Annotated in this window: 30 protein-coding genes, 1 tRNA gene and 23 pseudogenes (2 of these 54 cut by a window edge); 27 read left to right on the plus strand and 27 right to left on the minus strand. The window is 30.8% G+C overall.

Annotated features, from left to right (window positions below):
* On the minus strand, positions 1 to 331 hold the start of the coding sequence (locus tag ACZ1HD_RS14910; protein ID WP_472687902.1) for a c-type cytochrome. Its footprint begins 971 nt before the window's first position; the window shows 331 of its 1302 coding nt (coding positions 1–331); it begins with the start codon at positions 329 to 331; its stop codon lies beyond the left edge, outside the window.
* Positions 332 to 530: 199 nt separating this feature from the next.
* On the opposite strand from ACZ1HD_RS14910, the gene ACZ1HD_RS14915 reads away from it, so the two are divergent.
* Positions 531 to 899, plus strand: a complete 369-nt coding sequence (locus ACZ1HD_RS14915; RefSeq protein WP_340932329.1) for an SPOR domain-containing protein — start codon at positions 531 to 533, stop codon at positions 897 to 899.
* A gap of 74 nt (positions 900 to 973) precedes the next feature.
* Here the strand turns inward: ACZ1HD_RS14915 and infB are convergent.
* The 3 genes and pseudogenes from infB to rimP form a co-directional block, all read right to left on the minus strand.
* A pseudogene (gene infB, locus ACZ1HD_RS14920) lies at positions 974 to 3803 on the minus strand (translation initiation factor IF-2).
* 70 nt (positions 3804 to 3873) lie between these two features.
* A pseudogene (gene nusA, locus ACZ1HD_RS14925) lies at positions 3874 to 5128 on the minus strand (transcription termination factor NusA).
* A gap of 12 nt (positions 5129 to 5140) precedes the next feature.
* Complete coding sequence (rimP, locus tag ACZ1HD_RS14930) at positions 5141 to 5602, minus strand: ribosome assembly cofactor RimP (RefSeq protein ID WP_077810265.1); 462 nt, start codon at positions 5600 to 5602, stop codon at positions 5141 to 5143.
* A 176-nt stretch (positions 5603 to 5778) separates the two neighbouring features.
* Here rimP and ACZ1HD_RS14935 point away from each other — a divergent pair, with 176 nt between their 5' ends.
* Positions 5779 to 6606: a universal stress protein gene (locus ACZ1HD_RS14935; RefSeq protein ID WP_472687903.1), complete on the plus strand. Its 828-nt coding sequence runs from the start codon at positions 5779 to 5781 to the stop codon at positions 6604 to 6606.
* A gap of 58 nt (positions 6607 to 6664) precedes the next feature.
* Here the strand turns inward: ACZ1HD_RS14935 and ACZ1HD_RS14940 are convergent.
* The 8 genes and pseudogenes from ACZ1HD_RS14940 to ACZ1HD_RS14975 form a co-directional block, all read right to left on the minus strand.
* Positions 6665 to 8257 (minus strand): annotated as a pseudogene (locus ACZ1HD_RS14940) (NADP-dependent glyceraldehyde-3-phosphate dehydrogenase).
* Positions 8258 to 8399: 142 nt separating this feature from the next.
* A pseudogene (gene ilvA / locus ACZ1HD_RS14945) lies at positions 8400 to 9661 on the minus strand (threonine ammonia-lyase IlvA).
* Between the two features lie 74 nt (positions 9662 to 9735).
* Positions 9736 to 11211: pseudogene (ilvC, locus tag ACZ1HD_RS14950) on the minus strand (ketol-acid reductoisomerase).
* A gap of 10 nt (positions 11212 to 11221) precedes the next feature.
* Entirely contained in the window at positions 11222 to 11752 is a 531-nt protein-coding gene (gene ilvN / locus ACZ1HD_RS14955) for an acetolactate synthase small subunit (RefSeq protein ID WP_077810270.1), read from the minus strand.
* A gap of 1 nt (position 11753) precedes the next feature.
* Positions 11754 to 13483: pseudogene (gene ilvB, locus ACZ1HD_RS14960) on the minus strand (biosynthetic-type acetolactate synthase large subunit).
* An 84-nt stretch (positions 13484 to 13567) separates the two neighbouring features.
* Positions 13568 to 15241: pseudogene (ilvD, locus tag ACZ1HD_RS14965) on the minus strand (dihydroxy-acid dehydratase).
* 316 nt (positions 15242 to 15557) lie between these two features.
* A pseudogene (gene leuB / locus ACZ1HD_RS14970) lies at positions 15558 to 16678 on the minus strand (3-isopropylmalate dehydrogenase).
* Between the two features lie 18 nt (positions 16679 to 16696).
* Positions 16697 to 17872: pseudogene (locus ACZ1HD_RS14975) on the minus strand (2-isopropylmalate synthase).
* Between the two features lie 132 nt (positions 17873 to 18004).
* On the opposite strand from ACZ1HD_RS14975, the pseudogene ACZ1HD_RS14980 reads away from it, so the two are divergent.
* The 4 genes and pseudogenes from ACZ1HD_RS14980 to thrC all read left to right on the plus strand — a co-directional run bounded on the left by ACZ1HD_RS14980 (position 18005) and on the right by thrC (position 24629).
* Positions 18005 to 19562: pseudogene (locus ACZ1HD_RS14980) on the plus strand (hypothetical protein).
* 318 nt (positions 19563 to 19880) lie between these two features.
* Positions 19881 to 22319, plus strand: a pseudogene (gene thrA, locus ACZ1HD_RS14985) (bifunctional aspartate kinase/homoserine dehydrogenase I).
* Positions 22320 to 22323: 4 nt separating this feature from the next.
* On the plus strand, positions 22324 to 23253 hold the full coding sequence (locus ACZ1HD_RS14990) for a homoserine kinase (protein ID WP_340932310.1): 930 nt from the start codon (positions 22324 to 22326) through the stop codon (positions 23251 to 23253).
* A gap of 92 nt (positions 23254 to 23345) precedes the next feature.
* A complete protein-coding gene (gene thrC, locus ACZ1HD_RS14995) occupies positions 23346 to 24629 on the plus strand; it encodes a threonine synthase (RefSeq protein WP_472687904.1) in 1284 nt (427 codons plus the stop codon).
* Positions 24630 to 24698: 69 nt separating this feature from the next.
* Here thrC and ACZ1HD_RS15000 read toward each other — a convergent pair whose 3' ends face one another.
* The 3 genes from ACZ1HD_RS15000 to ACZ1HD_RS15010 form a co-directional block, all read right to left on the minus strand.
* Positions 24699 to 25097, minus strand: a complete 399-nt coding sequence (locus tag ACZ1HD_RS15000; protein ID WP_340932306.1) for a VOC family protein — start codon at positions 25095 to 25097, stop codon at positions 24699 to 24701.
* Positions 25098 to 25207: 110 nt separating this feature from the next.
* Positions 25208 to 25609, minus strand: a complete 402-nt coding sequence (locus ACZ1HD_RS15005; protein ID WP_472687905.1) for a DUF421 domain-containing protein — start codon at positions 25607 to 25609, stop codon at positions 25208 to 25210.
* Positions 25610 to 25803: 194 nt separating this feature from the next.
* A tRNA-Gln gene (locus ACZ1HD_RS15010) sits at positions 25804 to 25875 on the minus strand.
* A 171-nt stretch (positions 25876 to 26046) separates the two neighbouring features.
* Between ACZ1HD_RS15010 and ACZ1HD_RS15015 the strand changes: the two are divergent.
* Both ACZ1HD_RS15015 and ACZ1HD_RS15020 read left to right on the plus strand, forming a co-directional pair.
* Positions 26047 to 29153 (plus strand): annotated as a pseudogene (locus tag ACZ1HD_RS15015) (glycosyltransferase family 117 protein).
* Between the two features lie 216 nt (positions 29154 to 29369).
* Positions 29370 to 29624 carry a polysaccharide deacetylase family protein gene (locus tag ACZ1HD_RS15020; RefSeq protein WP_472689368.1) on the plus strand — a complete coding sequence of 85 codons (255 nt, stop codon included), beginning with the start codon at positions 29370 to 29372 and terminating at the stop codon, positions 29622 to 29624.
* A gap of 286 nt (positions 29625 to 29910) precedes the next feature.
* On the opposite strand, the gene ACZ1HD_RS15025 is transcribed toward ACZ1HD_RS15020, so the two are convergent.
* Both ACZ1HD_RS15025 and ACZ1HD_RS15030 read right to left on the minus strand, forming a co-directional pair.
* Positions 29911 to 30204 carry a thioredoxin family protein gene (locus tag ACZ1HD_RS15025; RefSeq protein ID WP_077810280.1) on the minus strand — a complete coding sequence of 98 codons (294 nt, stop codon included), beginning with the start codon at positions 30202 to 30204 and terminating at the stop codon, positions 29911 to 29913.
* A gap of 117 nt (positions 30205 to 30321) precedes the next feature.
* Positions 30322 to 31513: pseudogene (locus tag ACZ1HD_RS15030) on the minus strand (metallophosphoesterase).
* 154 nt (positions 31514 to 31667) lie between these two features.
* On the opposite strand from ACZ1HD_RS15030, the pseudogene polA reads away from it, so the two are divergent.
* Both polA and ACZ1HD_RS15040 read left to right on the plus strand, forming a co-directional pair.
* Positions 31668 to 34513 (plus strand): annotated as a pseudogene (gene polA, locus ACZ1HD_RS15035) (DNA polymerase I).
* Between the two features lie 2 nt (positions 34514 to 34515).
* Positions 34516 to 34893, plus strand: a complete 378-nt coding sequence (locus ACZ1HD_RS15040) for a hypothetical protein (RefSeq protein WP_472687906.1) — start codon at positions 34516 to 34518, stop codon at positions 34891 to 34893.
* A 90-nt stretch (positions 34894 to 34983) separates the two neighbouring features.
* Here the strand turns inward: ACZ1HD_RS15040 and ACZ1HD_RS15045 are convergent, their stop codons facing one another.
* The gene (locus ACZ1HD_RS15045; protein WP_472687907.1) at positions 34984 to 35169 is read right to left on the minus strand and encodes a hypothetical protein; all 186 of its coding nucleotides are present in this window, start codon (positions 35167 to 35169) and stop codon (positions 34984 to 34986) included.
* Between the two features lie 134 nt (positions 35170 to 35303).
* Positions 35304 to 35522, minus strand: coding sequence for a hypothetical protein (locus ACZ1HD_RS15050; protein WP_472687908.1), 219 nt, complete (start codon positions 35520 to 35522; stop codon positions 35304 to 35306).
* A gap of 119 nt (positions 35523 to 35641) precedes the next feature.
* On the opposite strand from ACZ1HD_RS15050, the pseudogene ACZ1HD_RS15055 reads away from it, so the two are divergent.
* Positions 35642 to 36597 (plus strand): annotated as a pseudogene (locus tag ACZ1HD_RS15055) (L-threonylcarbamoyladenylate synthase).
* 1 nt (position 36598) lies between these two features.
* On the opposite strand, the gene ACZ1HD_RS15060 reads toward ACZ1HD_RS15055, so the two are convergent.
* A complete protein-coding gene (locus ACZ1HD_RS15060; RefSeq protein ID WP_472687909.1) occupies positions 36599 to 36772 on the minus strand; it encodes a hypothetical protein in 174 nt (57 codons plus the stop codon).
* Positions 36773 to 36834: 62 nt separating this feature from the next.
* The gene (locus ACZ1HD_RS15065; RefSeq protein ID WP_472687910.1) at positions 36835 to 39228 is read right to left on the minus strand and encodes a DUF5916 domain-containing protein; all 2394 of its coding nucleotides are present in this window, start codon (positions 39226 to 39228) and stop codon (positions 36835 to 36837) included.
* Positions 39229 to 39471: 243 nt separating this feature from the next.
* On the opposite strand from ACZ1HD_RS15065, the gene rplM reads away from it, so the two are divergent.
* The 13 genes and pseudogenes from rplM (at position 39472) to ACZ1HD_RS15130 (ending at position 51348) form a co-directional block, all read left to right on the plus strand.
* Positions 39472 to 39927 carry a 50S ribosomal protein L13 gene (gene rplM / locus ACZ1HD_RS15070; protein WP_077811389.1) on the plus strand — a complete coding sequence of 152 codons (456 nt, stop codon included), beginning with the start codon at positions 39472 to 39474 and terminating at the stop codon, positions 39925 to 39927.
* On the plus strand, positions 39927 to 40313 hold the full coding sequence (gene rpsI, locus ACZ1HD_RS15075) for a 30S ribosomal protein S9 (protein ID WP_077810287.1): 387 nt from the start codon (positions 39927 to 39929) through the stop codon (positions 40311 to 40313). The genes rplM and rpsI overlap by 1 nt, the downstream gene beginning before the upstream one ends.
* Before the next feature lie 216 nt (positions 40314 to 40529).
* Positions 40530 to 41243: pseudogene (gene rpsB / locus ACZ1HD_RS15080) on the plus strand (30S ribosomal protein S2); the annotation flags it as partial.
* Between the two features lie 31 nt (positions 41244 to 41274).
* Positions 41275 to 42238 (plus strand): annotated as a pseudogene (tsf, locus tag ACZ1HD_RS15085) (translation elongation factor Ts).
* Between the two features lie 123 nt (positions 42239 to 42361).
* Complete coding sequence (gene pyrH / locus ACZ1HD_RS15090) at positions 42362 to 43072, plus strand: UMP kinase (RefSeq protein ID WP_077810290.1); 711 nt, start codon at positions 42362 to 42364, stop codon at positions 43070 to 43072.
* A 23-nt stretch (positions 43073 to 43095) separates the two neighbouring features.
* Positions 43096 to 43651, plus strand: a pseudogene (gene frr / locus ACZ1HD_RS15095) (ribosome recycling factor).
* A 197-nt stretch (positions 43652 to 43848) separates the two neighbouring features.
* Positions 43849 to 46116: pseudogene (locus ACZ1HD_RS15100) on the plus strand (efflux RND transporter permease subunit).
* Between the two features lie 194 nt (positions 46117 to 46310).
* Positions 46311 to 47744, plus strand: a pseudogene (gene asnS / locus ACZ1HD_RS15105) (asparagine--tRNA ligase).
* 9 nt (positions 47745 to 47753) lie between these two features.
* Positions 47754 to 48932, plus strand: coding sequence for a WG repeat-containing protein (locus ACZ1HD_RS15110; protein WP_472687911.1), 1179 nt, complete (start codon positions 47754 to 47756; stop codon positions 48930 to 48932).
* On the plus strand, positions 48901 to 49290 hold the full coding sequence (locus ACZ1HD_RS15115; RefSeq protein WP_472687912.1) for a hypothetical protein: 390 nt from the start codon (positions 48901 to 48903) through the stop codon (positions 49288 to 49290). The genes ACZ1HD_RS15110 and ACZ1HD_RS15115 overlap by 32 nt, the downstream gene beginning before the upstream one ends.
* Positions 49290 to 50747 carry an RNA polymerase factor sigma-54 gene (rpoN, locus tag ACZ1HD_RS15120; RefSeq protein WP_077810296.1) on the plus strand — a complete coding sequence of 486 codons (1458 nt, stop codon included), beginning with the start codon at positions 49290 to 49292 and terminating at the stop codon, positions 50745 to 50747. The genes ACZ1HD_RS15115 and rpoN overlap by 1 nt, the downstream gene beginning before the upstream one ends.
* Complete coding sequence (locus ACZ1HD_RS15125; protein ID WP_472687913.1) at positions 50747 to 51175, plus strand: hypothetical protein; 429 nt, start codon at positions 50747 to 50749, stop codon at positions 51173 to 51175. Before rpoN ends, ACZ1HD_RS15125 begins: the two co-directional genes overlap by 1 nt.
* A 35-nt stretch (positions 51176 to 51210) precedes the next feature.
* Positions 51211 to 51348, plus strand: a complete 138-nt coding sequence (locus ACZ1HD_RS15130) for a hypothetical protein (RefSeq protein ID WP_472687914.1) — start codon at positions 51211 to 51213, stop codon at positions 51346 to 51348.
* Here the strand turns inward: ACZ1HD_RS15130 and ACZ1HD_RS15135 are convergent.
* From ACZ1HD_RS15135 to ACZ1HD_RS15160, 6 genes and pseudogenes are all read right to left on the minus strand, one after another.
* Entirely contained in the window at positions 51343 to 52020 is a 678-nt protein-coding gene (locus tag ACZ1HD_RS15135) for a porin family protein (protein ID WP_472687915.1), read from the minus strand. The genes ACZ1HD_RS15130 and ACZ1HD_RS15135 overlap by 6 nt on opposite strands.
* A gap of 110 nt (positions 52021 to 52130) precedes the next feature.
* Positions 52131 to 52596 (minus strand): annotated as a pseudogene (locus ACZ1HD_RS15140) (ExbD/TolR family protein).
* 18 nt (positions 52597 to 52614) lie between these two features.
* Complete coding sequence (locus ACZ1HD_RS15145; protein WP_079737448.1) at positions 52615 to 53238, minus strand: ExbD/TolR family protein; 624 nt, start codon at positions 53236 to 53238, stop codon at positions 52615 to 52617.
* A gap of 4 nt (positions 53239 to 53242) precedes the next feature.
* Positions 53243 to 53704: a hypothetical protein gene (locus ACZ1HD_RS15150; RefSeq protein ID WP_077810300.1), complete on the minus strand. Its 462-nt coding sequence runs from the start codon at positions 53702 to 53704 to the stop codon at positions 53243 to 53245.
* Positions 53705 to 53715: 11 nt separating this feature from the next.
* Positions 53716 to 54438 carry a MotA/TolQ/ExbB proton channel family protein gene (locus ACZ1HD_RS15155; protein ID WP_472687916.1) on the minus strand — a complete coding sequence of 241 codons (723 nt, stop codon included), beginning with the start codon at positions 54436 to 54438 and terminating at the stop codon, positions 53716 to 53718.
* A 226-nt stretch (positions 54439 to 54664) separates the two neighbouring features.
* Positions 54665 to 55700, minus strand: a pseudogene (locus ACZ1HD_RS15160) (asparaginase).
* A gap of 95 nt (positions 55701 to 55795) precedes the next feature.
* Here ACZ1HD_RS15160 and ACZ1HD_RS15165 point away from each other — a divergent pair.
* The 3 genes and pseudogenes from ACZ1HD_RS15165 to ACZ1HD_RS15175 form a co-directional block, all read left to right on the plus strand.
* Positions 55796 to 56493, plus strand: a pseudogene (locus ACZ1HD_RS15165) (zinc metallopeptidase).
* 236 nt (positions 56494 to 56729) lie between these two features.
* Positions 56730 to 57281, plus strand: coding sequence for a carboxypeptidase-like regulatory domain-containing protein (locus ACZ1HD_RS15170; RefSeq protein ID WP_472687917.1), 552 nt, complete (start codon positions 56730 to 56732; stop codon positions 57279 to 57281).
* A protein-coding gene (locus ACZ1HD_RS15175) for an outer membrane beta-barrel protein (protein ID WP_472687918.1) crosses the window boundary here: on the plus strand, positions 57241 to 57671 show its beginning. 433 nt of this gene lie beyond the right edge of the window; only the first 431 of its 864 coding nucleotides appear in the window; its start codon is at positions 57241 to 57243; its stop codon lies off the right edge, out of view. Before ACZ1HD_RS15170 ends, ACZ1HD_RS15175 begins: the two co-directional genes overlap by 41 nt.

Genomic DNA, 57671 nt, shown 5'->3' on the forward strand with positions numbered 1-57671 from the left:
GAGGAAATGCATTCATTGCAGTTGCACTGTACTGTGCAGCTTCTGCAGCATCTGCGTTCACTTTTTGAAATTCAGCATTGTTCTTAATCCAAGATTTTAACCAAGAATTCTCTCTACGCTCTTCTACACCACCTAAAGCTGGTCCAACTAATTTCTTATCCAACTTATGACAAGAAGCACATAAAGATTTAAATAATTTTCTACCTTCTTTCTGACGAGCCTCATCAACATCTTGCGAATAAGTTGATGCACTAAAGGCAAAAAACAAAAGTAATGTAAGACTTTTTAGAAGTACAGAGTTTAGTCTACTATGCAATGTTACACTTTTCATATTTACAAACTATAATTTTAGTATTGTGTATAAATTCGTTCAAAAAACACATTTTGAACAGTTCAACAAAAGTACTACATATTGCTAAATTTTGAAAAGCTAATAGAATGTTAAATATCAATTTATAATAATTCTAAATAAGGAAAAGACTCAATTTATTCTTTAGCAAGTCGTTATTTTTGCAGAAACATTTAAGATTATGAAAAACACACTGTTTTTAAAGATATTTTTGTTCTGTTTATTTGTAAGTATTGGTACTTTAAATGCCCAAAACTCAACTAAAAAAGACAAAGAAGTAACTAATTTATTAGAAAAGAAAAGAAGTTATAATAAGTCTAATGGTTATGGTTACAGCATTCAAATTTATTACGGAAATGAACGAACTGCAAGGTCTAAACACGCACGTTTTAAAGTTCTTTATCCTAGAGTTTACACGAAGCTTGTATACAACAATCCGGACTGGAAAGTGCAAGTTGGTAACTACAAAACAAAACTAGAAGCAGACAGAGCTAATTTGATATTTAAAAAAGAATTCTCTGGTACAATTGTAGTGCCTATGAAAAAATAAATATCTAAAATACCAGAAAAAGAAAGCCGAAATTCAATGAAGAATTTCGGCTTTTATATTTGGTTCAAATCAGTTTATTTTAACTTCTTTTTTACTGCTACTTCTTTGTAAGCTTCAATTACATCACCTTCTGCAATATCATTGTAATTCTTAACTTGAAGACCACAATCGTAACCTTTAGCTACTTCTTTAACATCATCTTTAAAACGCTTTAAAGAAGTTAATGTTCCGTCATGCACAACAATTCCATCTCTAATAATTCTAATTTGAGAATCTCTATAAATCTTACCGAGACATAACCATACAACCTGCAATGTTACCCACTTTAGAAATCTTATAAACTTCTCTAATTTCGACATTACCTGTAACTTCTTCTTTCATTTCAGGAGATAACATTCCTTCCATTGCATCTTTAAGATCATTAATAGCATCATAAATAATAGAGTATGTTCTAATATCTACTTCTTCTCTATCTGCTACCATTCTTGCGTTACCTTGCGGACGCACATTAAATCCTACAATAATTGCATCTGAAGCTGTTGCTAATAAAACATCACTTTCTGTAATAGCACCAACACCTTTATGTAAAATATTTACTTGTATCTCTTCTGTAGATAATTTCGGAAAGAATCTGTTAAAGCTTCTACAGAACCATCAACATCACCTTTTAAGATAATATTTAATTCTTTAAAGTCTCCTAACGCAATTCTACGACCTATTTCATCTAACGTTAATGTTTTCTGAGTTCTTACAGATTGCTCACGTTGTAATTGAGATCTCTTAGATGCTATTTGTTTAGCTTCTCTTTCATCTTCAAATACGTTAAACTTATCACCCGCTTGTGGCGCACCGTCTAAACCTAAAATTGATACTGGAGTTGAAGGACCTGCTTCATTTAATTTTCTTCCTTTATCATCAAACATGGCTTTAACTTTACCACTGTTTTTACCAGCAAGAATATAATCTCCAATTTTTAAAGTACCAGCCTGCACTAAAATAGTTGTTACATAACCTCTACCTTTATCTAACTGAGCTTCTACAACTGTACCAACTGCATTTTTATTAGGGTTTGCTTTCAATTCTAAAATCTCTGCTTCTAATAAAACCTTTTCTAACAACTCTTCAATACCTTGACCTGTTTTTGCTGATATATCTTGAGACTGAATACTTCCACCCCATTCTTCTATCAACAAATTCATTGCAGATAATTGTGTCTTTACATTATCTGGATTAGCATTTGGCTTATCAATTTTGTTAATCGCAAATATAATTGGCACTCCTGCTGCTTGTGCATGTGAAATTGCCTCTTTTGTCTGTGGCATTACATCATCATCTGCTGCAACAACAATAATTACTAAATCCGTTACTTGCGCCCCACGTGCACGCATTGCTGTAAAGGCTTCGTGACCTGGTGTATCTAAGAAAGCTATTTTTTCATCACCAACATTAACAGAGTATGCTCCAATATGCTGTGTAATTCCTCCACTTTCTCCATCTACAATATTTGCTTTTCTAATATAATCTAATAAAGATGTTTTACCGTGATCTACGTGACCCATTACCGTAATAATTGGCGCACGACTAATTAAATCTTCCGGCTTATCAACAACTTCTTCGATTGATTCTTCTACTTCTGCACCAATGAATTCTACTTTATAATTGAATTCTTCAGCAACAATAACAAGAGTCTCTGCATCTAAACGCTGATTCATTGTTACCATCATTCCTAACATCATACAAGATGAAATAATGTTAGTAACAGGCACGTCCATCATTGTTGCAACTTCACTTACCGTAACAAATTCTGTTACTTTTAAAACTTTGTTGTCTAATGCCTGTGCTTCTTGTTCTGCTTCAGACTGCTCTCTACGAGCATCCCTTTTATTTCTACGATATTTAGCTCCTTTACCTTTAGATGATTTCCCTTGAAGTTTTTCAAGAGTTTCTCTAACCTGCTTTTGAATATCTGCTTCTGTTGGTTCTTCTTTCTTAACAGCAGCTGGTCTATTATTACCTCTACCTTTATTGAAAGAGCCTCTATTGTTTCCTGGACCTCTGTTTCCTTGAGTTCTATTCCCAGCATTACCACCAGCTTTATTTACAATACGCTTACGCTTTTTTCTTGGATCTGAAGATGCATCTTTTTTAGCTTCGGTTTCTTCTTCTTAGGTTTTTCAAATTGCTTTAAATCAATCTTCTTACCTGTAAAGTTTGGTCCGTCTAACTTCTTATACTGAGTTTTAATAGCTTCAGCATTTTCTGGAGTTACTTCTTCAGTTTTTTCTGAAGTTTTTGTAGTATCCTTTTTACCTTCTGCTTTTTTAGCAACCTTAGAAGCTTCTTTTTCAACTAAAGAAATAGGCTTATCTACCTTTACCTCTTTAACGACTTTTTTATCTTCTGATGGTTTAGCAACAGGTTCAGTTTCCTTTTTGGCTTCTTCTTTAGGCTTTTCAACTTCCGTTGGCTTTTCAACTTTTGGAGCTTCTCCTTTCGGTACTTCTTCTTTAGCCTCTACTTCTTGTTTTTTTGCTACAGGCTTACCAATATTATCAATATCAATTTTACCAACAGTTTTAAACTCTAGTTTTTCGGCTTTAGCTTTAAGAACTTCTTCTTTTTTAGCGTCTTCTGCTCTTTTTCTCTCTTGCTTAGCTTCTAGTTCTGCACGAATAGCTTCTTTCTCTTTACGCTTCTCTTCACCAACCTCCTTAGATGCAGCTTTTTTGCTAGCATCTGTTTGGAAACCATCTAGGAGCACTTGATAGACCTCACCGAAATTTTAGTAGTTGGTCTTGATTCTATTTCATGACCTTTATCTGCTAAATATTCTACTGCTCTATCTAGAGAGATATTTAATTCTCTTAAAACTTTATTAAGCCTCGTTGTTTTGCCTTCAGACATATATTATTTTTTAGCCTTTAATTTTGTAAAAATATACTTTTTTACGATTACTCTTTCACTATTTCACAAACTAATCTTCAAATTCTTCTTTTAGAATTCTCTGAACGTCTAAAATAGTTTCTTCTTCTAAATCAGTTCTCTTAACTAATTCTTGTACACTTGTTTCTAATACGCTTCTTGCAGTATCTAAACCAATGTTTTTAAATTCTTTTATTACCCAAGCTTCGATTTCATCACCAAATTCTGTTAATTCTACGTCTTCTTCTTCAAGACCTTCTCTCTTAACATCTATTTCGTAACCTGTTAACTCACTCGCTAAACGAATATTAACACCACCTCGACCAATAGCTTTAGACACTTCTTCGGCTTTAAAAGTACGTTTACACGACCTTTTTTACCATTTTTCTCTTCTTCGTACATTTCAATTTCCATTGAAGTCACTTTTGCAGGACTTAATGCTCTTGAGATAAATAGTTGTTCGTTTTTAGTGTAATTGATAACATCAATGTTTTCATTACCTAATTCACGAACTATACCATGTATTCTAGAACCTTTAACACCAACACAAGCTCCAACAGGATCGATTCTATCATCATAAGAATCTACTGCTACTTTTGCTTTTTCTCCTGGTATTCTTGCTACACCTTCAACAGTAATTAAACCATCAAATACTTCGGAATTTCTTGTTCAAATAATTTTGTTAAAAAAGCGGGAGAGGTTCTAGATAGAATTATTGCAGGTTTATTACCTCTTAATTCTACTGCTTTAATTACTCCTCTTACAGAATCTCCTTTTCTAAAGAAATCTGAACGTATTTGTTCGCTTTTTGGCAATACAATCTCATTACCTTCATCATCTAACAAAATAATTGCATTATGTCTAATATGATGTACTTCTGCACTATATAAATCGCCTTCTAAATCTTTAAATTGCTTAAAGATGTTAGTGCTATCGTGTTCATAGATTTTAGAAATTAGGTTTTGGCGTAATGCTAAAATTGCTCTTCTTCCTAAATCTACTAACTTAACTTCTTCAGATACGTCTTCTCCAATCTCAAAATCTGGCTCGATTAATCTTGCTTCTGCTAATTCTATTTCTTCGTTATCATCTTCAGAAAAACCATCTGCAACCACCACTCTATTTCTCCAAATCTCTAAATCTCCTTTATCTGGATTGATAATAATATCAAAATTATCATCAGACCCAAACTTTCGTTTTAAAGTAGCTCTAAACACTTCTTCTAAAATAGACATAAGTGTTACTCTGTCTATACTTTTATTATCTTTAAATTCTGAAAACGAATCAATTAATGCTATATTCTCCATTACATTTTTTGCTTAAAATACAATTTTCACTTTTGCTTCTTTAATCTCCTTATACTCTAATGTTACTGTTTTTTGTACCGTAACTTTTCCTTTACCAATTGGTTTTGGTTCTCTTGCCTTCCATTGTAAGACAATGTTGTCTTCTGTTGCGTCTGTTAAAGTTCCTTCAAACTCTTCTTCTGCTGTTTTTACCTTAAGAATTCTATTAATATTTTTAAGATACTGCCTTTTCACCTTTAATGGATGAGCAATATCTGGCGTGGTTACTTCTAGAGAGAAATCTTCTTCTTCTCTATCTAAATTACCATCTATATTTTTACTAATTCTTATACATTCGCTTAATGGAACACCTTGATCACCATCAACTACAACTTGTATTTTGTTGTTTGCAGAAATAGATAAGTCTATTAAATACAACGAGTCGTTACTTGCCAACGCCTCTTCTACTAAGTCTTTTATTTTTTCTTGCTCCATTATAAACCTTAAAATAAAGTATAAAAAGAGGGGACTTTTGAGTCCCCTTCCTTCTTCATTTACTATAAATTTCGGTGCAAATATACGAATTGTTTACGATTTACCAAACCAAGTCGAATTCAAAATTTTTTCGTAACTTTAAATACACGCTCTTTTCTAATTTAAAATTCTATATCATGAAAAAAATTTTAGTTCCAATAGATTTTTCAAAACCGTCTGAATATGCAGCTAAAATGGCTGCTAAAATTGCTAAAAAAACGAGTGCTTCAATTTATTTAATTCACCTCATAGAATTACCTACAGGAGTTATAGACATGGGTTCCGGTAGTAAATTCAGCATTCGAGAAAGCATGTTATATCTTCGAAAAACAAAAGAAAAAATAGTAGCTTTTAAAAACACTTTTTTTACTGATGAAATGAATGTAGAATATTTTATTAAATTGAGTAATCCTTTTGATGGTATTAAAAAATATGCAGAAAAAATTAACGCAGATTTAATTATAATGGGATCTAAAGGTCATTCTGAATTTGAAGAAATTATGATTGGCTCTAATACAGAAAAAGTTGTTAGAAGTTCTAAAACTCCTGTAATTGTAGTTAAAAAAGATGATGCGAAAATTAAACTAAAAAACTTAGTTTTTGCTTCGAATTTTAAAGAAGAAAACAAGGAGGTTTTTAGTAAATTCCTCAATTTTGCAAATGCCTTTAATAGCAAAATTCATCTTTTAAAAATTAACACACCTTCTCAATTTGAAAGCACATTTAATGCAAAAGAGAAAGTAAAAACTTTTATAAAAGATTACAATCTACCTAAACACACAATAAACATATACAACGATGTTTCTGTAGAAAAAGGAATTCTTAATTATGCAAAAGAGAAAAAAGCAGACTTAATAGCTTTAAGCACTCACGGTAGAAGTGGTATATCTCACCTTTTTACAGGAAGCGTTACCAAAAACTTATCTAAAAAAGCTTTAAAACCGATGTTTACAGTTAAAGTCTAAAACAAAAAAGCTACTAATACCTTATGAATTAGTAGCTTTTTTTATCTAAGTTAATGTTTTATAATATGTAATCTGTACTTATAAAATTAGAGTTTTTCTGATCTAAAATTTCTTGTAAAATAGCCTTATTATAATCTGTATCTTTTGCTGCTACAAAAGTTCTTATAGAAAAAGAACGCAAAGCATCATGAACACTTAAAGTTCCTACTGCAGAATCTTTTCTACCTGTAAAAGGATACACATCACGGCCCTCTTTGCGCTGCACTATTTAAGTTTACCCTACAAACCAAATTTACCAACGTATCAATTAAAGGCGCTAAAGTTTTAACATTGCTACCAAATACACTTACTTGTTGTCCGTAGTTAGAGGCAGCCATATCATCTATAGGCTCTTGCACATCTTTAAAAGAAACTATCGGAATAACCGGCCCAAACTGTTCTTCTTCAAAAACTCTAGAATCTTTAGAAACCGGGTATAAAACTGCAGGAAAAATGTAATTTTCTGATGTTTTCCCTCCGTTATAATTCAATACTTTTGCTCCTTTATCAGTAGCATCATCAATTAATTCTTGAATGTAAGCAGGTTTTCCTGGTTCTGGCAAAGGAGTTAATTTAACACCTTCTTCCCAAGGATTACCAAACTTTAAAGCATCTACACGTTCTGCAAACCTTTTATTAAACTCTTCAACAATATCCTCATGAACATATAATACTTTTAAAGCAGTACATCTTTGCCCGTTAAATGAAGTTGAACCCGCCAAACACTCGTTAATCGCCAAATCTAAATCTGCTTCGGCAAAACAATTCCAGGATTTTTAGCTTCTAAACCTAAAATTAAACGCAATCTATTTTTCTGCGGATGATTTGCTTGAATAGCATTTGCAGACTTACTATTACCAATTAAAGCTAAAACATCTACTAAACCAGTTTTCATTATTGGGGTAACTAACGTTCTACCTCTACCGTAAATTATATTTACTACACCAGCAGGAAAACTTGTTTGAAAAGCCTCTAGCAAAGGAGTTAACAACAACACACCATGTTTTGCTGGCTTAAAAACAGTTGTATTTCCCATGATTAAAGCAGGAATTAACAACGCAAAAGTTTCATTTAAAGGATAATTGTAAGGGCCTAAACAAAGAACAACACCTAATGGTCCACGTCTAATATGCGCATGTACTCCGCTATTTTTTTCAAACTTAGCAGAATCTCTATCCATTTGTTTATAATCTTCTATGGTATCGTAGATATACTCTATTGTCCTATCAAACTCTTTCTCAGAATCTGGTAAAGATTTTCCAATCTCCCACATTAAAAGCTTAACAATCTCTTCTCTTTTTGTTTTCATTTGCGCTACAAATTTCTCCATAGCAGCAATTCTACCTTCTACCTTCATTGTTGGCCATAAACCTTGCCCTCTTGCATAAGCATTTGACGCAGCATTTAAGGCTTCTAATGCTTCATTTTCAGATAAATTTGGAACAGAACCCAACAAAGTTGGCTTGTACTCTTCTGTTGATGAAATAGTAGAAAAAACATCCGCTTTATCGCCATTCCACTTTTTTAATTCTCCGTTAATTAAATAAGTATCTTGACTTAAAGTCTCATTAATTTTATATTCGTTTGGTATTTCTTTAAACGTATAGTTCATACATGTAATTTTATAAATTATCTCTAATTAAGGGCTCTAAAAAAACTACTTTAATTAGAGTTCAAAATTAACTAAAATAAGTGTAAAACAGTTCTTTTTAGAACGAAAAGCCAAAATGTATTTCACTCTTAAGTTGTTTCTTTTAAACTAAAAACTGAAACAAATCGGTTTATCATTTAAGTAGTCTCCAAAAAAGCTTTTATCTTTCATTCTCTGAATTAAAGGTTCTAAATCTAAAGATGATTTCAGCTCTAAACCAACTACAGCGGCACCATTTTCTCTGTTTGTTTTTTTTGTATATTCAAAATGTGTAATATCATCATTAGGACCAAGAATTTCAGCAACAAACTCTTTTAACGCACCTGCTCTTTGCGGAAATTTCACAATAAAATAATGCTTTAATTTAGCATATAATAATGCTCTTTCTTTTATTTCTGCTGTTCTTGTAATATCATTATTACTTCCACTAACCACACAAACAACATTTTTACCTTTAATTTCATCAGCATAAAAATCTAACGCAGCAATACTTAAAGCACCAGCAGGTTCTACAACAATAGCATCTTTATTATACAAATCTAAAATTGTTTGACAAATTTTACCTTCTGGTACAGTAATCACTTTAGATAAATTTCTATTACAAATATCAAAGTTTAAATCTCCAACTTTTTTTACTGCAGCACCATCTACAAAAGCATCAATTTTATCTAAAAAAGTATTTTTATTATTTCTAATAGAAGTTAACATTGATGGTGCTCCTTCTGGCTCTACACCTATTATTTTAGTGTTTGGTGATACGTATTTAAATACGGATGACAATCCTGCAGATAAACCTCCACCACCAATAGGAACAAAAACATAATCTATTTTTTCTTTTACTTGATTTAAAATTTCTAAACCAACTGTTGCCTGTCCTTCAATAACTTTTTCATCATTAAAAGGATGAATAAATGTTTTGTTTTTAGCATCACATTCTAATTTTGCTGCATTAAAAGCATCATCAAAAGTATCACCTTCAATAACAATATCAATATAATCTTCACCAAACATTTTAACTTGATTAATTTTTTGTTTTGGTGTTGGCGATGGCATAAAAATAGTACCTTTTACCTGTAATAATTTACAGGATAAGGCTACACCTTGCGCATGATTACCAGCGCTTGCACATACAATTCCGTTTTGCTTTTCTAAATCACTTAAAGAAGACATTTTGTTATAAGCACCTCTAATTTTATAAGAACGTACTACTTGTAAATCTTCTCTTTTAAATAATATATTAGCATTTAACTCTTTAGAGAGATTGTGATTTTTACTTAAAGGAGTTTCAAAAGCTACACCCTGTAAATTACTTGCTGCTTTTTCTATATTCACTAAACTCGGATAATAAATATCTTTATGTTGCATGATTTTTATGTAAAATTAAAAACCTGTCAGGTATTAAATCCTGACAGGTTTTATAAAAATTTAAAACATACGTTTTACGCTGTTTTTACTACTTTCATTGCTGTCATAGAAGCTCTTAGTTGCTCTCCTACAATTTCTACCGGATGATTTCTAATAATCTTATTTATTTTAATAAGCTCTATATTATCTACACCATTTTCTGAACTAAACGATTTACCAATAACGTTTGTTGAAACCTTTTTCATGAAATCTGTTAATAAAGGTTTACACGCATGATCAAACAAATAACATCCATATTCTGCGGTATCAGAAATTACACGATTCATTTCTGCCAATTTCATTCTTGCTATTGTATTTGCAATTAATGGCGTTTCATGTAAAGACTCATAGTATGCAGAAGCATCAATAATTCCTGACTCTGTCATTGCTTCAAAAGCTAATTCTACACCAGATCTTACAAAAGCAACTAATAACGTTCCGTGATCGAAATACTCTTGTTCTGAAATTTCATCAGAAGTAATTACTTGTTTTTCAAAAGCAGTTTCTCCTGTCGCAGCTCTCCAAGTTAAAAGATTCTTATCATCATTTGCCCAATCTTCCATCATAGTTTTAGAAAAATGACCCGTCATAATATCATCCATGTGCTTTTGAAACAACGGACGCATTATATCTTTCAATTCTTCTGAAAGTCTAAATGCTTCTACTTTTGCAGGATTAGACAATCTATCCATCATATTTGTAATTCCACCATGCTTTAAGGCTTCCGTTACAGTTTCCCAACCATACTGAATTAATTTACCCGCATAACCAGGCTCAATTCCTTCTGCCACCATTTTATCAAAAGATAAAATTGCTCCTGTTTGCAACAAACCACATAAAATAGTTTGCTCTCCCATTAAATCAGATTTTACTTCTGCAACAAAAGAAGACTCTAAAACACCTGCTTTATGACCACCTGTAGCAACTGCATAAGCCTTTGCTTGTGCCCAACCTTTTCCTTCGGGTCATTCTCTCGGATGCACTGCTATTAATGTTGGCACTCCAAATCCTCTTTTATATTCTTCTCTAACTTCAGATCCTGGAGATTTAGGCGCCACCATAATTACTGTTAAATCTTCACGAACTTGCATTCCTTCTTCAACAATATTAAAACCATGAGAATACGATAAAGTTGCACCTTTTTTCATTAAAGGCATTACTGCATTTACAACATTTGTATGTTGCTTATCTGGTGTTAAATTAATTACCACATCTGCAGTAGGTAACATTTCTTCATAACTACCAACCTCAAAATTATTTGAAGATGCATTGATATAAGACTGTCTTTTTTGATCTATTGCAGCCTGTCTTAAAGTATAAGAAATATCTAAACCAGATTCTCTCATATTTAAACCTTGATTTAAACCTTGAGCTCCACAACCTACAATAACAATTTTCTTCCCTTTTAATGCTTCTACTCCGTCTTCAAATTCAGAAGCTTCCATAAAACGGCATTTTCCTAATTGCTCTAATTTCTCTCTTAATGTTAATGTGTTAAAATAATTTGACATTTTTATTTATTTAGTTGTTGTATGTTTCTAATAATTCAGAAATTTTCATTTCTTCTTTGGTTACTGCTATCAAGCCAGATCTAGTGTATTGCATAATACCGAACTCACTTAACTGATTGTATAATGCTACTATTTCTTCTTTTTTACCTGATTTTTCTAGAATAAAAAAATCTTTGTTTACCGTTACAATTCTTGCATTACTTTCTTTTATAATATTCTGAATTTGACGCTCTTCAAAAAGAAGCTCAGACTTAATCTTAAACAACCCGGATATTTGATAAATAATATCATCTAAGCTATGATAGTATGCCTTAATTACTTCTACTTGTTTTTCTATTTGACCTAATATTTTCTTAATATTAATTTCATCCATATTTACAACAATTGTAAATTTAGATACACCTTCTATTTCTGATGGAGAAGTATTTAAACTCTCTATATTAATATGCCTTCTTTGAAAAATTGCTGATATCCTATTTAACAAACCAATATTGTTTTCGGTGTAAATAGACACTGTATATAATTGTTTTTCTGTACTCATCTTATTCTAATCTTATATCCGAAACACTAGCTCCTGTTGGTATCATTGGAAACACATTATCTTCTTTCTCTACACAAACCTCTAAAAAATAAGCTTCTTTACTCGCCATCATTTCTGCAACTGCATCTGCTAATTCTTCTCTTATTGTTACTTTTTTAGCTTTAATGTAGTAGCCTTCTGCAATCGCTACAAAATTTGGATTCACCATTTCTGTAGAAGCATAACGTTTATCAAAAAACAGTTGTTGCCATTGACGAACCATTCCTAAAAAATCGTTGTTTAAAACAACTACTTTTACTGCTGCTTTTTGCTGAAAAATTGTACCTAATTCTTGAATTGTCATTTGGTAACCACCATCACCGGAAATAGAAACAACCTCTCTCTCGGAGCAGCCATTTTTGCACCTATTGCTGCTGGTAAACCAAAACCCATTGTTCCTAATCCGCCGAAGTAATATTACTTTTGGTAACATTAAAATCTGCATATCTACAAGCAATCATTTGATGTTGTCCAACATCAGAAACTATAGCTGCTTCACCTTTACTCTGAATATTGATTTCTTTTAAAACCTCTCCCATTGTAATACCTTCTTTCGTGGGATATAGGTCATTTTTTATCACTTTTTCATACTCAACTTCGTACAAATCTTTAAACTCTTGAAGCCAATCTGTATGTTTTGCTTCATTTAACAATGGCAATAACAAGTCTAAACTAGCCTTTGCATCACCTAAAACGGCAACATCTGTTTTAACATTTTTATCTACCTCGGCAGGATCAATTTCAAAATGAATTACTTTGGCTTGTTTGGCGTATGTAGACAAGCTACCAGTTACACGATCATCAAAACGCATACCTATAGCTATTAACACATCGCATTCGTTAGTTAATTTATTTGGCGCATAATTACCATGCATACCAACCATACCAACATTTAATGGATGTGAGGTTGGAATTGCAGAAGCCCCTAAAATTGTCCAAGCAGCAGGTATATCTGCTTTTTCCATAACTGCCTTTAATTGAGATTCAGCCTCACTTAAAACAACACCTTGCCCCCAAACAATTAATGGTTTTTTGGCATTATTAATAATTTCTGCTGCTGCTTTTAAAGAAGACGCATCTGTTTTAGGAATCGGATTATAACTTCTTACTTTCGAACATTTTTCATAGGAAAAATCAAGTTCATCCATTTGAGCATCCTTAGTAATGTCAATTAAAACAGGTCCTGGTCTTCCGCTTTTGCTATATAAAAAGCTTTTGCTATTGCCGCAGGAATATCTGAAGCTTTTGTTACTTGACAATTCCATTTTGTTACCGGAGTAGAAATACCGACAATATCTGTCTCTTGAAAAGCGTCTGAACCTAATAAATGAGAAAAAACTTGCCCAGTTATACACACCATTGGTGTAGAATCTATTTGCGCATCTGCAATACCCGTAATTAAATTTGTTGCTCCTGGCCCGAAGTAGCTATTGCGACACCAACTTTTCCTGAAATTCTAGCATAACCTTGCGCCGAATGCGTTGCACCTTGTTCGTGACGTGTTAATACATGATGAATTTTATCTTGATATTTATACAACTCATCATAAACCGGCATTATTGCACCACCAGGATATCCATAAATAATGTCTGCCCCTTCCTCTATTAGAGATCTAACAATTGCCTCGCTACCGTAAATTCTTTCCGTAGTTTTAGCCGTATTATTTTTATTTTTTATGGTTTTTGTTTCCATATTTTTTATTTTTAGATTAGAGAAAATAGATTAAAGATACCTTCAATCTTGTTCTCACCTCTTATTCTTTATGTCTTTTAAAATCTACAAATCAGTAACACATCCTTTAGAAGCAGATGCCACCGTTTTTGCATATTTATATAAAATTCCTTTTTTATGTTTTAATGCTGGCGCAACCCAATTTGCTTTTCTAGCTGCTAATTCTTCATCAGAAATTAAAACATTTATCGAATTGTCTTCTGCACTAATTCTAATTTTATCGCCTGTTTTTAACAATCCAATTGTTCCCCCATTTTGTGCTTCCGGAGTTATGTGCCCAACAACAAAACCATGAGTTCCTCCAGAAAAACGTCCATCTGTAATTAAAGCTACAGATTTACCAAGACCAGCACCCATAATTAAAGAAGTTGGTTTTAACATTTCTGGCATTCCTGGTCCTCCTTTTGGCCCCACATACCTAATGACGACTACATCTCCTTTTTCAACTTCTCCGTTAGAAATTCCTGCGTTTGCAGCTTGCTCACCATCATAAACCACTGCTTTTCCTTCAAACAGCAAGCCTTCGTTTCCGAAATTTTTGCTACAGCACCTTCTGTTGCTAAGTTTCCGTATATAATTTGAATATTTCCGAAGACTTTAAAGCCTTATCTCTCGGAAAAATCACATCTTGCTCTTCAAACTCCATTGCCCCTACGTCTGCTAAATTTTCAGCCAAAGTTTTACCAGTTACTGTTAAACAATCTCCATGTAAAAAACCTTCTTGCAATAAATATTTCATAATTGCAGGCGTACCTCCAACTCCATGAACATCTTCCATTAAATACTTACCAGATGGTTTTAAATCCGCAATTAAAGGGGTTCTATCGCTAACTCTTTGAAAATCTTCTAAAGTAAAATCTATTTCTGCGGCATGCGCAATAGCTAAAAAGTGCAATACTGCATTTGTAGAACCACCTAAAGCATTTACTAAAGCCACTGCGTTTTCTAATGACTTTTTAGTTATAATATCTAGAGGTTTTAAATCTAACTCTAAGAGGTTTTTAATTGCTCTTGCTGTTCTTTCTGCTTCTGATAATTTATTTGGATTTTCTGCAGGAATTGAAGAATTATAAGGCAAAGCAAAACCCATACATTCTATAGCAGACGCCATTGTGTTTGCTGTATACATACCTCCACAAGCGCCAGCACCAGGTATAGCTCTTTTTATAATTTCTTTATATTCCTCTTCCTCTATTTCTCCAGCAACTTTTTGCCCTAAAGCCTCAAATGCAGAAACAATATTTAATTTTCTTCCTTTATAATTTCCAGACGCAATAGAACCACCATACATCATTATTGCTGGTCTATTTAAACGCAACATAGCAATTATAGAACCTGGCATATTTTTATCGCAACCAACAATTGCAACAACAGCATCGTAACTTTGAGCATTCATTACAGTCTCTATAGAATCTGCAATAATATCTCTAGACACTAAAGAATAGTTCATACCGAAGTTCCCATAGAAATACCATCAGAAACACCAATCGTATTAAAACCTAACCCTACCATATCTGCAATATTACATTCAACTTTAACTTCGTCTTTTAAACGATTTAAATGCATATTACAAGGGTTACCATCATAACCAGTACTTGCAATACCTACTTGGGCTTTGCTCATATCTTCATCTGTTAAGCCTACGGCATATAACATTGCTTGAGATGCTGGTTGAGATTCGTCTTGCGTTAACCTTTTGCTATGTTTATTTAATTCCATTTATTGTTTTGTTCAATTTATTGACTAAATTACTATGTTTCTCTATTTACATTACATAAAATGCAATGATACCGTTTACATTCAGGGATTATAATTAATATTTAAAATACTGAAAACAAGTGTTTTAACTGTTTATTATTATGACATTCAACTTTTGAAAAAATCATAAAAAAACCTTCCATTTAAAGTGGAAGGTTTTTTTATAAAAATATAAATACAACTTCCTCATCAAACCGCAATAATTACGATGACGCTTGTAATTGAAATAATATTTAAAAATGATTTCATCATATATTTTTTATCAGAATTCTAGGGATTAAATAATAGTACTTTGCCCCATGTGAATATTCTTAAAATTAAGGTTACTATCTTCTTGATTAGAAATGTAATCTGCTATAAAATCTCCTACTTTAGATGTTGATGCTGGATATTTATTTTTACCTTTAATATCTTCTGTAGTAATACCTAATAATAAAGATTTTTCTACAGCTCTTTCGATTGCATCTGCTTCTTCATGCAAGCCTAAATGTTCTAACATCATAGCTGCAGATAAAATTGACGCTAAAGGATTTGCTATATCTTTTCCTTTTGCTTGTGGAAAAGAGCCATGAATTGGCTCGAATAAAGCGTTTCTTTTTCCTAAGGATGATGACGCTAATAAACCGATAGAACCACCAATTACACTTGCTTCATCAGAAATAATATCGCCAAATAAATTTTCTGTAAGAATTACATCAAATTGTTTAGGATTTAAAATTAACTGCATTGCAGCATTATCTACAAACAAAAACTCTAACTTAACGTCTTTATATTGTTTTGCAATTTCGGTAACTGTTTTTCTCCATAAACGAGAAGTTTCTAAAACGTTTGCTTTATCGACCAAAGTCACTTTTTTCTTCTAGTTTGCGCCGCTTTAAAAGCTAAATGAGAAATTCTAGATATTTCTTCAACATCATAAGAACAACCATCGAAAGCAGATTTACCATCTTCACTTACTTCTTTTTTTCCGAAGTAAATTCCGCCCGTTAATTCTCTAAAAATTGCAATATCTGTACCTTTTATAATTTCTCTTTTTAAAGGAGAGTTTTTAATTAAACTATCATAAGCCTTTACAGGTCTAACGTTACAAAACAAACCTAATGTTTGTCTTAATTTTAATAAACCTTGTTCTGGTCTTACTTTTGCAGATGGATCCTTATCATACTTTGGATCGCCAATAGCGCCAAACAAAATTGCATCTGCGTTTTTACATGTTTTTATAGTTTCATCCGGCAAAGGGTTGCCTGTTGCCTCAATAGCACATGCGCCCATTTGCGCTTCTTCGTACAAAAATATATGATCATACACTTCTGCAATAGCATCTAATGCTTTTTTTGCTTGATTGGTAACCTCTGGACCAATACCATCTCCCGGAATTACTGCTATTGTATATTTCATACTTTTATTATTAAATTGTTATGCCATTGCTATTTTAGAAGTCTTATTTACTTCTTTCATTATATTATGAATGTCTTGATCTTTTACTTCTTTTTGCTTGTCTGCTGTTTCTAAAAAAGAGCTATACGCTTCATCTAGTTGAACTTTTGTTAATTCGTAACCAATCTTTTTTGCTCTGTAAGCCAATGCTGCTCTACCGCTTCTTGCTGTTAAAACGATTGCACTTTCTGTTACACCTACATCTTCAGGATCCATAATTTCATAGGTTTCTCTGTTTTTAATTACACCATCTTGATGTATACCGAACTATGTGCAAATGCATTTGCACCAACTATTGCTTTGTTTGGTTGCACAGGCATACCCATACTTTCTCTTACCATTATAGATGTATCGTATAATAATTTAGAGTTAACTGTTGTTTCTAAATTAAGGTAAGGATGTTGTTTTAAAACCATAACAACTTCTTCTAAAGCTGTATTTCCTGCTCTTTCTCCAATACCATTAATTGTACATTCTATTTGTCTTGCTCCGTTTATAACACCAGCAATAGAGTTTGCAGTAGCCATACCTAAATCGTTATGACAATGACAAGATAGAATTACATTTTCTATACCTTTTACATTTTCTCTTAAATACTTAATTTTTGCACCATATTCTTCTCGGTAAACAATATCCTGTAGTATCCGGTATATTTAACACTGTTGCTCCTGCTTTAATTACTGCTTCACAAACCCTTGCCAAATACTCATTATCTGTTCTACCTGCATCTTCTGCATAAAACTCTACATCATTTACAAAAGACTTAGAATAAGAAACGGCTTTTACAGCTCTTTCTATAACTTGTTCTCTTGTAGAGTTAAACTTAAATTTTATATGAGAATCACTTGTACCAATACCTGTATGAATTCTTGGGAATTTTGCATTTTTTAAAGCCTCTGCTGCAACTTTAATATCATTTTCTACAGCTCTTGTTAAACCGCAAACTGTTGCATTTTTTACAATTTTTGCAATTTCAGAAACCGAATTAAAATCTCCAGGACTAGAAACAGGAAAACCAGCTTCTATAACATTTACGCCCAATAAATCTAATCTCTCTGCAATTACTAGTTTTTGATTAGTGTCTAATTTACACCCAGGAACTTGCTCTCCATCTCTAAGGGTTGTATCGAAAATTTGTACTTGATTGTCTTGCATAATTTGTATAAAGATTGTCCTTATTATAAATCAAATATATATCTTGCCTTTCCAATCTATTTATTAACTTTAGGCAATACACGATTTCTAAAACAAATCAAAAATATTTAAAAAACTGATTACCAATATATTATGAGTAAAATCATTACATCCGTCAATCAACAAAATGATGCTTTATTTGTTCTAATTAAGTCTTTAACAAAGTCTGAAAAGAGACAATTCAACCTATATGTAGGTCGATTGGGTGGTAATATTGATGCAAAGTTTTTTTCTTTATTTAAGTTTTTAGAAAAGCTAAAAGTCTATGATGAAAAAGTTATTATTGGAAGCGGAATTGTATCTAAACAACAACTTTCTAATTTAAAAGCGCATTTATATAAACAAATATTAATTAGTCTGCGTTTAAATCCCGCTCACAAAAATGTAAGGATTCAAATAAGAGAACAATTAGATTTTGCAACAGTACTTTATCAAAAAGGATTATACAAACAAAGTTTAAAATTACTAGAAAAAGCCAAAAACATGGCTTTAGATAATGAAGAGAAAAATATTGCTTACGAAATTGTAGAATTAGAAAAGGTAATAGAAACACAATATATAACAAGAAGTATTAGCACAAGAGCAGATCAATTATCTGTGCAAGCAAAAGAGCTAAGTCAGCAGAATGTTATCGCAAGTAAACTCTCTAACTTATCATTACAATTATATAGTCACTTACTACAAAATGGTTATGTAAAAAATGAAGAAGAATTATTGTTTGTAGAGAAGTATTTTAACAGCAAAATGCCTAAATACAAATATCAAAACTTAGGGTTTAGAGAAAAGCTTTGGTTATATAAAGCCCATTTATGGCATAGTTTTTTGATTCAAGATTTTTTACTTAGTTACAAATATGCTAAAAAATGTGTCGATTTATTTGACAATTCTAAATTGATCAACTTACATCCTGTTTTTTATTTAAAATCTAAAAACTACCTTTTAGAAGCTTCTTTTTTAGTAAAAAAACATCAACATTTAAAGAAGAATTAGCTGCATTTGAAAATGAAATAGATAATAAAGAAATTCCGTTAAACACAAATACAGAACTACTAATCTTTTTATATTTCTACTCTAATAAACTGCACCTTCACTTTTTAGAAGGAACTTTCGAGCAAGGTGAATATTTAGTAGAAATTATAAATGACAAAATAGAAGAGTATAAAAATAGATTAGACAATCATTATGTAGTACTACTTTACTATAAAATTGCTTGTCTGTATTTCGGAATGGGAGAAAACAGGTTATGTATTGCTTATTTACAAAAGATTATTAAGTCTAAAAACTTAAGTTCTGCAGAAGATTTACAATGTTTTGCTCGTATATTAAACCTAATAGCACATTACGAATGTGGTTTAGATTACGATTTAGAAAGACAATTTGTAGACACTTATAAGTTTCTATTAAAAATGGAAAACTTACAAGAAGTGCAAAAAGTATTTTTAACTTCTATTAGAGATTTAAGCGATGTTTTTCCGCATGAAATTAAAAACGAATTCAAAAAATTCATGCAAAACTTAAAGTCTTCGAAAATCATCCGTATGAAAAAAGAGCTTTCTTATATTTAGATATTTTATCTTGGTTAGAAAGTAAGATCGAAAACAAAACTATAGCTACAATAATTAAAGAAAAATCAAAATTGATTTCAAAATAATTTCATATTTATATTTTTAATACTTAAATTTTACATATTACACATAAATCAACGTAAAAGTTAAAATAATTCTCATTATTTAAGTCGCTATTAAATATAAATAATACATTTGTTGCGTGAGTAATTCTAATTTACATACAAAAACTTTAAAAACTATTTCTATAGTTGGTATTTCTATGGCTACTATTACACGCACATCTTCTACAACAATTACCCTTTAGGGGTTTTTATATATTCATATCATCTTAGGTTATACTTAATTTCGATTTCTCGAAGTTACATCAATAAAAAATAAATTATACAAACTATTCATTACCAATGAAAGTATTAAAATTTGGCGGATCATCTGTCGCAAGCTCAGAAAACATAGAAAAAGTTTTAGCCATAGTTGCTAAAGAATCTAAAAACGAAAAAGTAGTAATTGTTGTTTCTGCTTTTGGTAAAACTACAGACAAACTTTTAGCCGCAGCAAACGAGGCTATTGTTGATATCAATATCGCTAAAAACACTTTAGAAACTATAAAAAATTTACATTTTGAAATTATAGAAAACCTTATCACTAAAGATATGGATGTAGTTTCAAAAGAAGTTTTTGACTTATTTAAAAGATTAAATTCTATTTACGAAGGTATCTTTTTACTACAAGAATTATCTGATAAAACATTAGCAAAAGTTGCTAGTTTTGGCGAAAGATTATCTTCTTTTATTATTGCCAATGCTGCTAAAGAAACTTTAAATGCTAGCCATAAAGAAAGTAGAGATTTAATAATTACGAACAACAATCACTTAAACGCACAAGTTAATTTTAAAATTTCTAACGAAAACATTACCACTTACTTTAACAACAATAATAATCAAGTGGTTATTTTAGGCGGATTTATTGCATCTAATTCTGCTAAAGAAACTACCACTTTAGGTAGAGGTGGTTCAGATTTTACAGCTTCTATTTATGCAGCTGCATTAGACGCCAATGAGCTTCAAATCCGGACAGATGTTAGCGGAATGTACACAGCAAATCCTAGAATTGTAAAACAAGCTTTTCCTATTTCAGAAATTTCTTATGAAGAAGCTATGGAATTATCTCATTTCGGAGCAAAAGTGTTGTATCCACCAACAATTCAGCCATCTTTAAGAAAAGAAATTCCTATTAGAATTAAAAATACTTTCGATCCGAGAAAATAACGGAACTTTAATTTCTAAAAACCCAAAAAACAATAACGGAGTAAAAGGAATTTCTCATATTGAAGACATCAGCTTAATTACTTTAGAAGGTGGCGGAATGATTGGAATTCCTGGTTTTTCAAAACGTTTATTCGAAACACTTTCTCAAGAAAAAATAAATGTAGTTTTTATAACTCAGGCTTCTTCAGAACACTCAATCTGTGTTGGTGTTTATGAAAATGATGCTTTAAAATCTAAAGAATTATTAGAAGAAACTTTTAGTATAGAAATTGCTAGAAAAAAATAAAACCAATTATTGTAGAAAGTAATTTGGCAATTATTGCTGTTGTTGGAGAAAGTATGAAAAACCATCAAGGTTTAAGCGGTCAAATGTTTAGCGCATTGGGTAGAAACAACGTAAATGTTAGAGCAATTGCCCAAGGTTCATCAGAAAAAAACATTTCTGCAGTAATTAATAAATTTGATGCTAAAAAGGCTCTTACAACTTTACACGAGCAATTTTTTGAAGAAAAAATAAAACAATTAAACCTTTTTGTTACAGGTGTTGGTAATGTTGGCGAACGATTTTTAGCTCAAATTAATCAGCAAAAAAAGTTTCTAAAAGAAAACTTAAAATTAAAAATTAAAGTGATTGGTATTGCAAATTCTAAAAAAATGTTTTTTGATGAAAGCGGTATCAACCTAAAAAACTGGAAAGAGGCTTTAAATAACGGCGAACCAACTAGTCTTGATAGTTTTTATAATAAAGTTAAATCTTGCAACCTAGTAAACAGTGTGTTTGTAGATAATACAGCAAATAAAGAAGTCTCAGAAGTTTACGAAAAATATTTACGTGAAAGTATTTCTGTAGTTACTTGTAATAAAATTGCTTGCGCATCTAGCTTTAGTAATTACAAAACCTTAAAACAAGTTTCTAGAAAATATAATGCTTCATTTTTATTCGAAACAAACGTTGGTGCCGGTTTACCAATTATAGACACGCTAAAAAACTTGATAAATTACGGCGATAGAATTCATAAAATTCAAGCAGTTTTATCTCGGTAGCTTAAACTTTGTTTTTAATAATTTTGATGAAGATGCAACTTTTCATGATGTTGTGGCAGAAGCTCAAAAAGAAGGTTATACAGAACCAGATCCAAAAATAGATTTAAGCGGTGTAGATGTTGCTAGAAAAATTTTAATTTTAGCTAGAGAAAGCGGCTATAACCTAGAATTAGAAGACATTACAAATAATTCTTTTTGCTAGAAGAAAGTCTTGCAACTTCAAATAACAAAGACTTTTATGATTCGTTAATTAAAAATGAAACACATTTTCAGCATATTTTTCAAGAAGCAAACGATAAAGAGTGTAGATTAAAGTATGTTGCCGAATTCGAAAACGGTAAAGCAAATGTTGGTTTACAACATATTTCTGCAGATCATCCTTTTTATAATTTAGAAGGTAGCGATAATATTGTACTTTTCTTTACAGAAAGATATCCGAGAAAATCCATTAATTATAAAAGGTGCTGGTGCTGGTGCAGATGTTACTGCTTCGGTATTTTTGCTGATGTTATTAGAATTGCAAATCAATAAAATAATGAATTATCTAAAAATATTTTCTCCGGCAACAGTTGCCAATGTTTCTTGCGGATTTGATTCTCTTGGTTTTGCTGTTGATACTATTGGCGATGAAATGACTTTTACAAAAACGCAAGAAAAAGGAGTTAAAATAACAAATATTACAGGCGCAAATTTAACGTATGATGTTGATAAAAATGCAGCAAGTGCAGTTGTAAAAAAAATGCTAGAAGATGCAAATGCAGATTTTGGCGTAGCTTTAACAATTCACAAAGGTTTTTCTCCGGGTAGTGGCTTAGGTAGTTCTGCTGCAAGTGCTGCGGGTGCTGCTTTTGGTACAAATAAATTACTTAACAACGTGTTTTCTAATTTAGAACTTACAAAATTTGCTATGTTTGGCGAAAAAGTTGCTTGCGGTTCTGCAATTGCAGATAATGTTGCAGCTGCAATTTATGGTGGTTTTGTATTGGTTAGAAGCTACGAGCCTTTAGAAATCATAAAATTACCTGTACCAAATGAGTTAAGAGCTGTTGCTATTCATCCGCAGATAGAAGTAAAAACAAAAGATGCTAGAGAAGTATTACCTTCTAAAATAGACTTAAACGATGCAGTTACACAATGGGCAAATGTTGGTGGGTTAATTAGCGGTTTGTACACAAACAATTATCAATTAATTAGTAATTCTTTGGTTGATATTATAGTAGAACCGCATCGAAAAAAATTAATTCCGTTTTTTGACAACGTAAAAAATAGCGCCTTAAAAGCAGATGCTTTAGGTGCTGGAATTAGTGGTTCTGGTCCAACAATTTTTGCACTTTGTAAAGGTGATGAAATTGCGAATAAAGTACATCAAAGCATCAAAGAAACTTACAAAGAAACAGGTATCGATTTTGAAATGTACATTTCGAAAGTAAATCCTGATGGTATGAAAATATTAAATAGTAATTAATCGTCATTACAAAGAAAGAAAATGACTGAAGTAATCTCTTTCTAACAAATCGGTTGCTTCGTTTCTCTCGCAATGACTAATAATCAAAAAAAATGAACTATTACAGTTTACATCATAAATCACCAAAATCAACATTTAAAAATGCCGTTGTACAAGGTTTAGCAAAAGATAGAGGAATTTATTTTCCGGATAATATCACGCCACTTTCTAGCGATTTCATCGAAAATATTTCAGATTACTCTAATCATGAAATTGCTTATGAAGTAATTAAACAATTTGTAGGTGATGAAATTCCGACAAAAAAATTAAAAGAAATTATTGCAAATACAGTTTCATTCGATTTTCCTTTGGTGAAGGTTGATAAAAATGTTGCGTCTTTAGAGCTTTTTCACGGACCAACCATGGCTTTTAAAGATGTTGGTGCAAAATTTATGGCACAATGTCTAGAGTATTTTAATGAAGACAATTCAGAAGAAGTAACTGTTTTAGTTGCAACTTCCGGAGACACAGGTGGCGCGGTAGCTAATGGATTTTTAGGTGCAAAAGGTGTAAATGTTGTTATTTTATACCCATCAGGCAAAGTAAGCGACATTCAAGAGAAACAATTAACAACTTTAGGACAAAATATTACAGCTTTAGAAGTAGATGGTGTTTTTGACGATTGCCAAGAAATGGTAAAAACTGCCTTTTTAGATGAAGAAATAACCAAAACCTTAACCTCTGCAAATTCTATTAACGTTGCAAGGTGGTTACCGCAGATGTTCTATTTTTTCTTTGCCTACAAAGAACTACATAAGCAACATAAAGACATTGTTTTTTCTGTTCCTAGCGGAAACTTTGGTAATATTTGTGCCGGAATTATGGCTCAGAAAATCGGCTTACCTATAAAGCATTTTGTTGCATCAACAAACGTTAATGACACGGTTCCAAACTACTTAAAAGATGGAGTTTACAAGCCTAAACCATCAAAAGCAACTATTTCTAATGCTATGGATGTTGGGAATCCAAGTAACTTTATAAGAATTCAAGAATTATTTAACAATGATTTAGAATCTTTAAAAAATGCATTTTCTTCTTACAGTTTTTCTGATGATGAAACAAAAGCGACAATGAAAGAAATTTATAAAAACTCTGGTTATGTTCCGGATCCTCATGGCGCTGTTGGTTATCTAGGTTTACAAGAATATAAATTAAAAGATAGTGATTTTGGTGTGTTTTTAGAAACTGCGCATCCTGTTAAGTTTTTAGATGTTGTAGAAGAAACATTGCCTGTTAAAGTTGAAATTCCTGCTCAAATAAAAAAGGTAATTAATAATAAAAAAGTTGCTTTAAAAGTTTCTAATTATCAAGATTTAAAAGATTTTCTTTTAAAATAATAACTTTTTAAAGCATAAAAAAAGGATTACAACAGAGCTGTAATCCTTTTTTTATGTTATAATAGAAATTTAGTTTTTAGCATTTACCATCCAATTTATACCAAACTCATCTGTACATCTACCAAAAAAACCCCATTCTCTTTCTCTAAACTCGTGATGCACAACTCCGTTTTTAGATAAATTTTCAAAAACAGATTTTGCTTCTTCTTTTTGATTAAAATCTACACTCATATGCACTTGATTTCCTGAATTTATTGGAGTATCAGGCGCAGCATCATAAGCCATAAAATTCACACCTTTACCTTTTAATTCTGCGTGTTGTAGTTTTTTCCTATATGATGATGGCACATCAATTTTCTTGTCTTCGTATGTTATTCTATTCTCTACTTTTGCATCAAATAATTCTCCATAAAAATTTAATGCCTCTTGACAATTTCCATCGAACGCTAAATAAGATTGTACTTTCATTTTTCTAAATTTTAAAGATTAATATTCTATGATTCAAAAATAGAATACTACTACTTTATGCTTTAGCTTAAATGATTTTTATATTAACGCTATCTCTATTTTTAGATAAATTAGCGATCTAAGACATCTTTAATCAACCAATCATCTACAGATAATTCTTCTGATGAATGTAAAACAGAAATATCACCTGTTGTCTCAAAAATTACAGCTTTTACTTCAGATAATTTTAAAACATTTGCTTCTCTTAACTTCGCTCTTAAATCTCCTTCGGTAACCTTTGCCTTTTTAAGGTTTTCCCACAAAATTTGATCATTCTTCATTAAAAATAATGGTTCGTTATCTACAATATTTCTAAAAAACTGAAACCTTCTTAAATATGCGGTTATGCCTTGTAATACATAAATTGTAGTCAAACCAAATACACCTTCAAATAAAGAAACGGACTTAGAAAGTAATGTTGATGCAATAATAGAACCTATTGCAATTGTGCAAGCAAAATCGAAACTAGACATTTTAGAAAAGCTACGTTTGCCGAAAATTTTAGTGAGTAATATTATGATAAGATAGATACCCAAACAAGATATAAATATAAATTGCAGTGTATTATAATTGGTGAAAATCCATTCTTTCATGTTCTTATTTTTGTATAAAAATATAAGAAACAAATAAAAAGTCCTAACAAATTAAATTTGTTAGGACTTTTTTGTTGGCCTACAAGGACTCGAACCTTGAATGTCGGTACCAAAAACCGGTGTGTTACCAATTACACCATAGGCCAATGCTTTAATGCGGGTGCAAATTTAAAACTTTCTTTTAAACTCACAAACATTTTTAAATATTTTTTTCTTTAACAAAGATTTATGAGCTTTTTTAAGTCTAAAAACCCACTTTTAAATGTTTATATATTTATTTATTGTTAAATTCGCCCACACATAATTAAGTATTTCTTATGACATCAGCAAACTTTAAAAAATGGAATATCATTTTAGGATGGTTCACGTTTGTAATTGCGCTAATAACCTACTCTTTAACAATAGAACCAACAGTTAGTGCTTGGGATGTTGGAGAATATATAGCAACTTCTGTAAAACTAGAAGTTGGGCATCCGCCAGGTGCACCTTTATTTCAAATGTTAGGCGCATTTTTTGCAATGTTTACATCAGAAAGTTCTGAAATTGCCAAAATGGTAAACTTTATGTCTGCTTTAGCTAGTGCATTTACTATTTTGTTTATGTTCGGACTATTACCAATTTAGGTGAAAAATTAGCTTTAAAATCAGGAAAATTAACACAAGGTAGCTATATAGCAATTTTAGGAAGTAGTATTGTAGGTTCTTTAGCCTATACTTTTTCTGATAGTTTTTGGTTTAGTGCCGTAGAAGGAGAAGTGTATGCGATGTCTTCTTTTTTAATGGCTATTTTATTTTGGCTAGGTCTTAAATGGGAAAGTGAATTACACACTGCACGTGGTAACAAATGGCTAATTCTAATAAGTTTTGTTATTGGTTTGTCTTTTGGCGTACATATTTTATCATTACTTGTAATTCCTGCAATTGTAATGTTATATTTCTTTAAAACTTATAAAAACATCAATCTAAAATCTACAGCAATTGCAACAGTTTTATCTGTTTTTGTTTTAGCTTTTGTTTTTAAGTTTTTATTTCCTTTTACACTTAAGTTTTTTAGTGCTTCAGAATTATTTTTTATCAATACAATTGGCTTACCATACAATTACGGTAGTATTATTGCTGCAATTATTTTAATGGCTCTTTTCTTCTTCGGATTAAAATACACTCGAAAAAAGAAAAAAGTACACACAAATACGCTAATACTTGCTGTTTTATTTATTATGATTGGTTTCTCGTCTTGGATGATGTTACCAATTAGAGCAAACGCAAACACTACAATTAACGAAAATAACCCTTCTAGTGCTAGAGAATTATTAGCCTATTACGAACGTGAGCAATATGGTGATGCAAATGTGTTTTACGACACTTATTACTCTAATAAATACAGCAGAGAACAAGATGCAAACAATCCTTTAAAGGATGACAAACCTAAATACGAAAAGAAAAATGGCAAATATGTTATTGTAAACAAATACAAGAATGTTGTACCAAATTACTCTGATAAGCATAAAGGTTTTATTCCAAGAATGGTAGATCCTGCATCCGAAGAAATGTATAAAAAAATTGCAGGTATTCCTTTAAATAGTAAAAGAAGACCCACTTTTGGCGAAAACCTAAAGTTTATGTTTAGCTATCAATTTGGTTATATGTATGGTCGTTATTTTATGTGGAATTTTGTTGGAAGACAAAACGATATTCAAGGTCGATTAGATTTATTTAACGGAAACTGGATTAGCGGTATCGATGCTATCGACGAAGTTCGATTAGGCTCTCAGCAACAATTACCGTCTCAAGTTTTAGAAAATAAAGGAAGAAATAAATATTATTTTTTACCATTAATTTTAGGAATGATTGGTTTATTTTTTCAAGTAAAATGGGATAAAGAAAACTTCTTTACACTTTTCTTATTTTTCGCTTTTACTGGTTTTGCAATTATATTTTACACAAACCCAAAACCTTTTGAACCTAGAGAAAGAGATTATGCGGTTGTAGGTAGTTTTTACATTTTTGCAATATGGATTGGCTTTGGAGTGCTAGCTCTTTATGAATACTTAAAAAATGTTGCTAACAAAAAAACAATTGCAATTGTAGTTTCTGTAGTTTCTTTATTAGCGGTACCAACATTAATGGCATCAGAAAACTGGGATGACCACGATAGATCTAACAGATATACAACACGCTTAAATGCTCAAGCGTATTTAGAAAGTTGCGATGAAAACGCAATTATGTTTACCATAGGAGATAATGATACTTTCCCGCTTTGGTACATGCAAGAAGTAGAAGGTATTAGAACAGATTTAAAGCTAGTAAACACAAGTTTATTTGCTACAGATTGGTATATCGACCAAATGAAAAGAGCAACTTATGATGCTCCTCCGATTCCTTCTCAATTAAAACACGATCAATATAAATATGGTAGTTTAGATATTGCTTACCATATAGAACACCCAAGATTTAAAGATTCTATTATAGAAATTAAAGATTTTATGCGTTGGATTTCTTCTGATAGTGATGCAACTTATTATATTGTTGAAGAAGAAAATATCAAAGAAAAATATTATCCTACAAACAGAATTAGAATTCCTGTAAACAAAGAAAACGTTTTAAAAAGCGGAATTGTTGCACAAAAAGATGCAGACAAAATTGTAGACTTTATAGATATTACTATTGATGATAGAGGCATTACAAAAAACCGCCTTTTAATGTTAGATATCTTAGCAAATAACGACTGGAAACGCCCAATTTACTTTACTGGTGGTGCAAATGCCGATGAAGAATATATTTGGTTAAAAGATTATTTACAATTAGATGGTTTGGCTTTTAAATTAGTACCAATTAAAACGCCAGCAAAATATATAGACGAAGCTGGCAGACCAAGAGAAGTAAGTTTGTTTGATATTGGTAGAATAGATGCTGATAAAATGTACGCCAACATTAATAAACTAGATTGGAAAAATATAAATAGTGGCGAAATCTATTTAGACGAACAAACAAAAAGAAATGCAATTTCACTTAGAAATAGCCTAATGCGCTTATCTGATGCTTTTGCAAAACAAGGTGACACAATTAAAGCAGTAGAAGTATTAGACTTATCTTTAAGCAAAATGCCTATTGAAGATTTTGATCACTACAGTTTATCTTTGGGGTATCCAGAAATGTATTACAATTTAGGAGAAAATAATAAAGCAAAAGCAACAGCAGAAACACTAAGTAGGTTAATTATCGAAAAACTAACTTGGTTAAGTACGTTTGACAAAAATGATAGTGATTTAATTTTTGATGAAATAGACCAATCTTTATACATGTTTAAGAACCTAATAGATCAAGTAGAAAGAGGTAGTAATGATAAAGATTACGTTTCTAAAATTCAGACAGATTTTATGGACACTGTAAAACTTTTTGGGCATTTAATGCCGGACGAAGAGTAATACAAAAATGAAAGCATATTTCCCGGAACGCCGGATTTTATAATGAGATTATTCTCTAAATACATCTCGGCGTTTTTCTTTAGAAAAAAGAAGTTTTTTTAACTTTTGATGATGGCCCAACTCCGAAATTACAAGATTTGTTCTAAATGAATTGAAAAAATACGATGCAAAAGCTACTTTTTTTGCATTGGAAAAAACATCGAGAATGAACCTGAAATTTTTAATGCTATAATTTCTGATGGACATACAATAGGTAATCACACTCAAAATCATTTTAATGGCTGGAAAAACGATACATCTGTATATATTGATAACGTTTTAACTTGTGAAAAAAGCATCCTAAAACACTCTAACCAAAATTCTGACTCTAAATTATTTAGACCGCCTTACGGAAAAATTAAAAAATCGCAAGCTAGAATTTTAATAGAAAAAGGCTTTAAAATAATTATGTGGACGGTTTTGTCTCGGTGATTTTGACACTAAGTTATCTAAAGAGAATTGCCTACAAAATGTTTTAAAAAACGTAAACAACGGTAGTATTATTGTTTTTCATGATAGTGTAAAAGCTGCCGAAAAAGTTACTTATGTACTGCCAAAGGTTTTAGAAAAACTTTCTAAGCAAGGTTTTATTTTTAAGGCCATAGAATAATTGCTAAAAGATAAAAGTTAGCAAATAGTTTAGCCCTGATTGAGCGGCATGTTTGAGCTCTTTTCTAGGAACGAAGAAAAAGCGAGTAGCGAAAGCAGGAAATAGCTTCTAAAAATACTGCTGCACCAAGCCAATTAATGTGTTTGCGTCTTGATAACCTGTTTGACGCCATTTCATTTCGCCGTTTTTATAGATCATAAACGTTGGGTTTCCTTTTACACGCAAAGCATCTGCAAGAACTTCGTTTTTATTAATATCTATTTTAATAACTTTTGCTCTATCACCTAACGCTGCTGCTACACTTCTTAGGGTTTCTACGGTAGTTTCTGCATCCGAAAGTTCTGCATAGAAATCTATAAGAACTGGTTTATGAACACTGATTAATTCTCCAAATTTTGTCATGATATAAGTTTTTTAAGAGGTAAAAACGTATAAATTAGTCAATTGTTAATTCACAAATATAAGAAATCTATTTGAATAAGCTGATTATCAAGCTTTTTTAAGCTCGATCACCGTAATTTACGGCCAAATACCAACACGCCCGGGAAAAGCATGATAACCAAAACCTCTGTTTACATTTATAAATCTACCTGCTTCTTCATACAAACCTGCCCATTGTTTGTATACAAATTGAGAAGGACTCCATTTTAACCAACCGGGTATTTCGATTCCCATTTGCAAACCATGTGTATGACCGCTTAATGTTAAGTGATAATTAAGATTGTCTTTTTTAACGATTTCTTCCCAATGACTAGGATCGTGAGACATTAAAATTTTAAAATCTTCTTTTTTGATATTTTTAGAAGCCTTTTTTAAATCTCCGGCTTGGTTGAAACCTTTTCCCCAATTTTCTACACCTAAAAGTGCAATTTTCTGTCCGTCTTTTTCTAGATATCGATGTTCATCTAACAACAAATCGAAACCTATCTTTTTATGAATATCTTTTACTTTTTGAAAGTTATCTATTTTGTCTTGCGGATTCTTCCAATCCATATAATCACCATAATCATGATTTCCTAAAATAGAATATTTACCTTCTTTGGCTTCTAGTTTATCAAAAACATCAATCCAATCATCCATTTCATCTGCTTTATTATTTACAATATCTCCTGTAAACAACATAATATCAGATTTTTGCTGATTGATTAAATCTACGCCGTATTTAATCTTTTCTTTATTTGTAAAACTACCAGAATGAATATCTGAAATTTGTGTAATTGTAAAACCATCAAAAGCATCTCGGTAAATCTTTAAAAGATAATTGATACTTTAAAACTTTATAATTGTATTTACCTTGTATAATACCATAAATAAAAGATGCAAATGGTATTGCCGCTAAACCTAAAGCTATTTGCGATATAAATTTTCTTCGACTAGCTAAAGGCTTTGTATTTTCTGATGAAATAGCAGAAATTAATTTTAAAAACCACCTATAAATGTCTTCGCCAAACATAAACAGCAACACAATTATTTTAGGAATTAAAACGGTAAGCAATAAACCCATTGCCATTTGAAATTGTGGTGTTTGCCCTTGACCTCTATCATAAGTTAATGCAACATATAAAAAGTTTGCATACACAGCTACACTTATAAACAACCATGCAAAACGAATAATTTTATTTTTAGAAATTGTTTTAATTGCCTGAAAAGCATAAAACTCTAATAATATAATAACGGCAAATAAAATAACAAGTCTAATTATCATTTTCATGAAGAATCTTTATTTAAAAAATATTCGGTAAAGATAAGCGTTATAATTTCGTTTGAATTTTAATAGCATGTTAAAGTTTTGTAGCTTTACTGCAACATCTGTGGCCATAAAAAACCACAACTATTTTAGAAAAAATTACCATTAAATTTTAGATATGTCAGATCAAAAAAGAGTTTTTTAGTAGATGCCTTTGCATTGATTTTTAGAGGATATTATGCTTTTATTAAAAATCCGAGAATTAATTCTAAAGGTTTAGACACCTCTGCAATAATGGGTTTTATGAACTCTCTTTTAGACGTAATTAAAAGAGAAAGACCAGATCATTTAGCGGTTTGTTTTGATAAAGGAGGTAGTGTAGATCGAGTAGAAATGTTCGAAGCCTATAAAGCCAATAGAGATGAAACACCAGAAGCAATTAAAGTGGCTGTACCTTATATTCAAGAAATTTTAAAAGCCATGCATATTCCTATTATGGTTAAAGAAGGTTTTGAGGCAGATGATGTAATTGGTACACTTTCTAAACAAGCAGAAAAAGAAGGTTATAAAACTTTTATGGTAACACCGGACAAAGATTTTGCTCAATTGGTTTCTGAAAACATTTTTATGTACAAACCTCGTTTTGGTGGTGGTTATGATATATGGGGAATACCGGAAGTACAAGAAAAATTTGGCGTAGAAACACCAGAGCAAGTAATTGATTTCTTAGGGATGATGGGAGATTCTGCAGATAACATTCCGGGATTACCAGGTGTTGGAGAAAAAACTGCCAAAAAATTTTTAGCTGCTTATGGTTCTATGGAAAACCTTTTAGCAAATACACACGAGTTAAAAGGAAAAATGAAAGAGAAACTAGAAGCTAACGGTGAGTTAGGCTTACTTTCTAAAAAACTAGCTACAATTATGCTAGATGTTCCTGTTACCTTTCATGCAAAAGACTTTGAATTAGATCAACCAGATATCGAAAAAGTTACCGCTCTTTTTAATGAATTAGAATTTAGAAACTTACTAGTAAACTTTACACGAACTTTTGCTGTTGAAAATGCAGAAAAAGTAAATTCTGCAGAAAACTCATCCGAAGAAAAAGTAAAAACTACAGCAAAAAAAGCCGTTACTGCACCAGAAGGTCAATTTGATTTATTTGCTGCACCAGGTTCTGGTAGTGTTTCTGATGCCGACATTGCATCCGGATTTAAAACAATTAATAACACCGATCATTTTTATCAGCATTTAGATTCTGTTTTATCAAGAAAACTATTACTTCGAAAATTAATGGCTCAAAAATCTGTTTGTTTCGATACAGAAACAACTGGTTTAAAAGCTTTAGAAGTAGAGTTGATAGGAATTGCATTTTCTTTTGAAAAAGGAAAAGGTTATTATGTTTCTTTTCCGGAAGATCAAGAAGAAACAAGATTAATATTAGAAGAATTTAGACCATTTTTTGAATCAGAAATTGAAAAAATTGGTCATAATTTAAAATACGACATTAAAGTTTTATCAAATTACAACATGCCTGTAAAAGGTAAATTGTTTGATACTATGATTGCGCATTATTTAATCAATCCCGATATGCGTCATAATATGGATATGTTGGCAGAAACCTATTTAAATTATCAACCCGTTTCTATTACAGAATTAATTGGTAAAAAAGGTAAAAACCAACTTTCTATGCGCGTTGTACCGATTAAAGACCAAACAGAATATGCGGTAGAAGATGCAGATATCACTTTTCAATTAAAGCAATTATTTACATCAGAATTAGAAAGTGGCAATGTTACCAAACTTTTTAATGAGATAGAATTACCATTGGTATCGGTTTTAACGGCAATGGAAATTGAAGGTATTAATGTAAATACAGATTTTCTAAAAGAACTTTCGATTGCTTTGTCTGATGATATTAATCGTTTAGAAAAAGAAATTTACGAACAAGCTGGCGAAGAGTTTAATATTGCATCACCTAAACAATTAGGAATTGTGCTTTTCGAGAAAATGGAATTGGTTAAAAAACCTAAAAAGACCAAAACAGGTCAATATAAAACCGGCGAAGATATTTTATCCTTTTTAGCTAAAGACCATAAAATAATTAGAGACATTCAAGAATATAGACAATACAAAAAACTACAAAGTACATATGTAGATGCTTTACCAAACGAAATTAATTCGAAAACTGGTAGAATTCATACGGAATATATGCAAGCGGTTGCTGCAACAGGTCGTTTAAGTTCTAACAATCCTAATTTACAGAACATACCAATTAGAACAGAACGTGGTAGAGAGGTTAGAAAAGCTTTTGTTCCTAAAGATGATAATTATGTTTTACTAGCGGCAGATTATTCGCAAATAGAACTAAGAATTATTGCTGCATTAAGTGAAGAAGAAAACATGATAAATGCTTTTAAAAACGGCGAAGATATTCATGCTTCTACTGCTGCAAAGGTTTTTAATGTTGCTTTAGAAGATGTTACAAGAGAGCAACGTAGCAATGCAAAAACCGTAAACTTTGGTATTGTTTACGGTGTTTCTGCTTTTGGTTTAAGCAACCAAACTAATTTATCTAGAAGTGAAGCCAAAGAATTAATAGATACGTATTACGAAACGTATCCTAAATTAAAAGCTTACATGACTTCTCAAGTAGAATTTGCAAGAGAAAAAGGATATGTAGAAACCGTTTTAAATAGACGTAGATATTTAAAAGACATCAATTCTAGAAATGCAATGGTAAGAAGCGGCGCAGAAAGAAACGCAGTAAACGCACCAATACAAGGTTCTGCAGCCGATATTATTAAACTTGCAATGATAAATATTCATAACCGATTCGAGGCAGAAGGTTTTAAATCTAAAATGCTTTTACAAGTGCATGATGAATTGGTTTTTGATGCACACAAAGAAGAGCTAGAAATTATTAGACCAATTATTAAGCATGAAATGGAAAACGCATTTAAAATGAGCGTACCGTTAGATGTAGAAATAGATTTAGGTGAAAATTGGTTAGAAGCACATTAAAAATGAAATTAGACTACATAGAAAACTACAACGGACTTGATGAAAATTTAGTTCGATTATATAATTTTGACAAAACAGAAGCTCTTAAATTTAAGAATTTATTGAAGGAAATTGTCATCAATAAAAAACAGAAATTAAATTTAGCTGAAATAGACTTTATTGAACCAAGAAATTGCAATTTAATTTTTGGTTTGTTTAAATCTGATGAAGGTATTTTAACGAAAGACAATGAAACTTTTTTCTGTATTTTAACTTTAGAAAGTTTTATTAAAATGATATCTTTAATAGAACCTTTTTGCAAAAAAGTCACAAGAGCTCATCAATATTTATATGATGTAGACACACCTACAGATTTGCTTTTTTGTCCTTCTGCGACTTAAAAATTTGACAGGTTTTTTAACAAAAGTAACAACCAATAAGAAACGAAATATCTAACATTTAGAAGGCACATATTTAGCTTAAAATGTTTTCTAAAAAAACGAAAATCCGAAACCAAAAGAAACACTATCCAATCGGTTATTTTTAAACCCGTAGATACCTTTTCTATGAAAATCTATTCTAAAAACAGTGTTCCATCTTTTTTCTCCGGCAACTTGAACTCCGACACCTAAACCATAATAATTACCGTCTGAATACCTAGAAGAAGGTGTCCACATTTTACCATATCTAACTTCTACAAAATGATTGTTATTTTCTTTTTCTGTAATATTATACCGTAAACTACCATACGCTGGAAAAGCATCTACAGCATAATTAAAATGAAAATCGTAACCACCATTTAAAGCGACAGCTAGTCTTTTTTTAAACTCGTAACCAAAACCAACTCTAAAAAGAAAGCAGAAGGCACAATAAGTGGTCCGTTATCATCATCATTCCCTATTTCATAATCTTCATTTATACCTAGTGTAAAGTTTAAATCTGCAGTAAAAAAAGGTCGTCCTAATTTTTCTTGAGAGAAGGTTATTTGAAATACTGTAAGTGCTAAAATTGAAAGTAGTGTTCTTTTCATTTGGCTATCTTTTTTTGAGATTTAAGTCATCAATAACTATTCCGTTTTACACCAACCAATTAAAAGTTAATTTCCCTTATTTCAATAAATGAATTTTATATGTAATTTTGCAACCAATTATGAGCATAATATCTAAAGACATACAAAAAGCAGCGCAATTATTAACTGATGAGAAGTTAGTAGCAATACCTACAGAAACAGTTTATGGATTGGCAGGAAATATTTTTAGTGAGAAAGCTATTAAAAGTATCTTTTCTACTAAAAAAAGACCTTTTTTAATCCGTTGATTGTACACATCCCTTCTAAGGAAGCGCTAAAAGATATTGTTGTTGATATTCCAGAGAAAGCAAAATTATTAGCAGATGCTTTTTGGCCAGGTTCTATGACTTTAGTTTTAAAAAAGAATAAAAATATTCCTGATTTAATTACAGCCGGTAAAGACACTGTTGCTGTTCGTATACCAAATCATCCGGTAACATTAGAACTTTTAAATAGTATCGATTTTCCTTTGGCAGCACCAAGTGCAAATCCTTTTGGCAGTATTAGCCCTACTAAACCAGAACATGTAGAAAGTTATTTTAACAATGAAATTTCTCAGGTTTTAGACGGCGGATCTTGCGCAAACGGAATAGAATCTACTATTATTGGTTTTAACAACAACGAGCCAATTATTTATCGATTAGGTGCTTTGGCTTTAGAAGAAATAGAAGCTGTTGTTGGTAAAATTACAATTTTAAATAAGAAAGAAGTTAAACCTGATGCTCCTGGAATGTTGGCAAGACATTACGCACCAAAAACTACAACATATTTAGTTGATGATGTTGCTTCTGAAATACAAAAACATAACGATAAAAAAATCGGAGTTTTAGTATTTAATTCCTCTGTAAATAATAATGAGATAACAGAAATTATTCTTTCTAAAAACAATTCTATGCAAGAAGCTGCTACTAACCTATACAACGCCATGCACACTTTAGATAGCCAAAATTTAGATATTATAATTGCAGAGCGTTTTCCTAATAATGGCTTAGGAAAATCTATAAATGATAGATTACAACGCGCTACATTTAAATAATTTATCTTACAAACCTATACGTTGCTTTTAATAGAAAAGTATCATTTGCAGGAACATCAAAAATTTGATTGCTTACACTATCAGTTAAAGAGTCGTTTATATTTTGAGAACCTGCAGAACCTCTAGCCCAAACTAAAAATAATTCCGAACCAGGTATATACTCCCATCTTACCACTAAGTTTGTTTGTAATTGTACAAATGAAAAATCTGGATTCGAAAACGAATACGTGTCATTATCTAAGTTTTCATCAATAGTATAAATGCTGCTGCCGAATTTGTTGTGGTTTTAGATATTTGATTCTCAGTATAAAAATTTACACGATCGTTAATAGAACTTGCTACAGAATTATTTACATAATTAAAGTTAGAATATCTACCTCTAGAAATATAAGGTTGTCCATAAAATTGAACAGAAAAATTAGGATTTAAACTATAATTTAATCGCAAAGTAGAAGACCAAGTATCATTTTTAATATTACCTAAAATGTATCGTTTTAAATTACCAAAATCTGCAGTAGTAACATATTGTGTTCTATCTTGTGTTTTACTTAAAGAATTATCTAAAGACATGCTAAAAGAATCAAAAGGTTGATAATTAATTCTAAATGTATACCTATTTCTATTAAAAACATCTTCTTCACTTTTAACTTTAAGGTAACTAACTCTAAAACTAAATTTCTTACTTCTATCAGAATTTATTGAAGCATAATAAAAAATATCATCTGCAGCACGCCAACGCGGACCACCTCTTAAAAAAGCATTTCTATGGATCTTACTACTAGATCCAAATCCACCGCTTGTAGACCAATTGTTTATCCAACTGATGTCTCCTTGTAATTCATATCTAAATCGATTTAAATTACCTCCAAAATCGTAACTTGTAGATTGCTCTAAACGTAAATTCATATTTCTATAAATGTCAGTAGGAACTTGCCATAAATATCTTGCTTCTGTAAATTGAATCATCTCATCGGTTTGTCTTAAAAAGCCAACATCATTCAATTCTAATTCCGGAGAACGCCATACAAAACCAGCATTATAACGCCAATTACCACCACCTTGCTTACCTGCCTCTACTCTACCACCTGTACCTGTTAAAGAAGTTCTATTTTCATCTAAATTAATATAATCTGCATCAACTCTTTGAAATAATCTAGCAATTGATTGTTGTGTATTAGAAATTGCTTCTTTACTACCGTTAACACGACTTAAAATACTATTTCCTTCTACATAGAACTCCCTATCTTGCCAAGTGTGTCTAAAATCTACACCTGCTGTATAGGCAGATTTATGCAACTCATTAAAATTACCATCTAAATTTCTATTTGTAGCCGTTGCAATACCACCGATGTAAGAATTTCTTTCATTAAAATCTTTCTGAACTCTTGTAACGAAGTAATTTGTTAAAGGCTCTACTATTTCTTCTCTAGTACTACCATCTACTTGTCTTATTTCTGCAAATTCATTAGCAGTAACACTCTCTAAAACACCAATAGACCATCCATTTTGTGTTTTACCGGAAAACTTAGCTGCTCCTAAAATTGTTGAATTTTGCGGAACATCTGCAAATTCTCCCGCTTGCAAATTGGCACCTCTATGAGGATTTCTACCAATTCTTCTGCTGTAAAAAAGATTGTCTCTACCATTTGCAAATCTAAAGTCAAAAATATTTTTATTCTCTACAAAAAAGGGTCTTTGTTCTCTAAAAAATATTTGAAATCCGTCTAAAGCAATAGCTCCAGGGTCTGCTTCTACTTGTCCAAAATCAGGATTAATAGTAAGATCTAAAGTTAAATCGTTTGTAATTCCGATTTTAGCATCTAAACCTGCATTTAATTTAAAATCACTTCCATCTCTGTAAGGGTTATTTGGTTCTGCAGGATAATTATCATATTGCATAACAGTAAACGGCTGTACCTCTAGTTGTTTTTGAGACACCAAATCGATTAAACCATGTAATTCTCCGGCCTCACTAATAAAACCAGCTTGATCATTAGGTATTCTTTGCCATAAAGACCTTTCTTGTAACCTAAAAATAGTTCTATTAACATTAAAACCCTGCATTTGTTCTTTAGCATTACCAAAACGTAATTGACTAAATGGAATCTTCATTTCTGCGGTCCATCCTTTATCATCTACTTGTGCATCTGTATACCAAATAGGGTTCCAACTTTCATCAAAATTATCACCGTTACCTGTAGCAATCTCTTCACCTTTTACTCCTGCAGCAGTTGTAGTAAAAACAAAAGCGGTTCTTTTATCGTGATAACTATCTATAATTACATTTATTCTATCTCCTGCAAAACCATCTCTTCTACTTAATCTTTGTTGAATTAATTCTGGATTAGCATCTAAAGCTCTTAATGCGATGTATAAATACTTTGCATCATACATAACTTTAAACATTGTTTGGTGCGCAGGCGGAGTGCCTTCATCCGGAGATTTTTCTACAAAATCAGAAGACCATTCTACTACATTCCATGCATCATCAGAAACATCGCCATCTATAATAGGTACTTTTTTTAGTTTTTTTGTAGTATAAATTCTCTTAGGTACTTTAGTTTGAGAGGCTTCTTGTGCATAAAGGCAAAATGCAGAAAAAACAGTTAATAATGTAATTAAAAACTTCATGTAATTTTGGGTTGATTTTTCATCAAAAAAGACTGTTTTTTTGATTTTGCAAAAGTACCTTACTAATATGGTAAAGTTTTCTTAAGATTCTGTTAATTTTAAAAACTTTAAAAACAGTAAATTAGTCTCGAAAAAAATAATCTAAAACTCTATTTGTCAATTAAATAAATAGCATTACATTTGCACTCCTTTTTTAAGGAAAATGAAAATTATTAATAATTGACAAAAACTAATAGTGTAATTATGAACACATTAAGTTACAAAACAGTATCAGCAAACAGCGCTACCGTAAACAAGGAGTGGGTTTTAGTTGATGCGGACGGGCAAACGTTGGGTCGTCTAGCTTCTAAAGTAGCTAAGCTAATTAGAGGTAAATACAAGCCAAACTTTACTCCTCACGTAGATTGTGGAGACAACGTGGTTATTATCAACGCAGAAAAAATTAACCTTACTGGAAACAAGTGGAGAGACAAATCTTACATTCGTCACACAGGTTACCCAGGAGGACAAAGATCGTTAACTGCAACAGAAATGTTTGAGAAAGATCCTACAAGATTAATCGAAAAAGCAGTTAAAGGGATGTTACCAAAAAATACTTTGGGAAGCGCTTTATACAGAAACTTGTATGTATATGCAGGTACAGAGCACAAACAAGCAGGTCAAGAACCTAAAGCTATTAACCTAAACGATCTTAAATAATGGATACAGTTCACAAAATAGGTAGAAGAAAAACAGCTGTTGCTCGTATTTATCTTACAGAAGGTAAAGGTAACATTACTGTAAACAAGAAAGACTATAAAAGTTATTTTACTACTGGTACTTTACAGTACAAAGTACAACAACCTTTAATGTTAACAGAAAACTTAGAATCTTACGATATTAAGGTTAACGTATATGGTGGTGGTATTACAGGACAAGCAGAAGCTATTCGTTTAGCAATCACTAGAGCTTTAGTTTCTATTGATGCAGACCATAGAGCTGTCTTAAAACCAGAAGGATTATTAACGCGTGACCCAAGAATGGTTGAACGTAAGAAATTTGGTCAGAAGAAAGCACGTAAAAAATTCCAATTCTCGAAACGTTAATATATTTGCAAAATTTATTTTGCACTATATTTTATCGAGAACTGTTATTATTACAAACAATTAATATTAAACAGTTTAGTATCTAAATATATAAGACTCGTAAGACTACTTATATATTGATTTCAAAACAGAAAGTAAACACATTTATAAAATGGCAAACGTAAACATTCAAGAATTATTAGATAGTGGTGTACACTTCGGACACCTTACTAGAAAATGGAACCCAAACATGGCTCCTTATATTTATACAGAAAGAAATGGTGTTCACATCATCGATTTGTATAAAACAGCAGCTAAAATAGAAGAAACTTCAGAAGCTTTAAAAAAGATCGCTAACTCTGGACGTAAAATTTTATTTGTTGCTACAAAAAAGCAAGCTAAAGATATTGTTGCAGAAAAAGCAAAATCTGTAAGCATGCCTTATATTACAGAAAGATGGCCTGGGGAATGTTAACTAACTTTGTTACTATTAGAAAAGCTGTTAAGAAAATGGCTCAGATTGATAGAATGAAGACAGATGGTTCTTTTGATGCATTATCTAAAAGAGAAAAATTACAAATTAATCGTCAAAGAGAAAAATTAGAAAAGAATTTAGGTTCTATCTCTGATATGACTCGTTTACCTGGTGCATTATTTGTAGTAGACATCAAAAAAGAGCACATTGCTGTAGCAGAAGCTCAAAAATTAAACATTCCAATTTTTGCAATGGTAGATACAAACTCTGATCCAAGACAAGTAGACTACGTAATTCCTGCAAACGATGATGCTTCTAAGTCTATAGACAAAGTATTATCTTTTGTTACTGATGCAGTTGCAGAAGGTTTATCTGATAGAAAAGCAGATAAAGAAAAAGTAAAAGAAGCAAAAGCAGAAGCTCCTAAAAAAGCAGAAGCTGCTACAGAAGAAAAAAATAATTTAATAACTAATTAGAAACCTTAAGTTTCTAAATAAAAAAAGTGACATGGTAAAAGTAAGTGCTGCTGACGTTAAAAAATTAAGAGAAGCAACTGGAGCTGGTATGATGGACTGTAAAAAGGCATTAGTAGAAGCAGAAGGAAACTTTGACGAAGCAATAAACATTTTACGTAAAAAAGGTCAAAAAATTGCTGCTAAAAGAGCTGATAGAGAATCTACAGAAGGAGTTGCAGTAACTAGAATTAATGACTCTAAAACAGAAGGTGTAGCAATCGTATTAGCTTGTGAAACTGATTTTGTTGGTAAAAACGAATCTTTTGTAGCTTTAGGTGGTCAATTTGCAGACATCGCTTTAAATTACGCAGACAAAGAATCTTTCTTAGCTGCTGATTTTGGTGGAATGACTGTTGCTGATAAATTAGTTGAGCAAACTGGTGTTATTGGAGAGAAGTTAGAAATAACTGCTTTCGAAAAAGTAGAAGCAGCTTATGTTGGTGCTTATACTCACATTGGTAAAATTGCTGCTTTAGTTGGTTTATCTGCTGTTGTAGATAACGCAGAAACTTTATCTAAAGATCTTGCAATGCAAATTGCATCTATGGGAGCAACAACTTTATCTTACAAAGATTTAGACCCTGCTTATGTAGCTGCAGAAACTGAAGCTAGAATTGCAGTAATCGAAAAAGATAATATCGAGTTAGGTAGATTAGGAAAAACTTTAAAAAATGTTCCTCAATTTATTTCTATGTCTCAATTATCTGATGAAGTTTTAGCTAAAGCTGAAGAAGATGCAAAAGCAGAATTAAAAGCAGAAGGAAAACCGAACAAATCGGGATAGAATTTTACCAGGTAAAATGGAAAGATTTATTTCTGACAACACTACTTTAGATACAGAACAATGTCTTTTAGACCAATCTTTTATTAAAGATGAAAAGAAGACTGTTGCACAATACGTTAAAACGTTTGGTGATGTAGAAGTATCTACTTTTAAAAGAGTTACTTTAGGATAATTACTATTCTAAAAAACATATTTTTCCTAACCTCGTTATCAAATATTTGATAACGAGGTTTTTTTATTTTCAAAAAAAGAAAATCAAAAAAAACGTAATTTTGCGCAACTCTTAAAAGAAACTATGCAATATAAAAGAATACTCTTAAAATTAAGTGGCGAAGCATTAATGGGAGAAAGACAATATGGTATCGATCCAAAACGTCTTTCTGAATATGCTAAAGAAATTAAAGAAGTTATAGCAAAAGGTATCGAAGTAGCAATTGTTATTGGAGGTGGTAATATTTTTAGAGGTGTTGCTGGTGCTGCAAATGGCATGGATCGTGTACAAGGAGACCATATGGGTATGTTAGCAACTTGTATTAATGGTTTAGCTTTACAAAGTGCTTTAGAAGACGAAGGTGTTTATACAAGACTACAAACAGCTCTAGAAATTAAAGAAATTGCAGAACCTTATATTAAAAGAAGAGCAATTAGACATTTAGAAAAAGGTAGAGTTGTAATTTTTGGAGCAGGAACAGGTAACCCATATTTTACAACAGATACAGCCGCTGTTTTAAGAGCAATCGAAATTGATGCAGATGCAATTTTAAAAGGAACTCGTGTAGACGGTGTTTATAACGAAGATCCCGAAAAGAATAAAGACGCTATTAAATTTGACACAATAACTTTTAAAGAAGTTATTGAGAAAGGTTTAAAAGTTATGGATATGACAGCATTTACATTAAGTGAAGAAAATAAATTACCAATAATTGTATTTGACATGAATACCAACGGAAACTTACTAAAACTAGTTTCAGGTGAAAAAATTGGTACTATTGTTGATAATCAATAAGAAAAATCTTTAAATTTAGAAAGATGAACGAAGAAATTGAATTTATATTAGACACAACTAAAGAAGCAATGAATAATGCAATTGCTCATTTAGAAAAAGAATTAAGAACTATTAGAGCAGGTAAAGCTACACCTGCAATGTTAGGCAATGTAATGGTAGATTATTATGGTTCTCAAACTCCGTTAGGGCAAGTTGCAAACGTAAGTACACCGAGACCCTAGAACTATTGCAATACAACCTTGGGAAAAAAACATGTTACAACCAATAGAAAAAGCAATTATGATTGCTAATTTAGGTTTTAACCCGATGAATAATGGTGACATAATAATGATTAACGTACCACCATTAACAGAAGAAAGAAGAATAAACTTAGCAAAACAAGCTAAAGCAGAAGCAGAAAATGCTAAGATTGGTATTAGAAATGCAAGAAAAGATGCAAACAACGATATCAAAAAAACAGATATTTCAGATGATTTAAAAAAGGCATCTGAAGCAGATATACAAAAGCTAACAGATTCTTACGTTAAAATAACAGAAGAAAAATTAGCAATCAAAGAAAAAGAAATTATGACAGTTTAAGAACTGTTAATTCAAAAGGTGTTTTTAATAAAAACACCTTTTTTTGGTTAAAACCCAACTTCAAATTAGTTACCTTTGCAGAAAATTTTTTAAATGAATTTCGGACAAAAGCAGCTGGTTTAATATTAAGAAACCGATACTTGGTTTTATTAATAATTGCACTAATAACAGCTTTTTTAGCATCTCAAATGAAGTATATGAAGTTCTCATATACAGAAGCAAATCTTTTACCGGAAGATCATGCTGCAAATCTAGAGTATAATAAATTCTTAGAAATTTTTGGTGAAGAAGGTAATTTAGTAATCTTAGGCGTTAAAGATTCAACCGTTTTTACACCAGAAAAATTTAATGCTTGGAATAAATTAGTAGAGCAATTTGATGCTAGAGAAGAAATAGATTTTACAGTATCTATTGCCGATGTACAAAAATTAAAAGCAGATAGAAAAAAGAGAAAGTTTATCTTAGAACCGCTATACGAAAAAAATCCAACCACTAAAGAAGAGGTTAAAGCAATAAAAACACAACTTTTTGAAAAGCTTCCTTTTTACGACAACCTACTTTATAACAAAGAAACAGGTACTTTACAAACCGCAATTTATATTAAAAAGGAAATTATAAACACACCTCAAAGAAGAGATTTTATTTTTGATGTTTTAATTCCTGCCATAGAAAAATTTGAAAAAGAAAACAATCTAGATGTTAGGGTTTCGGGATGCCATATATTAGAACCTTAAATGCCCAAAATATTCAAGATGAAATTTTACTTTTTGTAGTAGGTGCATTAGGTATTACTGCATTAATATTTTTCTTTTTCTTTAGATCTTTTAGAGCAACATTTATAACACTTCTAGTAGTTCTAATTGGTGTTATTTGGGCTTTTGGTTTTATAGGATTGTTCAGATATGAAATTACTGTTTTATCAGCTTTAATTCCGCCATTAATTATCGTTATTGGTGTACCAAATGCTGTTTTTCTTATCAACAAATATCAACAGGAAATAAAAAAACACGGTCAACAAGCAAAAGCTTTACAGCGTGTAATTTCTAAAATTGGTAACGCTACTTTAATGACAAATATTACCACGGCTTCCGGTTTTGCAACATTTGTCTTTGTAAAAAGTAATTTACTTAGAGAGTTTGGTATTCTAGCCTCTGTAAACATAATTAGTATCTTTATTTTGGCTCTATTGATAATACCTATCATCTATAGTTTTATGCCACTTCCAAAGAAAAAACACTTGAACCATTTAGAAAGAAAATGGATTGAGAATGTTGTGAATTGGATGGAGAAAATGGTGAAAAATCAAAGAATTACTATTTATTTTGCAACCGTTATCGTTATTGTTTTAGGTATAATTGGAGTTTATAAAATTCGAGTTTCGGTAGCTTAATAGAAGACATGCCTAAGAAAATGGATTTCTATAAAGACATTCGTTTTTTTGAAAAAGAGTTTGGTGGTATCATGCCTTTAGAGATTTTGATTGATACAAAAAAAGATAAAGGAGTCATGAAACTTTCAACTTTAAAAAAGATGGAAGAATTAAATGAAACCATTGAAACTTTTCCGAATTATCGAAACCAATTTCTGTCGTAAACCTAGTTAAATATTCTAAACAGGCATATTATAAGGGAAATCCAAGATATTATCAGTTACCAACAAATCAAGAACAAAGTTATATTTTTTCTTACACAAAAAACTCTAACAGTGATGCTGGCATGCTTAAAACCTTTGTAGATTCTACAGGTAGATATGCAAGAATTACAACTTTTATGAAAGATATTGGTACCGATAAAATGGATATCATTCAAGAACGATTAAAAGCAGTTATAGCAAAAGAATTTCCGGAAGATAAGTATACAGTTTCTTTAACTGGTAAGGCTTTGGTTTTTATAAAAGGGACTAATTACTTAATTAACAATTTAGTAATTTCTTTGTCATTAGCTATTTTATTAATTGCAATATTTATGGCTTGGATGTTTAGATCACCACAAATGATCTTAATTTCTTTGATACCAAACATGCTTCCTTTATTAATTACTGCAGGTTTAATGGGCTTTTTAGACATCCCTATAAAACCATCTACAATTTTAGTATTTAGTATTGCTTTTGGTATTTCTGTTGATGATACCATTCATTTTTTAGCAAAATATAGACAAGAATTGATCGCTAATAGATGGAAAATTAAACCTTCTGTTTATTCAGCATTAAAAGAAACTGGTGTAAGTATGTTTTACACTTCTATAGTTTTATTTTTTGGCTTTTTAGTATTTACACTTTCTAGTTTTGGTGGCACAATTGCTTTGGGTGGTTTGGTTTCTGTAACCTTACTTTTAGCCATGGTTTCTAACCTACTTTTACTACCTTCTTTGTTACTTACTTTTGAAAAGAAAATTGCAAACAAAAAGGTATTTAAAGAACCTAAAATGAGAATTTTCCCTCCGAAGGAAGATAAAATCGAAGAATAAAAAATTTATTTATCAAATAATAAAACCGAGACATTTAGAAATGTCTCGGTTTTTTGTTTTTCGCCGAAAAAAACTTTAGTTTTTAATCAATCATCAGATTAACTCAACACTAATAATTGTACTTAATCCTTCAAAAAAAGTATATTTGCTTTATTAGTAAAAGACAATTTTCGAATACAATATATATTAAGATGATGACGAATAATAACGTAGCAGAATTATTAGAATCTGGTAAAGTTTTACAAGAGGTAACAATAAAAGGTTGGGTAAGAACTTTTAGAAGTAATCGTTTTATTGCTTTAAATGACGGTTCAACAATTAATAATATTCAGTGTGTAATAGATTTTGAAAACACATCCGAAGAAACACTAAAAAGAATTACAACTGGTGCAGCAATATCTATAAAAGGAGTTATTGCAGAAAGCCAAGGTAAAGGGCAATCAGTAGAGATTCAGGTTTCTGAAATTGAAATACTTGGAGACTCAAATCCGAGATGAATATCCTATTCAGCCTAAAAAACATAGTTTCGAATTTTTAAGAGAAAATGCACATTTACGTGTTAGAACAAATACGTTTAGTGCAGTAATGAGAGTTCGATCTAAACTATCTTTTGCTGTTCATAAATATTTTCAAGACAACGGTTTTAATTACGTAAACACACCAATTGTTACAGGTTCTGATGCAGAAGGTGCTGGTGAAATGTTTAGAGTTACTTCTTTTGAAGATAACAAAGCACCCGTTACAGAAGATGGTAAGATCGATTATTCTAAAGACTTTTTTGGTAAAGAAACCAATCTAACAGTTTCTGGTCAATTAGAAGCAGAAACCTACGCAATGGCCTTAGGAAAGGTGTATACGTTTGGCCCAACTTTTAGAGCAGAAAACTCTAACACAACAAGACATTTAGCAGAATTTTGGATGATAGAACCGAAGTTGCTTTTATGGATTTGGATGGCAATATGGATCTTGCAGAAGATTTTATTAAATCTGTTTTATCGTATGTTTTAGAACACTGTAAAGAAGATTTAGCCTTTTTAGATCAACGTTTTACACAAGAAGAAAAAACAAAACCTCAATTGCAAAGAAGCGATATGAGTTTATTAGAAAAATTAAAGTTTGTTGCCGATAACAATTTTAAACGTGTATCTTATACAGAAGCAATCGATATTTTAAGAAACTCTAAGCCTAATAAAAAGAAAAAATTTCAGTTTCCAATTAATGAATGGGGCGCAGATTTACAATCTGAACACGAACGTTATCTAGTTGAAAAACACTTTAAATGTCCAGTGATTTTGTTTGATTATCCTGCAAATATCAAAGCATTTTATATGCGTTTAAATGAAGACGGAAAAACAGTAAGAGCTATGGATGTACTTTTCCCTGGAATTGGTGAAATGGTTGGTGGTGCACAGCGTGAAGAACGTTATGATGTTTTAGTAGAAAAAATGAAAGCCATGAACATTGATGAAAAAGAACTTTGGTGGTATTTAGATTTAAGAAAGTTTGGTACAGCTGTTCACTCTGGTTTTGGATTAGGTTTCGAAAGACTAGTTCAATTTACAACCGGAATGGGAAATATTAGAGACGTTATTCCGTTTCCTAGAACACCACAAAACGCTGAATTTTAAAGATTATATATGAAGAACTTACTTATATTAAGCTTTATTACTTGTATACTTTTTTCTAACATCTCTTTTTCGCAAGAAGTCGTAGAAGTTGAAGAAACAGTAATAGAATCTACAGAAGCTGATAATAATTACAGTAGAAGTAGACGAAATGTAAAAAATATTTACAAAAAAGGAGAGCATTTTTTAACAGGTAACATAGATAATGAAATCTATATTATAAAAAACAATAGCACCAAATTGTATGGTTTACAAGATTATGAAGGTAATCTTTTAGTTAGACCAATGTTTAAAAGCATTAATAAATATAGTTCTTCTAAAAACAGAATAGTTGCTAGTTTAGATTATTCTAAAAATGGAGTTATCGATAGAAAAGGAGAAATTATTATTCCTTTTGAATTTTCTAGCATAACTTCTCAGAAAGACAAACAGTTTTTTATACTAGGTAGAAGCTATAGTAACTATGAAATTGTAGACTACAATGGTAAACCTGTTTTAAACGGAAACTTTGAAAGGATAACTGTTTATGATGATAATATTAAGGTTAAAAGAAACGATGCCTACGGAATTTATAAAGATAATGGAGAGGTATTATTACCAATTGTATACGACAAAATAGATTACAGTTCTAGCAATAAACATTTTAGTGTTACAAAAAACGGAGTTCCTTCAATTCTAACAAATGATGGTAAAAATTTATTTAAAAATAATTATGAAGAAGTAGAGAAGTTTGGTAGTTACAGAAATTACGAATATTTGATAGTTAAAAACAATAAAAAAGGAGTTATAGATCTTGATGAACATGCTATTATTCCAATAAAATTTGATGAAGTAAGTACCAAAAGTAATTACCACTTATATACAGTTAAAGAAAATAATTTATGGGGTGTTTATGATTCTTATTTTGACAAATATCTTATTAAACCTGTTTACAAAGAAATTCATCAATTATCTAAAATACAATATCTTTTAACATCTTCGGATAAGAAAATTATCAGAAATATAAAGTTTAAGACAAATACAGATGTTAGTAAATACAATTTTAATGATTATTATTTAAGTAATGCTACTTATTTAAAGACAAAACAAGACAATAAATACGGTCTAATCAATATAAATACAGGTAAATTAATTGTACCTACAAAATATGATAGAGTTCGTGTTTACAACAATTTTATCTCTCGGTTATAACGAGCAGAATAAAAAGTATACAGCCTTCAGTAGTAATGGTAAAATAACTGTAAAAGATTTTAATAACAGTAAAAATCTTACAACAAAACTTTACAAAATCACTAAAAAAGGAAAAGCAGGGTTAATTTATGATGGAAATTTAATTGCTGATGTTAAATACGATATCGTTACCTATTATAGAAATGTAAAATTGATTATCTTAGTTAAAAATTCTAGTTATAGTTTACTAGATCATAAAACTGGTAAAACTCTAATAAAAGATTCTAAAGATAGAATTACTATAAATTCTGCTACCAATAAAATAAAATATAATAACAAAAATTATTTCTACTCTTCAGGTAAATTAAAAGAAGAATAATGCTAAAACAAAGTCTAAATTATAAATTATTACAAAAATTATCTCCTCAGCAAATTCAGTTGATGAAGTTAATTCAATTGCCTACGCAAGCATTTGAAGAACGCTTAAAACAAGAAATTGAAGAGAATCCTGCGTTAGATACAGGTAAAGAGAATTCAGATAGTTTAGATGATGATTTATCTAATGAATATGATGATGCTGGTACAGAAAAAATTGAAGCAGAAGATATTAATATAGACGAATATTTAAGCGACGACGAAATACCAAACTATAAAACCCAAGCTAATAATTATTCTGCAGATGATGAAGATAAGAATGTGCCTTATGCTGCTGGTACAAGCTTTCATCAATCTTTAAAAAATCAACTGAATACTTTTAGTCTTGATGATGAAGAACGCGCTATAGCAGAGTTTTTAGTTGGCAGTATAGATGATAGCGGTTATATAAGAAGAGAAATCATAGATCTTGTAGATGATTTAGCTTTTACCGCAAACGTTTTTACTACAGAAGAAAAGGTAATAAAAGTTTTAAAAAAAGTAGTTCATAAATTAGACCCATTAGGTGTTGGTGCAAGAGACCTTAAAGAATGTCTTATTATACAACTTAAAGCAAAAGATAAAACAAAATACAGAAGTCTATCTATTGAAATACTAGAAAATGCTTTTGATCATTTTGTAAAAAAACATTACAAGAAACTTCAAGAAAAATTTAATATTTCAGAAGAAGAATTAAAAGAAGTTAATAAAGAGATTTCTAAATTAAACCCTAAACCTGGTAGTTCTTATGCTGGTAATAATAAAATAGCAGAACAAATAGTACCAGATTTTTCTATTAAACTAATAGACGGAGAGTTGGATTTGACTTTAAACTCAAGAAACGCTCCAGAACTGCATGTTTCAAGAGAGTATAACAACATGTTAAAAGGTTATCAAGAATCTACCGTAAAGTCTAAATCTCAAAAAGATGCAGTCTACTTTATAAAACAAAAATTAGATGCTGCAAAATGGTTTATAGACGCTATTAGACAAAGACAACAAACGTTGTTGGTAACCATGAATACAATAATGCATTATCAATACGAATATTTCTTAACAGGAGATGAGCGTAAGTTGAAACCAATGATTTTAAAAGATATTGCTGATAAGATTGATATGGATGTTTCTACGGTTTCTAGAGTAGCAAATAGTAAATATGTTTCTACACCTTACGGAACAAAATTAATCAAAGAATTCTTTTCTGAATCAATGAAAAACGATCAAGGTGAAGATGTTTCTACTAAAGAAATTAAGAAAATTCTTGAAACAGTTATTGCTGAAGAAAACAAAAAGAAACCACTCACTGATGAAAAACTTGCCGGAATTCTTAAAGAAAAAGGATATCCAATTGCAAGAAGAACAGTTGCAAAATACAGAGAACAATTAGATTTACCTGTAGCACGATTGAGAAAAGAAATTTAGTGGAAAAATTTTACAAAATAATATCTGTAATATTTCATCCTATCGTGGTACCAACCATTGGTGTTCTATTATATTTTATACTTATACCAAGTAGTTACCCAAGTAATTTAAAGCTAATACTTCTAAGTTTAATTTTTGTAATGACTTATTTAGTGCCTCTATTAATTTTAATCTTATTTAAAAAATTAAAACTGATAGAATCCTTCAATGCGCACACTATTAAAGAGAGAAAATTACCAGTAGCAATGATGATTGTTTTATTCTATTTATTAGGAAATACCATTGCAAATATTGGAGCGATGAGAGATATTAGTTTATTATTTTATGCAACAAGTGGTGCATTAATGCTGTTATATGTCTTTTTTGTATTTAAAATTAAAACAAGTATCCATTTACTTTCTTTAGGAATATCTACTGCATTTTTTTAATTATAGATATTAATAATTCAAGTAATTTTCCATTAGTGATAATTCTTAACATATTAATTGCTGGCATTGTTGCTAATGCAAGATTATATTTAAAAGCACACAAACCCTCAGAAGTTTATATTGGGTTCTTTATGGGCTTTATATCTACTTTTATAACTTATAATATATTATAATAAGTAAAAAATCAAACCAAATTTAAGTACTTTGGTATTTATAGCTTCTTCATTAATTGATGCATTTTTAAATATCGGAGTTAAGCCATAAAATACGTTTATATTGAATTCATCATAACCTGCTGAAAAAGTCAAGCCATATTGTAGATTATTGAAACTACTTACATTCTTGTATGATATTTCACTCGAATTAGAAGCCGTATAATCAAACTTATTAGAAAGGTTATATAAAAATTTTACACCTGTATAAATACGCCAAAAACTGTATTTTTTAGCTGTAGACGTTCTCCATCTTACCTCTAAAGGAAATTCTAAATTATGTACTTTAAATTTATTATTAGTTATGTCTGATGCAGTTGAAAAACTAGTTTCATTATTAAATTCATCTACTTTTAACTCATGACTAAAATAGTCATATCCATAACCAATACCAGCCGCAAAGGAAAAAGTACCTTCTTTGTTTAATATAATATCTTTAATAAAACCAGTAGATAAAGAATAAGAAAAATTACTTTTAGATACAGCAGAAGGTTGCTGACTTAATTGGCTATAATGAACAGATAAATACAATTGATCATCAGCATAATAATCACCAATATTTAAAGAATCCTTTTGACTATAAATTGAAAAAGAAATTAGAAATATTATTATGTGTAAAAAACGAAATTTCATAAAATAATTAACGAATTCAGATTAATATTATTTTGAAACATTTTATTAAATATAAAACAAAAAAAGGGTAATTCTAAGAATTACCCTTTTTTAAAATTTATATATTAAATTTAGTTCCCATCACCAGGAGATGCTGAATAACTAATTTTAAGAGCATTTACATCTCTTAATTTTAATCTAATATCAATAATAGTACCTACGCTAGATTCTTTATCTGCTTTAATAGAAGTAGTCATAAATGGCACTTCTGCTTCAGAAACTTTAGATCTCTCGTTAATGATAAAAGCAGGTACATCATCTGCAGTTGCAATTTTATCATTTAATTGAATTCTATTAAAACCAGTACCATGTCTAGCAGCATCCTTAGATTTACCAACATAAATTGTACTTACAAGACTCTTATGCTCTAGTTTTTTTACTTCTGTTGCATTAGGTAATCTTGGGTTCTCTATTTTTAAATCAGTTTCTCTCATTGTAGTAGTTACCATGAAGAAAAACAACAACATAAAAACGATGTCTGGTAAAGCTGCAGTGTTTACTGCTGGCATTCCTTTTTCTTTTTCCGAATTTAGACATATTGTTGTATTTTAAAAATTAATTTGAAGTAGGTTCAGCATCAGAAATAATTTCAGGATAACTCTTTTTGATATCCTCAACTTTTTTCTTTAACTCTGTATTACTTCTGTCATCTTTATAAGCCTCTTCTAACTCTGGAAAAGGTATACCGTAACGTTCTTTTGATAATCTGTTACGCAACTCTGAATATGCCTTAATTAATTCGTTTTGAACTCTTAAATAAGTACCGTATTCTGTACCTCTGTCACTCTGAACCGAGATAATTGCTTTGTTTGGATGATCTGAAGAAGATTCACTTTTTTCTCCTTGACAATAAGTACAAGGCCCTGTTTTAACTCCTTCGTCGATTTTTCCTTCACCACCACCGTTATCAATAAAAGCCATTGCAGCTTCTTTAAGGTCTTTAATTTCCATTCTGTCTCCTTCTACTAGAAGATCATTATCTCTATTAATGTTAACCTCGAAAATATTCTTTTCTTTAATAACTGGCGGAACGTAATCCTCTGGTGGTTTTTCAGATAACTTTTTAGAAACACCAGAATCTACATTCATGGTTGTTGTTACTAAAAAGAAGATTAATAACAAGAAGGCAATATCTGCCATAGAACCTGCATTAATTTCTGGATTCTCTCTTCTTGCCATGATTTTATGATTTTATTAATCCTTTAACTAAATCGTACACGAAAAATAAAGAAGCTATACCTCCTAATATTATACTGTACCATATACCAGCTCCTACCCATTTATTGGTTGCAGAACCTGCTTCTCCTCCTTCACTAATTCCTCCTGCTGCGTTTATTACTGCTTCAGAATCAGATAAGAAATAAGAGATTACTAATAAAACACCAAGAACTGCAAGTCCCATTAATGTTTTCTTTAAATTCTCCGGGTTTCTAATTAAACTCCATAGAGAAAGTGCTACTGCGATTACTACTGCTGCAATAAGTAAGAAAGTCGAATAATAAATAATAGGACTTACCACACTATTTTGTAAATCAACATCAGTTTCAATTGCCTCACTATCTTCCATAAATATTTTTATGAAAAGGAAAGCACCTACTAATGCAACTACAGCTATAATAATATTTAATATTTTATTGCTTTTCATTGTACTAGTTTTTATTTTTTATATTTTACTAATAAGTCTACTAATTGAATAGATGCATCTTCCATGTTGTTTACAATTCCATCAATTTTAGATACGATGTAATTATAAAAGATTTGTAATATAATAGCAACAATTAAACCAAATACTGTAGTTAATAATGCTACTTTAATACCACCTGCTACTACCGCTGGAGAAATATCATTTGCTACAGCAATATCGTTAAATGCTCCAATCATACCAATTACAGTACCCATGAAACCTAACATTGGTGCTAATGCGATAAATAAAGAAATCCAAGAAACGTTTTTCTCTAAAAGTCCCATTTGAACTCCACCGTAAGAAACAACTGCTTTTTCAGCTGCATCTACACCTTCATCTACTCTATCTAAACCTTGGTAAAAGATAGATGCAACAGGTCCTTTTGTATTTCTACAAACCTCTTTTGCAGCTTCTACACCACCGTAACTTAAAGCATCATCTACATTTGCTACTAATTTTTTAGTATTTGTAGTTGCTAAGTTTAAATAAATAATTCTTTCAATTGCGATAGCTAAACCTAAGATTAAGGCAACTAATACAATTCCCATAAATCCTGGACCACCATCAATAAAGTTTTCCTTTAGAATTTGGTGAAAAGTTTTTGACTCTGTTGCTGCTTCCTGTGCAAAAGTTGATTGAATAGCTCCAAAAAACATGAATCCTGTTACAGATAGGACATTTACTACTTTTTTCATCTCTGTTATAATTAATTTTTAATAGTTAACGGGTTAAATATATAAATTTTCACTTCAAATAAACAATTGTTATTTCCTTTTAATTTTTTTGAGAAAGAATTTAACAACTAATTTATTTTTAATTGAGTGGCAAGTAACAAAAAAATTGTTGTCCCTCAAAAAAAATCAATCTATTTTATGTAAAAATAATCTTTTTTTCGAGAGATTGGTTTTTTTAACATTAAAATTACTTCGAACTAATTTCTCCTCTTAAAGATTTTTGAAAATACTTTTTAAATTCGATTTCTGTTAAATCTTCACTTAATAAGTACATTAACTTTGCAATTGCAGATTCTGTTGTGATGTCTAATCCACCAATTACACCTAATTCTTTTAAACCAATACTTGTATCATAATGTCCTAAAATAACGCTACCTCCGAGCACTGTGTTACATTTACAATTTTTATACCACTTTGTATTGCTGAAGCAATTAAATTTAAAAACCATGGTTTATTAGGCGCATTTCCAGCACCATAAGACTCTAAAACAACTCCTTTTAAGTTTTTAATAGTTAATATAGACTTTACTACACTCTCTGTTATTCCAGGAAAAAGTTTTAATATAACTACATCTGTGACTAATTTTTTTCGAATAACTAAATTGGAATCCGTATTAGAAACTTCGGGTAATAAATGCTCATTAAAATTTAAATGAACTCCACTTTCTGCTAAAGCCGGATAATTCATAGAAGCAAAAGCCTCAAATTGTTCTGCACTAATTTTTGTTGTTCTATTTGCTCTATATAGTTTATATTCAAAATACAAACAAACTTCACTTATAACAGGTTTATCATTTTTTCTTGCAGCAGCAATTTCTATGGTAGTTATTAAATTTTCTTTGGCATCTGTTCTTAAATCTCCGATAGGTAATTGCGAACCCGTAAATATTACAGGTTTTTGTAAATTCTCTATCATAAAACTAATTGCAGATGATGTATAAGACATGGTATCTGAACCTGTTAAAACCACAAAACCATCGTATAAATTGTAATTAGATTCTATAATATTTAAAATATCTACATAGTAGTCCGTATTCATATTAGAAGAATCTATTGGTTCTTTAAACGAAATACTTTCTATTTCACAATTTAATTGTTGTAGTTCGGTATCTTATTTATAATCTGACTAAAATCAAAAGCCTTTAAAGCATTTGTTTTATAATCTTTTATCATACCAATAGTACCACCTGTATAAACAATTAAAATCTTAGGTTTATTTGCCATTTTGTCATTTTTAAGTTCCAAAATATAAATTGGAATACTTTATGTTGTAAATTTATCAAACAAAAATGATATACAATTTTAAAACTTTATAAATTATGATGGGATTTTATATTTTAATTGGTGTAATCTCTTTAGTGAGTTGGCTAGTTAGTAATACCTTAAAAAGTAAATTCAAAAAATACTCTAAAGTTCAACTTAGAAATGGTTTAAGTGGAGCAGAAATTGCCGAAAAAATGTTAGCAGATAACGGAATTTTTGATGTAAAAGTAATTTCTACACCTGGTATGTTAACAGATCATTACAACCCGCAAAATAAAACTGTAAATTTAAGTGAAGGTGTTTATAACCAAAGAAATGCTGCCGCTGCTGCCGTTGCTGCACACGAATGCGGACACGCAGTACAACACGCAACTGCTTACAGCTATTTAAAAATGAGATCTCAATTAGTGCCTATTGTTAGTGTAACATCAAAGTTCTCGCAATGGTTAGTAATTGGAGGATTAGTTATGGGAGCCGCTTCGGTGCACCAGGAATTGGTTTATACATCGCAATTGCAGGTTTAATTTTTATGGCTTTGGCAACAATATTTAGTTTTGTTACTTTACCTGTAGAGTACGATGCAAGTAATAGAGCTTTAGCTTGGTTAAAAAATAAAAACATGGTTTCGCAAGAAGAATATGCTGGTTCTGAAGACGCACTTAAATGGGCTGCAAGAACTTATTTAGTTGCTGCTTTAGGTTCTTTAGCAATGTTACTTTATTGGGGAATGAGAATTTTAGGAAGTAGAGATTAATTTTTTAAAATAATTACCCATATAAAAACCTTGAGAAATCAAGGTTTTTTTGTTTCAGGAAACCTTTTTACAAAAGATAACGTCTTGTTAATGTAACAAATAAACCTTTAGAGAGTCTATCTTAAAAAACACCCCATGAAACCAACAACTTACTTTTTTATTTTTTCTTCGGAATTTTCTCAACTTTTTCTCAACATAGAATTTCCGGAAAAATTACTGACAACCAAAACCAACCATTGCCCTTTACGAATATAATACTGTACAATTTAGAAACTAAAGAAATGCCAAAAGGAACAGTTTCTGATTCTGATGGAAATTACAACTTTACAAAATTAAAATCCGGTAATTATAGAATTGAAATATCAACCTTAGGCTTTGAGACAAAAAAAATAAAAGCTTTCGAATTAAAAGGAAATAAAGTTTTTAATGCCTCTCTAAAAGAAAAAAGTACAAGTTTAAATGAAGTTGTTATAAAAAGTAAACGACCAGTAATTAAACAAACTGCAGAGAAACTAATAGTCGATTTAGAAAAATCTGAAATGACAAATACCAATTTACAAGACGTAATGCGTAAAATTCCGGGAGTTTTAGTTACCAATAACGGAATTTCAATTGCTGGTAATGGTGGTGTTAGAATTTTAATCAACGGTAAAACAACAGAATATATGGATGTTGAAACTCTTTTACGTGATTTTCCGGCAGATAATATTGCCAAAGTAGAAGTTATAGAACAGCCTGGTGCAGAATATGAAGCCTCAGTTCGGTGCAATTGTAAACATCATCCTTAAAAAAAATGTAAAATTAGGAACTCATGGTAGTGTAAACTCTTGGATTGGCGAAGATGAAGGTATCGAATGGGGAACTGGTTTTTCTGTGGCGAGTTATAAGAACAAATTAAATTGGCAAACTAGTGTAAATTATTCTCAACCGACTTGGCGAGACGACTTATTTTTAGTGAGAACCGTAAATTCTGAAACGTACGATCAAGTAACCAAAGAACCTTACGATCCAGATAATTTTGCAATTAGCGGTAGCTTAGACTATTATTTAAGCGAGCATCATTCAATAGGTCTTGGCGGAAGATTTAATAACAGAAACTCAACAAGAACCGCAAGTAGTAAAACTATAATTTCTGATGAAAATAATAGAAACACTTTGTTTTCTGAAAATTACTTCGA

This window comes from Polaribacter sp. HA6-7 (genome assembly GCF_055693625.1).

What these genes read in the sequence shown, in the direction of transcription:
- ACZ1HD_RS15050 (WP_472687908.1), bottom strand. Translation starts at nt 35,522, where the DNA reads ATGAAAAGAACACTACTTTCAATTTTAGCACTTACAGTATTTCAAATA.
- ACZ1HD_RS15135 (WP_472687915.1), bottom strand. Translation starts at nt 52,020, where the DNA reads ATGAAATTTCGTTTTTTACACATAATAATATTTCTAATTTCTTTTTCA.
- ACZ1HD_RS15110 (WP_472687911.1), top strand. Translation starts at nt 47,754, where the DNA reads ATGAAGAACTTACTTATATTAAGCTTTATTACTTGTATACTTTTTTCT.
- ACZ1HD_RS14935 (WP_472687903.1), top strand. Translation starts at nt 5,779, where the DNA reads ATGAAAAAAATTTTAGTTCCAATAGATTTTTCAAAACCGTCTGAATAT.
- rplM (WP_077811389.1), top strand. Translation starts at nt 39,472, where the DNA reads ATGAACACATTAAGTTACAAAACAGTATCAGCAAACAGCGCTACCGTA.
- ACZ1HD_RS15000 (WP_340932306.1), bottom strand. Translation starts at nt 25,097, where the DNA reads ATGAAAGTACAATCTTATTTAGCGTTCGATGGAAATTGTCAAGAGGCA.
- ACZ1HD_RS15065 (WP_472687910.1), bottom strand. Translation starts at nt 39,228, where the DNA reads ATGAAGTTTTTAATTACATTATTAACTGTTTTTTCTGCATTTTGCCTT.
- ACZ1HD_RS15040 (WP_472687906.1), top strand. Translation starts at nt 34,516, where the DNA reads ATGAAATTAGACTACATAGAAAACTACAACGGACTTGATGAAAATTTA.
- ACZ1HD_RS15145 (WP_079737448.1), bottom strand. Translation starts at nt 53,238, where the DNA reads ATGGCAAGAAGAGAGAATCCAGAAATTAATGCAGGTTCTATGGCAGAT.
- ilvN (WP_077810270.1), bottom strand. Translation starts at nt 11,752, where the DNA reads ATGAGTACAGAAAAACAATTATATACAGTGTCTATTTACACCGAAAAC.
- pyrH (WP_077810290.1), top strand. Translation starts at nt 42,362, where the DNA reads ATGCAATATAAAAGAATACTCTTAAAATTAAGTGGCGAAGCATTAATG.
- rimP (WP_077810265.1), bottom strand. Translation starts at nt 5,602, where the DNA reads ATGGAGCAAGAAAAAATAAAAGACTTAGTAGAAGAGGCGTTGGCAAGT.
- ACZ1HD_RS15045 (WP_472687907.1), bottom strand. Translation starts at nt 35,169, where the DNA reads ATGTGGACACCTTCTTCTAGGTATTCAGACGGTAATTATTATGGTTTA.
- rpsI (WP_077810287.1), top strand. Translation starts at nt 39,927, where the DNA reads ATGGATACAGTTCACAAAATAGGTAGAAGAAAAACAGCTGTTGCTCGT.
- ACZ1HD_RS15025 (WP_077810280.1), bottom strand. Translation starts at nt 30,204, where the DNA reads ATGACAAAATTTGGAGAATTAATCAGTGTTCATAAACCAGTTCTTATA.
- rpoN (WP_077810296.1), top strand. Translation starts at nt 49,290, where the DNA reads ATGCTAAAACAAAGTCTAAATTATAAATTATTACAAAAATTATCTCCT.
- ACZ1HD_RS15150 (WP_077810300.1), bottom strand. Translation starts at nt 53,704, where the DNA reads ATGAAAAGCAATAAAATATTAAATATTATTATAGCTGTAGTTGCATTA.
- ACZ1HD_RS15005 (WP_472687905.1), bottom strand. Translation starts at nt 25,609, where the DNA reads ATGTCTAGTTTCGATTTTGCTTGCACAATTGCAATAGGTTCTATTATT.
- ACZ1HD_RS14990 (WP_340932310.1), top strand. Translation starts at nt 22,324, where the DNA reads ATGAATTATCTAAAAATATTTTCTCCGGCAACAGTTGCCAATGTTTCT.
- ACZ1HD_RS14915 (WP_340932329.1), top strand. Translation starts at nt 531, where the DNA reads ATGAAAAACACACTGTTTTTAAAGATATTTTTGTTCTGTTTATTTGTA.
- thrC (WP_472687904.1), top strand. Translation starts at nt 23,346, where the DNA reads ATGAACTATTACAGTTTACATCATAAATCACCAAAATCAACATTTAAA.
- ACZ1HD_RS15155 (WP_472687916.1), bottom strand. Translation starts at nt 54,438, where the DNA reads ATGAAAAAAGTAGTAAATGTCCTATCTGTAACAGGATTCATGTTTTTT.